The sequence below is a fragment of the Companilactobacillus tucceti DSM 20183 genome (genome assembly GCF_001434665.1).
In the GTDB taxonomy this organism is placed as follows: domain Bacteria; phylum Bacillota; class Bacilli; order Lactobacillales; family Lactobacillaceae; genus Companilactobacillus; species Companilactobacillus tucceti.
In genome coordinates, this window is sequence record NZ_AZDG01000018.1 from 1 (window position 1) to 50,681 (window position 50,681).

51 protein-coding genes and 1 pseudogene are annotated in these 50,681 nt (G+C 33.3%); 25 read left to right on the forward strand and 27 right to left on the reverse strand.

The genetic code is table 11. The features are described 5' to 3' along the window. Positions 1–171: 171 nt before the first annotated feature. The 4 genes from FC72_RS08015 to FC72_RS08030 all read left to right on the forward strand — a co-directional run bounded on the left by FC72_RS08015 (position 172) and on the right by FC72_RS08030 (position 1,702). Positions 172–648, forward strand: a complete 477-nt coding sequence (locus FC72_RS08015; RefSeq protein WP_057766573.1) for a DUF2975 domain-containing protein — start codon at positions 172–174, stop codon at positions 646–648. A gap of 12 nt (positions 649–660) precedes the next feature. Further along, positions 661–1,137 (forward strand): DUF2975 domain-containing protein, encoded by a 477-nt coding sequence (locus tag FC72_RS08020; RefSeq protein WP_057766575.1) that lies wholly within the window; start codon positions 661–663, stop codon positions 1,135–1,137. Beyond that, positions 1,134–1,337 (forward strand): helix-turn-helix domain-containing protein, encoded by a 204-nt coding sequence (locus FC72_RS08025; protein ID WP_057766577.1) that lies wholly within the window; start codon positions 1,134–1,136, stop codon positions 1,335–1,337. The genes FC72_RS08020 and FC72_RS08025 overlap by 4 nt, the downstream gene beginning before the upstream one ends. Before the next feature lie 68 nt (positions 1,338–1,405). After that, complete coding sequence (locus FC72_RS08030; RefSeq protein ID WP_057766578.1) at positions 1,406–1,702, forward strand: nucleoside triphosphate pyrophosphohydrolase; 297 nt, start codon at positions 1,406–1,408, stop codon at positions 1,700–1,702. Between the two features lie 321 nt (positions 1,703–2,023). Here the strand turns inward: FC72_RS08030 and FC72_RS08040 are convergent, their stop codons facing one another. After that, on the reverse strand, positions 2,024–2,578 hold the full coding sequence (locus tag FC72_RS08040; RefSeq protein WP_235805165.1) for a TetR/AcrR family transcriptional regulator: 555 nt from the start codon (positions 2,576–2,578) through the stop codon (positions 2,024–2,026). A 178-nt stretch (positions 2,579–2,756) separates the two neighbouring features. Here FC72_RS08040 and FC72_RS08045 point away from each other — a divergent pair, with 178 nt between their 5' ends. The 4 genes and pseudogenes from FC72_RS08045 (at position 2,757) to scrK (ending at position 6,287) form a co-directional block, all read left to right on the forward strand. After that, positions 2,757–3,125: a DUF1304 domain-containing protein gene (locus tag FC72_RS08045; RefSeq protein WP_057766584.1), complete on the forward strand. Its 369-nt coding sequence runs from the start codon at positions 2,757–2,759 to the stop codon at positions 3,123–3,125. A gap of 30 nt (positions 3,126–3,155) precedes the next feature. Continuing rightward, positions 3,156–4,763, forward strand: a complete 1,608-nt coding sequence (locus tag FC72_RS08050) for a putative polysaccharide biosynthesis protein (RefSeq protein WP_057766586.1) — start codon at positions 3,156–3,158, stop codon at positions 4,761–4,763. 111 nt (positions 4,764–4,874) lie between these two features. Further along, positions 4,875–5,393, forward strand: a complete 519-nt coding sequence (locus FC72_RS08055; RefSeq protein WP_057766587.1) for a helix-turn-helix domain-containing protein — start codon at positions 4,875–4,877, stop codon at positions 5,391–5,393. A gap of 21 nt (positions 5,394–5,414) precedes the next feature. Continuing rightward, a pseudogene (gene scrK / locus FC72_RS08060) lies at positions 5,415–6,287 on the forward strand (fructokinase ScrK). A gap of 187 nt (positions 6,288–6,474) precedes the next feature. On the opposite strand, the gene FC72_RS08065 reads toward scrK, so the two are convergent. The 17 genes from FC72_RS08065 to rsmG all read right to left on the reverse strand — a co-directional run bounded on the left by FC72_RS08065 (position 6,475) and on the right by rsmG (position 20,630). Next, the gene (locus FC72_RS08065; RefSeq protein ID WP_057766589.1) at positions 6,475–7,038 is read right to left on the reverse strand and encodes a hypothetical protein; all 564 of its coding nucleotides are present in this window, start codon (positions 7,036–7,038) and stop codon (positions 6,475–6,477) included. Positions 7,039–7,180: 142 nt separating this feature from the next. After that, positions 7,181–7,603 (reverse strand): GtrA family protein, encoded by a 423-nt coding sequence (locus FC72_RS08070; RefSeq protein ID WP_057766591.1) that lies wholly within the window; start codon positions 7,601–7,603, stop codon positions 7,181–7,183. 17 nt (positions 7,604–7,620) lie between these two features. After that, on the reverse strand, positions 7,621–8,418 hold the full coding sequence (locus FC72_RS08075; RefSeq protein WP_057766593.1) for a metal ABC transporter permease: 798 nt from the start codon (positions 8,416–8,418) through the stop codon (positions 7,621–7,623). 1 nt (position 8,419) lies between these two features. After that, positions 8,420–9,091, reverse strand: coding sequence for a metal ABC transporter ATP-binding protein (locus FC72_RS08080; RefSeq protein ID WP_057766594.1), 672 nt, complete (start codon positions 9,089–9,091; stop codon positions 8,420–8,422). 203 nt (positions 9,092–9,294) lie between these two features. After that, positions 9,295–9,846 carry a YgdI/YgdR family lipoprotein gene (locus FC72_RS08085; protein WP_057766596.1) on the reverse strand — a complete coding sequence of 184 codons (552 nt, stop codon included), beginning with the start codon at positions 9,844–9,846 and terminating at the stop codon, positions 9,295–9,297. Positions 9,847–9,916: 70 nt separating this feature from the next. Beyond that, positions 9,917–10,651 (reverse strand): aspartate/glutamate racemase family protein, encoded by a 735-nt coding sequence (locus tag FC72_RS08090; protein WP_057766598.1) that lies wholly within the window; start codon positions 10,649–10,651, stop codon positions 9,917–9,919. Positions 10,652–10,655: 4 nt separating this feature from the next. Next, positions 10,656–12,170, reverse strand: a complete 1,515-nt coding sequence (locus FC72_RS08095; protein WP_057766599.1) for a UDP-N-acetylmuramoyl-L-alanyl-D-glutamate--2,6-diaminopimelate ligase — start codon at positions 12,168–12,170, stop codon at positions 10,656–10,658. 21 nt (positions 12,171–12,191) lie between these two features. After that, complete coding sequence (locus FC72_RS08100) at positions 12,192–13,424, reverse strand: D-alanyl-D-alanine carboxypeptidase family protein (RefSeq protein ID WP_057766601.1); 1,233 nt, start codon at positions 13,422–13,424, stop codon at positions 12,192–12,194. A gap of 2 nt (positions 13,425–13,426) precedes the next feature. Continuing rightward, the gene (locus FC72_RS08105; RefSeq protein ID WP_057766603.1) at positions 13,427–14,557 is read right to left on the reverse strand and encodes a sensor histidine kinase; all 1,131 of its coding nucleotides are present in this window, start codon (positions 14,555–14,557) and stop codon (positions 13,427–13,429) included. A gap of 4 nt (positions 14,558–14,561) precedes the next feature. Further along, the gene (locus FC72_RS08110) at positions 14,562–15,248 is read right to left on the reverse strand and encodes a response regulator transcription factor (protein ID WP_057766605.1); all 687 of its coding nucleotides are present in this window, start codon (positions 15,246–15,248) and stop codon (positions 14,562–14,564) included. A 478-nt stretch (positions 15,249–15,726) separates the two neighbouring features. Beyond that, complete coding sequence (locus FC72_RS11100) at positions 15,727–15,852, reverse strand: hypothetical protein (RefSeq protein WP_268871664.1); 126 nt, start codon at positions 15,850–15,852, stop codon at positions 15,727–15,729. A gap of 200 nt (positions 15,853–16,052) precedes the next feature. Further along, positions 16,053–16,796 carry a DUF1129 family protein gene (locus FC72_RS08115; protein ID WP_057766607.1) on the reverse strand — a complete coding sequence of 248 codons (744 nt, stop codon included), beginning with the start codon at positions 16,794–16,796 and terminating at the stop codon, positions 16,053–16,055. Positions 16,797–16,811: 15 nt separating this feature from the next. Continuing rightward, the gene (gene ychF, locus FC72_RS08120) at positions 16,812–17,912 is read right to left on the reverse strand and encodes a redox-regulated ATPase YchF (protein WP_057766609.1); all 1,101 of its coding nucleotides are present in this window, start codon (positions 17,910–17,912) and stop codon (positions 16,812–16,814) included. Between the two features lie 2 nt (positions 17,913–17,914). After that, complete coding sequence (locus FC72_RS08125; RefSeq protein WP_057766611.1) at positions 17,915–18,178, reverse strand: DUF951 domain-containing protein; 264 nt, start codon at positions 18,176–18,178, stop codon at positions 17,915–17,917. Between the two features lie 10 nt (positions 18,179–18,188). Beyond that, positions 18,189–19,061 carry a ParB/RepB/Spo0J family partition protein gene (locus FC72_RS08130; protein WP_057766613.1) on the reverse strand — a complete coding sequence of 291 codons (873 nt, stop codon included), beginning with the start codon at positions 19,059–19,061 and terminating at the stop codon, positions 18,189–18,191. Continuing rightward, positions 19,042–19,818, reverse strand: a complete 777-nt coding sequence (locus FC72_RS08135; protein WP_057766615.1) for a ParA family protein — start codon at positions 19,816–19,818, stop codon at positions 19,042–19,044. The genes FC72_RS08130 and FC72_RS08135 overlap by 20 nt, the downstream gene beginning before the upstream one ends. Positions 19,819–19,904: 86 nt before the next feature. Next, a complete protein-coding gene (rsmG, locus tag FC72_RS08140) occupies positions 19,905–20,630 on the reverse strand; it encodes a 16S rRNA (guanine(527)-N(7))-methyltransferase RsmG (RefSeq protein ID WP_057766617.1) in 726 nt (241 codons plus the stop codon). Between the two features lie 189 nt (positions 20,631–20,819). Here rsmG and FC72_RS08145 point away from each other — a divergent pair, with 189 nt between their 5' ends. From FC72_RS08145 to FC72_RS08155, 3 genes are read left to right on the forward strand one after another with little or no spacing between them, the layout of a single operon-like run. Further along, positions 20,820–21,782 carry a zinc ribbon domain-containing protein gene (locus FC72_RS08145; RefSeq protein ID WP_057766620.1) on the forward strand — a complete coding sequence of 321 codons (963 nt, stop codon included), beginning with the start codon at positions 20,820–20,822 and terminating at the stop codon, positions 21,780–21,782. Between the two features lie 2 nt (positions 21,783–21,784). Next, positions 21,785–22,603, forward strand: coding sequence for an SGNH/GDSL hydrolase family protein (locus tag FC72_RS08150; protein ID WP_057766622.1), 819 nt, complete (start codon positions 21,785–21,787; stop codon positions 22,601–22,603). Beyond that, complete coding sequence (locus FC72_RS08155; protein WP_057766624.1) at positions 22,593–23,693, forward strand: zinc-ribbon domain-containing protein; 1,101 nt, start codon at positions 22,593–22,595, stop codon at positions 23,691–23,693. Before FC72_RS08150 ends, FC72_RS08155 begins: the two co-directional genes overlap by 11 nt. Before the next feature lie 15 nt (positions 23,694–23,708). Here FC72_RS08155 and FC72_RS08160 read toward each other — a convergent pair whose 3' ends face one another. Next, positions 23,709–24,443 (reverse strand): MerR family transcriptional regulator, encoded by a 735-nt coding sequence (locus tag FC72_RS08160; protein ID WP_057766626.1) that lies wholly within the window; start codon positions 24,441–24,443, stop codon positions 23,709–23,711. 119 nt (positions 24,444–24,562) lie between these two features. Here FC72_RS08160 and FC72_RS08165 point away from each other — a divergent pair, with 119 nt between their 5' ends. Both FC72_RS08165 and deoC read left to right on the forward strand, forming a co-directional pair. Further along, the gene (locus FC72_RS08165; RefSeq protein ID WP_083480788.1) at positions 24,563–25,261 is read left to right on the forward strand and encodes an EAL domain-containing protein; all 699 of its coding nucleotides are present in this window, start codon (positions 24,563–24,565) and stop codon (positions 25,259–25,261) included. Between the two features lie 74 nt (positions 25,262–25,335). Then, positions 25,336–26,058 carry a deoxyribose-phosphate aldolase gene (gene deoC / locus FC72_RS08170; protein WP_057766629.1) on the forward strand — a complete coding sequence of 241 codons (723 nt, stop codon included), beginning with the start codon at positions 25,336–25,338 and terminating at the stop codon, positions 26,056–26,058. A gap of 35 nt (positions 26,059–26,093) precedes the next feature. On the opposite strand, the gene FC72_RS08175 is transcribed toward deoC, so the two are convergent. Continuing rightward, a complete protein-coding gene (locus FC72_RS08175; RefSeq protein WP_057766631.1) occupies positions 26,094–27,410 on the reverse strand; it encodes a C1 family peptidase in 1,317 nt (438 codons plus the stop codon). A gap of 57 nt (positions 27,411–27,467) precedes the next feature. On the opposite strand from FC72_RS08175, the gene FC72_RS08180 reads away from it, so the two are divergent. Both FC72_RS08180 and FC72_RS08185 read left to right on the forward strand, forming a co-directional pair. Beyond that, positions 27,468–28,139, forward strand: a complete 672-nt coding sequence (locus tag FC72_RS08180) for a type 1 glutamine amidotransferase (protein WP_057766633.1) — start codon at positions 27,468–27,470, stop codon at positions 28,137–28,139. 273 nt (positions 28,140–28,412) lie between these two features. Further along, entirely contained in the window at positions 28,413–29,519 is a 1,107-nt protein-coding gene (locus FC72_RS08185; protein WP_235805166.1) for a lactate oxidase, read from the forward strand. A gap of 120 nt (positions 29,520–29,639) precedes the next feature. Here the strand turns inward: FC72_RS08185 and FC72_RS08190 are convergent, their stop codons facing one another. Continuing rightward, a complete protein-coding gene (locus FC72_RS08190; protein WP_057766636.1) occupies positions 29,640–30,224 on the reverse strand; it encodes an NAD(P)H-dependent oxidoreductase in 585 nt (194 codons plus the stop codon). A gap of 100 nt (positions 30,225–30,324) precedes the next feature. On the opposite strand from FC72_RS08190, the gene FC72_RS08195 reads away from it, so the two are divergent. From FC72_RS08195 to FC72_RS08210, 4 genes are all read left to right on the forward strand, one after another. Then, positions 30,325–30,663, forward strand: coding sequence for a winged helix-turn-helix transcriptional regulator (locus FC72_RS08195; RefSeq protein WP_057766638.1), 339 nt, complete (start codon positions 30,325–30,327; stop codon positions 30,661–30,663). A gap of 352 nt (positions 30,664–31,015) precedes the next feature. After that, complete coding sequence (locus tag FC72_RS08200) at positions 31,016–32,776, forward strand: ABC transporter ATP-binding protein (RefSeq protein WP_057766640.1); 1,761 nt, start codon at positions 31,016–31,018, stop codon at positions 32,774–32,776. After that, positions 32,769–34,556, forward strand: a complete 1,788-nt coding sequence (locus tag FC72_RS08205) for an ABC transporter ATP-binding protein (protein WP_057766642.1) — start codon at positions 32,769–32,771, stop codon at positions 34,554–34,556. Before FC72_RS08200 ends, FC72_RS08205 begins: the two co-directional genes overlap by 8 nt. Positions 34,557–34,578: 22 nt before the next feature. Then, complete coding sequence (locus tag FC72_RS08210; RefSeq protein WP_057766644.1) at positions 34,579–35,433, forward strand: DUF3737 family protein; 855 nt, start codon at positions 34,579–34,581, stop codon at positions 35,431–35,433. Positions 35,434–35,626: 193 nt separating this feature from the next. Here FC72_RS08210 and FC72_RS08215 read toward each other — a convergent pair whose 3' ends face one another. From FC72_RS08215 to FC72_RS08235, 5 genes are all read right to left on the reverse strand, one after another. Then, complete coding sequence (locus FC72_RS08215; RefSeq protein WP_057766646.1) at positions 35,627–36,292, reverse strand: type 1 glutamine amidotransferase; 666 nt, start codon at positions 36,290–36,292, stop codon at positions 35,627–35,629. Positions 36,293–36,306: 14 nt separating this feature from the next. Continuing rightward, complete coding sequence (locus tag FC72_RS08220) at positions 36,307–36,897, reverse strand: ECF transporter S component (RefSeq protein ID WP_057766648.1); 591 nt, start codon at positions 36,895–36,897, stop codon at positions 36,307–36,309. Between the two features lie 140 nt (positions 36,898–37,037). Next, the gene (proC, locus tag FC72_RS08225) at positions 37,038–37,805 is read right to left on the reverse strand and encodes a pyrroline-5-carboxylate reductase (RefSeq protein WP_057766650.1); all 768 of its coding nucleotides are present in this window, start codon (positions 37,803–37,805) and stop codon (positions 37,038–37,040) included. Positions 37,806–37,904: 99 nt separating this feature from the next. Next, positions 37,905–39,284, reverse strand: coding sequence for a DUF3329 domain-containing protein (locus FC72_RS08230; protein WP_057766652.1), 1,380 nt, complete (start codon positions 39,282–39,284; stop codon positions 37,905–37,907). A gap of 110 nt (positions 39,285–39,394) precedes the next feature. After that, positions 39,395–40,153: a MerR family transcriptional regulator gene (locus FC72_RS08235; RefSeq protein WP_057766653.1), complete on the reverse strand. Its 759-nt coding sequence runs from the start codon at positions 40,151–40,153 to the stop codon at positions 39,395–39,397. 144 nt (positions 40,154–40,297) lie between these two features. Between FC72_RS08235 and thiD the strand changes: the two genes are divergently transcribed. The 6 genes from thiD to cydC all read left to right on the forward strand — a co-directional run bounded on the left by thiD (position 40,298) and on the right by cydC (position 48,237). Continuing rightward, a complete protein-coding gene (thiD, locus tag FC72_RS08240) occupies positions 40,298–41,104 on the forward strand; it encodes a bifunctional hydroxymethylpyrimidine kinase/phosphomethylpyrimidine kinase (RefSeq protein ID WP_057766655.1) in 807 nt (268 codons plus the stop codon). 28 nt (positions 41,105–41,132) lie between these two features. Then, a complete protein-coding gene (locus tag FC72_RS08245; RefSeq protein WP_057766657.1) occupies positions 41,133–42,140 on the forward strand; it encodes a hypothetical protein in 1,008 nt (335 codons plus the stop codon). A gap of 176 nt (positions 42,141–42,316) precedes the next feature. After that, entirely contained in the window at positions 42,317–43,759 is a 1,443-nt protein-coding gene (locus FC72_RS08250; RefSeq protein WP_057766659.1) for a cytochrome ubiquinol oxidase subunit I, read from the forward strand. Further along, positions 43,756–44,769, forward strand: coding sequence for a cytochrome d ubiquinol oxidase subunit II (cydB, locus tag FC72_RS08255; protein WP_057766661.1), 1,014 nt, complete (start codon positions 43,756–43,758; stop codon positions 44,767–44,769). The genes FC72_RS08250 and cydB overlap by 4 nt, the downstream gene beginning before the upstream one ends. A 1-nt stretch (position 44,770) precedes the next feature. Then, positions 44,771–46,510 carry a thiol reductant ABC exporter subunit CydD gene (gene cydD / locus FC72_RS08260; protein ID WP_057766664.1) on the forward strand — a complete coding sequence of 580 codons (1,740 nt, stop codon included), beginning with the start codon at positions 44,771–44,773 and terminating at the stop codon, positions 46,508–46,510. Then, a complete protein-coding gene (cydC, locus tag FC72_RS08265) occupies positions 46,507–48,237 on the forward strand; it encodes a thiol reductant ABC exporter subunit CydC (RefSeq protein ID WP_057766666.1) in 1,731 nt (576 codons plus the stop codon). Before cydD ends, cydC begins: the two co-directional genes overlap by 4 nt. Before the next feature lie 64 nt (positions 48,238–48,301). Here cydC and FC72_RS08270 read toward each other — a convergent pair whose 3' ends face one another. Beyond that, positions 48,302–49,810 (reverse strand): ArnT family glycosyltransferase, encoded by a 1,509-nt coding sequence (locus tag FC72_RS08270; RefSeq protein WP_057766668.1) that lies wholly within the window; start codon positions 49,808–49,810, stop codon positions 48,302–48,304. Positions 49,811–50,681: the final 871 nt, after the last annotated feature.

A 50,681-nucleotide genomic window follows, 5' to 3' on the forward strand; every position in this document is an offset into this window, starting at 1 on the left:
GATACAAAAAAACTGGTATTGATTTTATTCATCAATACCAGAAAGTGTAGAACCAAATTTATTGGCTAGAAAACTTATAGTTTTCTAGCCTTTTTATTTACTATCAATAATTAATTATCGATAATCGATAATTAAATGGTATAATGATTTCAAAATATTAGGAGATCCCATATGAAAAGAGAAACCATTTTTCTTCGTTTAACAGTTTACATCATGGCCTTAATAATGGCAGCCATTTGCATTATTGTTATTCCACATCATCTTATTGGTGCTAATAATCTTATGCATAATACACTTTATAATTGGGTGTTTGGATCAGGTCTTTATTTTACAGCGTTATTATTTTTTATCATTTTGTACCAAGCTTTAAAGCTACTACATTTAATAGACAAAAATGAAGCTTTCTCCAATTTATCAGTTAAAAACCTTAAAAATATAAAATTATCTGCCTATCTTGCCTTCTTAATTTATATTGTTGAATTACCATTTTTCTATCTTTTCGCCGACAAAGATGATGCACCTGGAGTTGTCGTAATCGGTATAGTTTTTGCTGGTGCTGCTCTGGTTATTGCACTATTTGCCAGTATGCTACAAAAGCTTTTAAGCCAAGCTATAAAAATAAAGTCAGAAAATGATTTGACCATTTAGTAGGAGAAAACTATGAAAAAATTAACAGTTTTTATGCGATTTTCACTCTGTTTTTTGATATTCTTCTTAAGCATTATCTGTATCTTCATGTTTCCAGCTGTCATAATATTTATGAATCAAGTAAAAATAGATCCATTACTTACTATCATTTTTGGAACAGGTACTTATACATCTGCCTTAGGCGCATATTTGATTATTTTCTTTACTTGGAGATTACTTTACCTCATCGATAAAAATCGTATTTTTTCAAATTCTGGCATATTTGCACTAAATAAAATAAAAAAAATAGCCTTTATAATAGCGGCCATTTACACATTATTAATTCCAAGTGTTACGGTAATGACTGACGCGGGATGCGCGCCTGGAGCATTTTTTGTAAATATTTTTCTAATTGGTCTAGGAGCAACTATTGGTGTATTTGCTAACATACTTGAAAAAATTTGTCTAAATGTTTTTAAATTTCAAATAGAAAACGAGTTAACAATATGATTGTAATAAATTTAGATGTCATCTTAGCTAAAAGGAAAATGTCTTTAACTGAATTATCAGAAAAAGTGGTATTAACTATGGCCAATTTGTCCATTTTAAAAAATGGAAAGGCAAAAGCTGTCAGATTCTCCACCCTGTCTAAAATATGTGAAGTTTTAAACTGTCAACCTGGCGATATTTTGGAGTATCGAGTGGACTAACCAATTTTGTAGAATTTCTAACTTAATGGTAATATTCATTACACATACCAATTGAGGGGGAATTTTTTATGAAAAAATTGGTTCGCGATAAAATACCTGACATAGTTAAAGAAGATGGATCATTTGATATTTTATCAAACGATGACTACCGCACATCGCTACGAGAGAAATTAGTCGAAGAAGCAACCGAAGTAAAAGCTGCTAACTCTCGCGCTAATCTTGTCGAGGAATTAGGGGATCTCGAGGAAGTTTTACGCGCTATTTTAACTGACGCATCGATTACATATGAGGAAATGGATAGCATAAGACAATCTAAAATCATTCAACGAGGCAAGTTTGATAAGAAAATTGCCATGAGTATATAAAAAATAGGACCTAAGACTGAGTCTTAGGTCCTATTTGGCACAAGGTATTGAAAAACAGCACATCTTTAAAGATAGAATTATGAAATTATAAATTTATGGTGTGTAAGATATTAGATGCGGGTGATGCGCTGTTTATTAATACCATAATCAGAAAAGAGAAAGTGATTTTAGAGCCGGTGTTACCCAATGAGAAAATTTTCATACCTTGCTTGTCAAAAGATATGAGCGCTTCCATTGCCCTGCCCTATATATATACAATAAATCTATATATAGTTTTATACAATTTACAAATTTACCAATTTGTAAAAAATGATAAATTATTTAAGACTTAACGTATTTTTCTAAATCACTTCGGAAATTACCTTTCAGTAATATTCCAATATTCTTTGATATTTCTTCTGGATCAGCTTTCATATCGTCTTTGATCCATTCAACGATAGTGGCAATGAAAGCTAAACTATAAAAATGTGCGACAAAACTTTTGTCTTCTTGACTAACATTTAGTCCATAGGATTGTTTTTCGACAACTGTTATCACATAGTTATTAATTATTTTATAGATATACTTAACCAATATATCTCGGTTCTCAGATCGTTGCATATTGTTCACTAGTAATGAATTTTCTTTAATTGCCAGCATCAACTTGTATAGACCTTTTTGCCAGTGATCATAATCACAGTTATCATGGAGTGATTCCTTGATAGCCTGCAGACATGTCCATTCGACTAGCTCATACATATCACCAAAATGGTTATAAAATGTTTGTCTAGTTAATCCACATTCATCAACGACGTTTTTCACCGTGATTTTATTGAATGGCTTGGTTTTAAGGATACTCATTAATGCATTAGCTAAAGACGCCTTTGTTGTATTCATGATATTATCCCCTGCAGAGTTTATTTATAGGAAACCTTCTCAAAGATAAGAATATCATAATTTTATTTGTTAAAAAACAATTTTCTACAAATTGGTATACATTGAAAAATCAAGGAATTATTGTATCAATTCACAAAACAGTTTAAGATATTAATTATATTTAAAGGAGATATTCAATATGGAAATATTGACACTTTTTATAGTAGCGTTAGTTGCTGTTGAACATATCGGCATTGCGGTACTTGAAATTTTTGCTCCAGCAAAAACACAGGCTGAAGCTTTTGATATGCCATTAGACTTCGTTAAACAAAAAAATGCGCAAATTGCTTTATCTAATCAAGGAATTTATAACGGAATGCTAGGTATTCTCATTTTGGCTATGATTCTCTTATTTACTGGAGCAGTTTTAAAGACTATTTTAATTTTATTGATGGCCTATATCATTATCGTTGCAGTGTATGGTGCATTTACTGCAACTAAAAAAATCCTGTTCTTACAAGGATTACCTGCACTTATCGCTCTAGTTCTAGTTGCAATTTTCTACTAGAAACTTTTATTACAGAAATGGGTACTTTCAATGAAAAAAGATTCACTACTTAAGAGTTCGCTCTGGATTTCGATCAGCGGAATTTTTTCAAGAATTTTAGCAGTTGTTTATATCATTCCATGGAATATTTGGATTGGTCCACTTGCACTAGGTGCCGCCAATGCCCTATACGGAAAGGTCTATAACATCTACAACTTATTCTTGATCATAGCTACAGCGGGGATCCCGTCTGCTATATCAAAAGAAGTCGCAGCTCACAATGCATTAGGTCGTTATGATCAAAGTGAAAAATTACTAAAAAAATATACTCTATACATGACCTTAGTTGGTATAGTTCTAGCCGGATTTATGTTCTTTGGAGCAAAGTATGTGGCAATTATTTTCGCAGCTGGTGACATGCGTGTCATTACTCCAACAAAATACTTAAGTATAGCTATTTTAATAATTCCTGCTTTAGGAATTATGCGTGGTTACATTCAGGGATATGCCTTTATTTCATTTTCGGCCTTCTCACAAGTAATTGAACAAATTGCACGTGTTGCCTACATGCTTTATGCAACATACACTATTATGGTCCTACAAAAAGGCAGCTACATGAGTGCTGTTAATCAGTCTACCTTTGCTTCATTTATTGGAGCCACTTTAGCCTATGCCTTTTTGATCTGGATGAGACATCGTGTGCGTAAATCAATACCTGCAGAAGATGTTAAAACGGCTGCTGAAGTGCCTGATAGTCAATTAACTAAAGTGAATTTTGGCTCAATGTTAAAATCAGCAATTCCATTTTTACTAGTTGATACAATAATGACTGTCTTACAACTTTTTGATCAAACTAGTTTTGTTTGGATATATCAAAACGTTATTCACGCTAGTCAACGTACCGTTGATAACTTATATGCTATGTTTGGATTCCAGGCAAATAAGCTGATCATGGTTTTGGTATCACTAGCTATCTCTGTTTCAGCAACGATTATTCCTGCGCTATCTGCACTAATAAGTCGTAAAGCTAAACAAAAGGATATTCAAAAATTATTAAGAAACATTGTTCAATTTACAATTTTCATCATCTTACCGGCAGCATTCGGTATGATTGGAATTGGTAGTCAACTTTGGACAGTTTTCTACGGAACGGATACTTTAGGTACACAAATATTGATAGTGTCTTGTGCGGAAGCATTTTTCTATTGTATTTTTATGATTTTGGAAAATGTTTTACAAGTAGACGGACGAACTAAAACTTCAATGATCTACTTGGCACTAGCATATCTAATAAAGGTCATTCTTCAATATCCTTTAACTATTTATATGGGAGCCTTTGGACCTGTCGTAGCCACAACTGTTGCCTTCATGATCATGGGACATTTTGCATTTAGGCTTATTAATAAGCAGTATAGTATCGTAGATAAAACGCTGGCTATTAAGTTGCTAAAGATTGTTTTCGATTCTGTTGTTATGTTGATCGTCGTTTATGGAGCAGATTTCCTACTAACTCAATTTATCAACAGCAACACTAAAATTGGAGCTACAATAATCATTGTAATTTGTGCCATTTTAGGTATTATCGTATATGGATTCTTAGTATATAAAGATGGTTCTCTTAAAGTTATCAAAGAAATTCGTGGAACAGAAATATATTAAAAATAAGCCTTACGGCTTATTTTTTTTCGTTATAACGAATGGAAATGATTTTCTATAGCAAATTTGAATTTATTTATGTAAATTAAAAGTAAATATATTTAGGAGATACTCATGGAAATAAGCGATTTATTAAAAAATAAACGTAAAGAAATGAATCTTACTCAAGAAGAACTGGCCAAATCTCTTTATGTTTCAAAACGATCCATTACTAATTGGGAAACTGGTAAAAATACTCCTGATATCGATAGTCTAATACGTTTAGCAAAATTATATGACATTTCCTTAGATGACTTATTACTGAATAATTCTATAGTTGTTAGTAACATCAAAAAACAAATTCAACTTAAAACAATGCACAAATATTTAATGTGCACTTTCGTAACATTCTTAGCGTTCTTTTTTATAATTTCTACTACTGGATTATACGGAGATTTGGCTAAACCTGTTTATTATTCTGCCTTGATTGGCGGAGGTAGTAATGTATTTGCAATAATATATTTTTTAGATAAAATTAACAAATTAGAAAATAAATCTGAAAGTGATTTAATTAAAAGTACCGTTAAATGGATTTTGGGAGGAATAATTATGGTTATCATCAGTATTATTATGATAATTATGGTTAAATACTAAAATACAAGGAGGAAACATTTTATGTTAGTTGGTAGTATCGAAGCAGGTGGAACGAAATTTGTTTGTGCAGTTGGTGATGAAGACTATCGAATAAAAGATAGTGTTCATTTTCCAACAACTACACCTGAAGAAACTTTACAAAAATCAATTGATTACTTTAAAAAATTTGATATCGAGGCATTAGGAATAGCGTCATTTGGACCTATAGAATTACGAAAAAGCTCACCAAAATATGGTTTCATAACATAAACTCCCAAACCTGGGTGGAAAGATACTGATTTCATCGGCACTCTTAAAAAAGAACTGGATGTTCCTATGTTTTGGACAACTGATGTTAATGGATCAGCTTATGGTGAATATGTTATGTCCACTTTATCCAATGAGAAAATCGACTCCCTAGTTTATTACACAATAGGAACTGGCGTCGGAGCTGGTGCAATTTCTGAGGGTAAATTTGTTGGTAGTATGGGACACCCTGAAATGGGACATGTATTATTGAAACGTCATCCCGATGATTTAAACTTCAAGGGAATTTGTCCTTTTCACGGTGATTGTTTAGAAGGTCTGGTTGCTGGTCCAACGTTTGATGCTAGATTAGGTAAACCTGGTAAAGACGTGCCTCTATCCGATCACACATGGGATATTATGGCCTATTACGTGGCTCAAGCTGCTCTTCAAGCAACCTTGATACTCCGTCCAGAAAAAATAGTCTTTGGCGGTGGAGTTGTCAGTGAAGAATTTTTAGTAAAAGTTCGTACACAATTTAAAGAATTATTGAATAATTACGTTGAAGTTCCAGATTTAGATAAATACATTACGATGCCATTAGTTAAAAATAATGGATCCGCAACTCTTGGCGATTTTGCTTTAGCAATTCGTGAAATGCAAGTATAAGGAAAAAAGGAGACTATGCCATATGGCACAGTCTCCTTTTCATATTTTTCAATGTTTATAGCCTAAACGTGTCACAAAAGGCTGCAACCTCCACATAGCCACGAACCACAAATGATTGATGGTGCCAATCATTCGTGGCTCTAGGCTATGTTCCGGTGGCAGACCGCCTTTTGTGGCACTCTTTTAATTAATAAACTCTATAAGCAGAATATTCTTCATTATTAAACGTCAATTTGTCGCCATTTAATGTACAGTATCTGATCCAAGATGCATTGTATCCTTCATCTGAATATAATGCTATTTCGATTTGATCTCCCCCGTATGGATTAAATTCGAAAGTTCCTTCTGTGGTCTTACCATTCTTAGTAATAGATACATTACCTTTTCTATTATGACCATTCGACATGAAAGTATAACTCGTACCATCTTCTGCTTGCCACTTACCAAACAAATCATCTATAGATACAGACCAAGATTCTGGCTCATAATCTACGGAAAATGCTCTGACAAATTCATTGGTAGAAACTTGGTACATCAAAGAGCCATTAATAACTCTAAAATATCCAACTCTCCATGGTGTATTTGCGGCAAGTGCCCTATTCATAACTAAGTCACCTTGTTTGTTATACATACGTGTCAATATTCTAGTAGTTGTAACCCCACCAGCAGACACATCATTAACATTACTTACAGCAGCAAATGAAACTGCAGCAAATCCTGCTACTAAAAGACTTTTTAGTAGTTTTTTCATAAATAAATCCCCCATATTCCTCATTTATACTTCTTTAAATATATGATAAAACATACCCTTATTCAATAATTGTTTTTATTGTCAGCAATAAATTCCATATAAAAAACGCACTACCAAAGTAGCACGTTCTTTTATACGAAATTTACTTTCCGTCCAATTTTTCTTTTTTTCTAAAAATAATAAACTTACTAAAAATATAGTTCAAGATGACCACGACCACATTTGCAATGAATTTAACGATCAAATCATTCATATGCAGCAATGACACACCTATCGTCATTGTTCCTTGATCGATCACCCATGATCCACCACGGAATAAGAAAAACGATCCCATCTCTATCAAAAAAGCCTTCATTGTATCAGTATGCGAGTCGAATACCCACAACTTATTAGTGACATATGCGAACACAACTGATAAGAAATATGCGATCACATTAGCAATTTGATAGTTTAGACCAGTGACATAATTAAAAAACCAAAATCCTACAATATTAACAACTGTTGTTAAAACACCAAAAAACAAATAAGGTATTGTATCTTTATATTTATTCCATAATTCTTCCATAGTTATTCTCAGTTCTCCTAGTGGTTTAATTTCCAATTCTTATAACTTAGTCCTAAGAAGTAAACAATCACCTCAAATGACGAAATAAAGAACGTTACAGGCCAATTAGTAATAAAAGCTAGGTACAATCCCAACCAAACACCTGCTAAAGATAAACCAACTGATACCATAATCAACTTTGGCACTGAGTGTACCAAATATCTTGCTGTTGCACCAGGTAATGTCAATAAAACAAAGACTAACATTGATCCAACTATTTGCGATCCAATACTTACACTAAGTGCAAGTGTGATCAAAAACGCTACTGATAAGAATCTTGTCTTTAGACCAGCTGCACTAGCTCCAATATGATCAAAGGAATCAAATGCCAATGATTTATAAAATAGCAAAATAATAAAAATAACAACAACAGCTAAAATCATTAATTGTTGTACTTCTTTAGAACTGATCCCAACGATACTACCGAATAAAATATTCGTCGCATAGCTACTAGATTGAGATGACAATGATAGAAATAGAATTCCCAAACCAATAAATAAAGAAGAGATAGTACTGATAGAAGCTTCTCTTCTTGATGACTCAGTACTTAAACTACCAACGGCAATCGAACTTACCATAGTAAATAAAATCATCCCTGCCAAAGGAGAGATACCAATCAAAACTCCAAATGAAGCACCAGCAAAACCAATTTCTGAAAGAGTGTGTGATAAGAATGACATATTTCTTGAAACTACAAATACTCCAACTATTCCAGCCGTTATAGCGATGAAAGTACTAGCTATAAAAGCCTCTCGCATAAATTCATAACCAAACATCTTATCTACCACCTAACTCAAACATGTCTTCTGATACATCATCAATACTAATTGGTTTAATAGTCTTATTTGCAAAGAACAAAGCTCTATTAGTATATTTCTTTGATAATTCATAATCGTGCGTAATAAAAATAACAGTTAACTTAAACTTCTTATTTAACTCCTGAACTAGATCCATCAATTGCATTTTTACTTCAACATCCAAACTAGCTGTTGATTCATCAAGAATTAAAACTTTAGGATCATTTAAGAGTGATTGTGCCAAATAAGCTTTTTGCTTTTCACCACCAGAAGCTAAACCTAAAGGACGATTTTTTAGTTCAGTTAAATGAGTCTTTTCAAGAATTTCATTAACTAACTTATTGTCTTCTCGACGCTTAGTAGGGCTTAATTTCCATTTTAAATTTAAGCGAACAAACTGTTCGATATCCAATGGATAATCTAAGTCAATATTTCTAAATTGCGGTACATAACCAATAGTTTGTTTCTTATCAATTATGATTTCGCCACCACTTTTTTTCTCAAGCCCCATCATAATTTTAACCAATGTTGTTTTACCAGAACCATTATGTCCGATAAGACTAATAAACTCACCATCGTTTATTTTAAAATTAACATCTTTAAAAACTAATTGTTTTCCAAATCTTTTCTCTAGATTTTTTGCTTCGATCACTGAATTTTCCCTTTCTATAAAAAAGTAATATAGAGTGTGACAAAAGGCTACGTAGAGGTTGCAGCTTTTTGTTACACGTTTAGGCCATAAAAGTTCGGAAATGCAAAATGAGGCTGTGACGTATGTCACAGCCTCTAACATTTGAGGACATACTATGCCCTATGCATATTATCTGATTATTTAAATTATAGCAAATGAATCTGTTACCAAATTTGGAAATATTGTCCATTTGCAGGTACTAAATAACTACCTAATGGTGAATCAGAATCCTTACTATAAACATTAACTTGATAGCCTGCAACATTATTCCAAGTTATTTTACCATTTGAAACATACTGTGTTGTAGAACGATCATATTTAGATGCCAATGCATTTCCTAAATATGCGGTTGCTTGATCAGCAGTCGTTATATTTACAGAGCTTTGGCTATCTGATTGTGTTGTCTGATTATTATTAGAGTTATTACTATTAGTATTAGAATCTGTACTTGAATTTGATGCGTTACTACCGTTATCTGATTGAGTTTGATCATCAGTACTACTGTTATTAGCATTACTATTTGATGAGGATCCTAAATTGGATGCCGGTGCACTACTTCTTACTGCTGCTTTTTTAGTAGCTTTCTTTGGAGTAGAACTAGATGTCTTAGATGACTTTGTATTCGAATCTGAAGTACTAGCAGATTGTTGACTAGCACAGCCGGCTAATGATAGGGCTGCAAGAACTGTAGCTGCTAGTGATAATTTTTTGAACATTTTGGGTACCTCCCTGTTAGGTATATTGTATCTAAGAGGCAGATTTTATTTCAACAATTAACATTAAACATTAATAAATCTTATCAAAATCGATTTTTTCACCATTTCTGATTTTTCTAGAATATTCGATAGACTTATCAACGATAATACTTTGAGCATCTATAACATTATAGTCATGGTTAGGCGCTTTTTCTTGTGCATAAGACAATTCTGTACATCCCAAAACTATCACATCACAGTTAAACTTATCATGCATAGTTTTTAAAATATAATGATATTTGTCTGCATCTACTGTGCCTTTTTCTTTAATATCATCATAAATCAAACTTTCAACTTCATCTTGAATAGCTTTATCACCTAAAGAGTATTCAAACCCAGCTTCTTTTATCTCATCTTCATAAATGTGGTCAGCAATTGTACCCTTTGTAGCAATCAATCCTACTCGAGCATTAGGATACTTATTTTTCATAACTGACACAGCCATATGAGGCATATGGATCAATGGAATATTAGTAGCTGCCTGAAGCTCTTTATAGTAATAATGAGCCGTATTACAGATTATCACCATAAATGCTGGATCAAGTTTACTTTGTTGCTCAATATCCTCTAGTAAAGGTGGTAAAAAACTAGGCTTACTATTATCCAGTATATGTTCTGTACGATCGGGTACAGTGGCATGATTTACAATAATATAATCCAAGTAATCTTGGTCTTTTTTAGCTTCTGTTCTTTGATTTAGCAAATGGATATAACTCTCAGTTGCAAGAGTTCCCATTCCACCAATAACTGTAAAGAATTTTTTCATATTATTATCCCTCGATATCTTTCAAAATACCTTTGGCAATTACCGTGTCAGTTGGGTAAGGAACATCTACACCTTTAATCTTTTGATATGGATCGTCTCCTTTAGCGGCCAAAACAACAATATCATCACCGCTACTTGTTTCAATCATTTCACGAATTGCACTTGGACGGTCAATAATCGTCTTGACGTCAACTTTTGAATGATCTATCTTTTCATCAATTTGACGACAAATATCAGCTGGGTCCTCAAAGGCTGGATCATCAGTTGTTAAAATTGCTGCATCTGCTGATTCCGTCAATGCCTTAGCAAAACCTTCACGACGTGATACTCCCTTATTACCAGGACTACCAACAACTACCTTAATTTTAGACTTAGGATATTCTTCACGTAGAAATCCTAGTAGAGCTTTCATACTAGCATAATTATGTGCATAATCCACAAAAATAGTTCCGTGATTCTTTGTATTGATATGTTCCATTCTACCTGGAACTCTTGCACTTCTTAAACCTTCGACAATATCTTTGTGATCGACCTTAGCAATTCTTGCTGCAATAATAGCGGCAGCAGCATTTAGTTCATTAAAGTCACCAACTAGACCTAATTTATATTCACCATTTAAATCTAGTTCTTCTGCTTTTTTATCCGTAGCATTTAATTCAAATATGCTATCACTTAAAGTTGTTTCTTTACTTGTGATATTTACATCAGCATCTTTACGTCCAAATAAATAAATCTGATAATCTGAACTAGTCTCTTTTGCGGCTGCGTGTACAATTTCAAATTCATTTGTCTGACGATTAATAATATTTACCTTAGAGTTTATCAACAGTTGCTTCTTACAATATAAGTAATCGGCAAAGGTTGGATGTTCATTTTCACCAATATGATCGGGAGTAATATTCAAAAATCCACCAATATCAAATGTTAAGCCGTAAACACGGTCTTTCTTATATGCCTGTGAAGATACTTCCATCACTAAATACTTAGCACCGTTTTGCACTGCTCGATGCATATCTCTAAATAAATCTAATGATTCAGGAGTTGTTAAATCTGATTTAAACTTATCTTCAGGTTTTGGACCAACGATTCTATCAACAGTTGAAAATAGTGCTACTTGATCTGGAAAAGCACGCTTTAGCATATAGTAAGTAAAATATGATGTTGTAGTTTTACCCTTTGTACCTGTGAAAGCAATAATGAATAAGTCGTTTTCAGGGTTGCCAAAATATGCAGCACTTAATAATGCTAATGCTTTTTGAATATTATTAACGATTATATGATCTACTTCTTTGTCATATTCCTTTTCTGCTACATAAACTTTTACACCTTTAGTTAATGCTTGTTGAAGATATTCTGCTTTAAAATTATTACCTTTACAGAAAAAGATTCCATCAGTTTGATCTTCTTTAGAATTATAACTGATATTAGTTACAACCTCTTTATCATCACTGATCTGACTAGAAACTAACAAGTCATGTTCTTTTAATAAACTAATAGCTTTATCTACTCTTAAACTCATTATATTGCCCTCAACCTGCCTCTAAAATAAATTCTCAAAAAACTCAGTAATTTGATGCCATAAAGACTTTTGAACCTTCTTGATTTTCTTTATAATTACTTCCTCTTTAGGATAAGGTAAATATCCATTTTGACTATTTGTCGCTATTAACTTAACAGTCTTTTTATTTTCCTTAGTTTTAAATCCTAAATCGGTCTTAGATACATTATAGCTTAATGAATTCTCATTGAAATCCTCAGGAAGCCACATATACACATCGTTTTCATTTATATATTTATGCTTCTTATTTGTAACTGTTATTTTTTGATTTTTAGTTAATACCTTTTTGTTAACAAAGTTATCTTTAACGTATTTAGCCAAATTTTGCGTAGCTCGAAATCTCTTATCTAAATCACTATCATCACCACCAGCATCCATAACGATAGTTACGATTCGGCTATTTCCCATTGGCAGCGTACCAACAAAAGAGTCACCTGCTTGCTCAGTAGTTCCAGTTTTTAGACCATCGAATTCATAGCCTTCTTGGTAATCACGGTTACCATTTAACAACAAGTTAAGTGAAGTATAAGTCTTAGTCTCACTACCCTCCGGGAAGATAAAACTTTGCTTTGAAGTAGTCTTTAATATTTCAGGATATTTATTCAAAATATGCTTAACAATAATAGCAATATCGTTTACTGACAGTTTATTTTCAGCATTATTTTGCCCTAGATACATACCTTCTTTAAGGTCACTATTATTTAGTCCTGAAGCGTTATTTATTTCTGCATCTTTAATGCCCCAACTTCTAAGAGTTTTACGCATCAATTTAACGAAACTTGCCTGATCACCTGAAACCTTTTGAGCCAACATCATAGCGGCTGAATTAGAAGATACTATCCAAGCGGCATTATAAAGATCTTTAACTGTATAAGCCTTATCAGTATCTAAACGCACATTAGTTAATTCATCACTTTGCGTCATTTCAGCTTGTTCAGGTGTCGGAGTTAATTGATCAGACTCTTTTAACTTTCCATCTTTAATAGCCTCAGTAACTAGATATAGAGTAATTATCTTGGTAATTGAACCTATGGCAACTTTCTTTTCAGCATTTTTTTGATAAATGATTTGACCGGTATTAGAATCAAACGCCATAACGGCGCTTGCATCAATTTCTGGTTCCTCAACTGCTTTAACATTTTTTAAATTAACTACTGGTAATACTAAAATTACAACTGATAAAACAATCAAGAACCTTTTAAAAAATTTGTTCATACTTATTCCTCACTAATTAATGGAAAATGAATCGTAAACGAAGTCAATTTCTTATCTGAAGTTGCTGTAATAGTTCCGCCATGCATTTCGATCATACTTTTGGCAATAGCTAATCCTAAACCTGTTCCGCCAGTTTTTTTAGAACGTGAATCTTCGACTCGATAGAAGCGTTCAAATAGATTAGGAAGAGACTCTTTAGGAATTGGACGACCATTATTAGCCACCGTCACAACCACTTCATTTTTTTTCTTTGTTGCACTCAAATAAAGCTCCGTAGCACCAGCTCCATATTTAAATGCATTCGTAATTAAATTATTAAAGGTTCTACCCAGTTTTTCGGTATCACCATTCATCATAATTTTTTTAGGTTTTGAATCTACAATTATTTTGATATTACGCTTATTTGCCTCCAACTCAAAATCAGCAGACAACTGCTCCAACATTTGAACCATATCAAAATGGGTGAGATTAAGCTTACTTGTTGCATGCTGAACATTGGCGTACTCAAATAGTGAATTTACTAAATTTTGCATTTCCAATGATTTTTTATAAGCAACATGTGTATATTTCAAGATTTGTTCAATATCTTGGTAATTATTACTTTCAATCAATCCAAGATAACCAATAATAGATGTTAGAGGCGTTCTAATGTCGTGACTAACATTAGTAATAAGTTCATCTTTACTTTTCTCAGAACGTTTTTGTTCTTCAATATGTTGATTAGTATTAGAAATCAATAAATTTATACTGTTAACGATTCCTTGCAACTTTTTATTAACAGTTAAATCAATACTTTGGTCCAACTGACCTCCAGCAATCGTTTCTAATAGTTTTTCAACTTTATGCACTTCATATTGTTGATATGTTTTAACCGCTACATTAATTGAAACGGCCAACTCTATAATAATTACGATTGCTAAAAAGAACCAAATACCCCAAAAGGTGGAGTGGGTTAGGTCTGAACTTAACACTTTTAACACACTACTAATATCACTAAAATTCTGATGACTAAAGAACAATTCTGATATAACGATCAAAATTGCATTTACTATTTGAAATAAAAGAAAGGTGCCTATTCCTTCTGCTAGGAGGACACCTTTTTCTTTACTAGTTAATTTTATTTTCTTATTCAAGGAACTAAACCTCCACCTTATAACCAACGCCCCAAACAGTCTCAATAACCTTTTCTCCGTCGGTGGCTTCTTCTAACTTATCACGCAAGTGGCTAACGTGAACCATTACTGTTTTGGCAGAAACAACACTTTCTTGTTTCCAAACTCGTTCAAAAATTTCATTTGCTGAAAATACTTTATTAGGATGACTTGCTAGTAAGTATAAAACACCAAATTCAAGTGCTGTTAATTGTACTTTACTACCTGATGATGTTACAACTTCATGGGAATCTTTATAGATTGTAATCGGACCTATTTCCAATTTATCTGGAACATTCTTAGCAGATAATTGTTGGCTTCTACGAAGTAACGATCTAACTCTAGCCATAATTTCCAAAGGATTAAATGGCTTAGTTACATAATCATCAGCACCAGTTATAAGTCCTTGAATCTTATCCATATCAGTAGTCTTTGCAGAAACAATAATTATTGGTATTTGAGAATCTTTTCTAACTCGTTTAACGACCTCAATACCATCAAGCTCTGGCATCATAATATCCAAAATCATTAATGAAATGTCACTATGATCTCTTAATGCATCTAAAGCCTCTTGTCCAGAATAGGCCGTAACGGGTTCATAACCCTCATTTTTAATGTAGATACTTAGTAATTCTACGATTTCTTTATCATCATCAACGACCAAAATTTTCATAAGACAAACCTCACAGTGAAATTTACAATATAGTGTTATTATACAATATTATGTTAATGTATTACTAACTTAGAAAAACAAAGGAATAGTAAATGAATTATTTAAAAAAAAGAATCCGTTTTATTCTTATCTTTATTTTCTCGCTTGCAATTTTAGCACTCGTTCAGTGGGAAACAAAAAATAATCCTGGCTTAACCAGTAATAAATTCATCTTAATTTCAGAAATATTGAAAATATCATGTAGTGGTTTTGCTTTATATAGTATTATTCAATTCTTCAGGACAAAATAAAAAGGGTTGTGACATATGTCACAGCCCCTTTTACATTTCCGAACTTTTTTATAGCCTAAACGTGTAACAAAAGGCTGCAACCACCACATAGTTACGAACCACAAATGATTGATAGTACCAATCATTCGTGATTCTAGACTATGTTCCGGTGGCAGACCGCCTTTTGTCACACTTTCTTTTTTAATTTTCTAGTGTTCAGCGTCTGACATCCATTCCTTGAATGATGACTTCTTAATGTCAGCACCCTTGCTGTTGACCTTTGATGCAGCCAACTTGCTTAATCTCTTCTTTTCAGCTTTATCTAACTTTTTCATAATCTAAAACCTCCATATATTTACGTCTTTTAAAGACCTTAAATATGAGTTATAGAGAAGGAAAATAGGTAGCGGTATGTAAGATTGTCCATACTAGTTGGCGTTAACTATATTGCTAGTCAGCGTTGACGCCTGTTCTTTCTGTAATTCATACATCCGATCACCTCTATTTTAGCACAAATTATTTAAAGTGCTAATTTTTAGAAGAAGCTTCTCTCATGAATATCCATTAATTTACGGTAAACAAATCTTGCACCAAATGCTACTGCAGCAACAATTAAGTATCCAATACCATCTAGTGAAGGATTAATAACAGTTGGGATTGCTTGAGCTAATCCTAAGAAGACCATCATCATGGCAAGACCGGCAACTAAGTATCCAATGGTTACTAACCAACCTGGTCTTTCGTTCTTTGGTTTTCTCATCTGCATATTGAACCAAGTCAATAAATAACCCCATAGGAATGACAAAATCAAAAGTGTTAAAATCCCAGTTTGATTTGTTGGTTGTTTCTTATTAGTCAAAGCAACCACGCCATAAAGTAATCCAAACATCGTTAAGAATAACAATGATGTATCAATACCTAATGCCCAGTATGGAGTCTTTTTCTTAGGTTTAACTGGATGAGCAATGTCTCCAGCTTTTTTTGTTACAGGTCCATACAATTGATTAGCAGGAACACCAATAATTTGATTTTCAACAATTTCTCTAATCAAATTATCGACTGATTCTTTGGCTTCATCTTCAGTGAATCCACCCTCGATCAACTTCTTATTTAATTTAAAAACGTATTCTTCATTTTTATTTGTTAGATTTTTGCGTAAATCTTCAATACTAGTACTTTGAATTTTTTCTTTAGTTAATTCTTGTTTTTCTTGTTTAGCAGCCTTTTCTTTCTGTTTAACTGCTGCCTTTTGATTCTTCTTTCTTATATCGTCTGACATTAATTCTCCCCCTGGCTAGACATTAAAGCGGAATTCAATAATATCCCCATCTTGTACTTCGTAATCTTTACCTTCAAGTCTTAATTTACCGGCTTCTTTAACAGCTGCACTACTTCCACAATCATCAAGATCTTTAAAGGACATTACTTCTGCTCGAATAAATCCACGTTCAAAGTCAGAGTGAATAATACCAGCAACTTGTGGTGCTTTCATACCTTTATGGAAAGTCCAAGCACGAGTTTCTTTACCACCAGCAGTGAAGAAAGTTCTTAGACCTAATAGTTTATAACTAGCTTTGATCAACTTATCAAGACCTGATTCACTAACACCTTCAGCTTCAAGAAAGTCTCTTCTATCATCGTCATCTAATTCGGCTATTTCTTCTTCAGTCTTAGCAGAAACACCAATTACTTCAGCGTTTTCTTTCTTAGCGAAATCTTCAATTACCTTAAAGTATTTTGAACTTTCAGGATCTGACATGTCATCTTCAGCGATATTAGCAACATACAAAACTGGTTTAGAAGTTAATAGGAATAGACCTTTAACAATTTTTTGCTCTTCTTCATTGAATTCAATCTCACGAACTGAAACGCCTTCTTCAAGGACAGGTTTGATCTTTTTAAGAACTTCAAATTCAGCAATAGCTTCTTTATCTTTACTTCTAGCTTGTTTTTCTACTTTTGTATAACGCTTGTTAACACTATCAAGGTCAGCAATACTCAATTCCATATTGATAGTTTCAATATCTTCTAGAGGGTCAACTTTACCAGTAACACTAGTAATATTGTCATCATCAAATGCACGAACAACATGAACGATCGCATCTACTTGACGAATATTTTCCAAGAACTTATTACCAAGTCCCTCACCTTTACTAGCGCCTTTTACGATTCCGGCAATATCTGTAAATTCAAAAGTTGTATGGATAATTTTCTTAGCAGGAATAACTTCATCAATTCTTGCTAAACGTTTGTCAGGTACTTCAACCATTCCCACATTAGGATCGATAGTAGCAAATGGATAATTAGCCATCTCCGCACCCGCTTTTGTGATGGCATTAAATAATGTCGACTTTCCAACGTTTGGTAAACCGACGATTCCGGCAGTAAGAGCCATTGTTAAAATTCCTCATTTCTATTGATATTTGGTTGTGCAATTTGTGTTTGTTTTAAATAAAATTGTTCTTTTGAAGGATCAACTTGATCTGCATTAGTCAAAACCTTCTTAAATTTAGTTTTAAATTCACCGCGTGGAATCATCACGATATGTCCGCAACCAAGACATTTCACTTTGATATCCGCACCCATACGAATGACTTCCCAACGATTTTCCCCACAAGCATGAGGCTTTTTCATCGTTATAACGTCTCCTAAATTATACATGCTGTCTCCTCTAATCTAACTTGATCCCTAATAGATCTAAGATTCTATTCAAATCTTTAGTATTAGAAAAATCAATTTCTAGTTTACCACTGCCCTTACGGCTTTCTCTAACTGATACTGGAGTATCGAACTTTTCTACCAATTTTTCTTCTGTGGCTCTGATATATGGAGATTTTGTTGAAACAGTTTTTTTCCTCTTTTTACTGTCATGTTTCGTCTCTGTTGCTAATTGTTCCAATTGACGAACCGTTAAGTCTTCACTGACAGCTTTTTTTGCTAATTTATCAATTTGATCTTTATCTTTTAAACTCAATAATGTCCTAGCTTGCCCCATTGATAAATCACCATTTTGAACTAACTTTTTAGTTGCAGGTGGCAAATTTAACAATCTTAAATAATTGGCAATATATGGACGACTTTTACCTAAGCGTTGAGATACTTGCTCTTGGGTCAAATTAAGTTTAGTAATTAGAGTTTGATATGCATCTGCTTCTTCTAGAGGAGTTAGATCTTCTCTTTGAAGATTCTCCAAAACAGCGATTTCCATCATCCCTGATTCACTTAAGGGACGAATTATGGCTGGAATTGTTTTTTGCTCAGCAATTTTACTTGCTCTAAAACGGCGTTCCCCAGCTATAATTTCAAATCCATTAACACTTTCACGAACAATGATTGGTTGGAAAACACCATTTTGTTGAATTGATCTAGCTAGTTCATTTAAAGCGTGCTCATCAAATGTTTTTCTAGGTTGGTAAGGATTGGGTCTAATATCCTCAAGTGAAAGATCTACAACTGTTTCACTATTTTCATCGATTGCTTCAAATTCAGAAAATATTGCATCGATGCCCTTACCTAAGCCTTTTTTATTTTTGTTTGATGCCATTACGTTTTAACACCTCCTTAGCTAGGTCACGATATGCCTCAGCTCCACGTGATTTATCATCAAAATCAACGATTGGTAAGCCATAACTTGGTGCCTCAGCTAATCTAGTATTTCTAGGTACGATTGCCTTATAAACACGGTCCCCAAAGTAAGATTTTACTTCTCCTACAACTTGGGCACCTAGGTTTGTTCTAGCATCCAACATTGTTAGCAAAACACCCTCAATTGCTAAATTATTATTAAAATGTTTTTGAACCAAACGAATTGTGTTCAACAACTGACTCAATCCCTCCAAAGCATAATATTCACTTTGTACTGGAATAATGATTGAATCACTTGCAGTAAAGGCATTAGTTGATAGTTGTCCTAAAGAAGGTGGACAATCGATCAAAATAATATCGTATTTGTCATCAACCTCTTCTATTCCGGATCTCAATCTAGTTTCACGAGCCATCATAGTTGTAAGTTCCATTTCAGCACCAGCAAGCTGAATCGTAGCTGGAACAATATCAAGATTTGGATGTTTTGAATGAATAATAGTTTTAGCTAAAGGATATTCGTTGACTAAAACATCATAAATATCTTTTTCAACGTGAGCCTTTTTAATACCTAATCCACTTGTAGCATTTCCCTGAGGATCAGTATCAATAATCAAAACTTTTTGGCCAAGATCAGCCAAACATGCACCAAGGTTGATAGTAGTTGTTGTTTTTCCTACACCACCCTTTTGGTTTGCGACAGATATTTTTCGTGCCATTTTATTCCCCTATTCTCCAATCTTCAAAAGATTGTTTAACATTTATTAATTCTATCATTTTAATAGGTAACTTTTAGAATTAATGATTATCCAACGAGTGGTTTTCTAGCCGGAGTACCTGGCTTTCTAGGATATTTTTTTGGTGTCACTTTAGTCTTTTCAACAAAAATAAAGTTTCTAATACCTTCGTCATTTGGCAATTCAAATGATTTTTGATCTGTAACTTTACCACCTAAAAGACTAATAGCATATTTAGCTTCACTCAATTCTTCAGGTGCTTTTTCAGATTTCATAGCAATAAACTTTCCACCAACTTTAACAAATGGTAGACATAACTCCGTTAAAACATTCATGGCTGACACAGCGCGAGCCGTTACAACATCGTAGTTTTCACGATAAAGTTTATTTTTACCAAGCTCTTCAGCACGACCATGTACTAAATTAATACCTGTTAAGTCTAATTTCCCAGCTAAATTATTCAAAAACTTAATTCGTTTATTCAAAGAATCAATCATTGTTATCTTTAATTTAGGGTTAACTATTTTTAATGGTATCGAGGGGAAACCAGCCCCTGAACCGATATCACAAAGTGATAATTCGTCAGTTAAGATTTTGTCGTCTACAAATCCTAAGACTAAAGAATCATAAAAATGTTTTAAGTATACTTGTGATTCTTCTGTTATTGACGTTAAATTCATTACTTTATTAGTTTCAACTAATTCATGAAAATAAATTTGGAATTGTTCTTTTTGTTTGTCACTTAACTCAATACCTTTTTGTGATAATGCCTGATAAAATTCTTCCGGTTTCATTTAAATCCTCCACTCGTGAAACACTTGTTTCACACTTGTTAATCGTATATTATTCCTCAAACAAATTCAATGATAGTTATCCATTTTAAAAGTGTAAAATCATCCTGAATATTGGATTTTTTATGAAATTTTGAACAAAACTTTGATACGATATTGATAGTTATTATTATTTTTTAGGGGGGGATCTACATGAAGTGTCCAAATTGCGGGGCACCTATTAAGGGTGACCAGAAATTTTGTAACAAGTGTGGCTTTAATTTAACTACCGTTGATCAAAAATCAGAAAGTACAAATGATACAAAAAAAGTTTCTGTATCTAATGAAACTAAAACGGTTGATGAAAATAGTCAAAGTCATAAGGAAGTAGTACAGGAAAAAAAGACGAGTCCTATTCTGGGATTTTTTAATAATAATCCAGCACTTATATTCATCTTTGTTTTACTGTCTGCATTGATCTATTGTTTCAATACTGATATTGGAATTATTATTTTTATTTTGGGGATTTTTGGGATCCTATATCTTTATTCAAAGAACAATAAAACTGCTAAAGAAATAGAACTCAACAAAACATTAGAGGGAATTATCCCATTAAAAAGTCAAAAAAATAATAATCTCTTGCTATTAGAGATATTGGCATATGGTTCTAATGTGATTGCTGTTTTCAAATTACCAATTTTAGATTTAACCGATATTTTTAAACTTGCCGATTCAGATGTATTTACTTCTGGGATAATGAGTCATTTTAATGACCTTTTCAATAATGGCAATATCTCACTATTTAAACTTGGTACATTGACATCCAAACTATCAAGCATTCTATCAGCTTATTACAAAGACTATAGTACAAAAGAAATGACTGATGTTATACGTGGCTTGTCAGAACTGAAATGGGGAATCTACATAATTATTTTCTGTGTTTTCCTAGCCATTATTTCAAAGTTTATCAAAAACTACGAAATTCCAATTCAATTAGTATCAGGCGTTTTACCAACTTTAATTTATCTATTTGTATATTTCAAAATAAAAAATGGCGATTCCGATTATGCTATTATCTCTACATTTTTAGGTTCCGGTTTTTACTTGGGATTGATTGCCTCAATTGTACTTGTAATAATCTCTTTGATTCGATTGGGAAAGTCTAAGAAGGCCTAACTATGAAGAAAAAAACTTTTATTAATATCATTTTATTAATGTCATTAATTATTTCTAGCGTTACATTCATCACTGCATGTACTAATAAAAGCGAAAAACACTCGCAAGATTCAAAGGTAGTCAAAAAATATAAAAGTAAAAAAGTAAAAAAGGAAGCAAAAATTAAAACAGTGGCAGATACGCTAAAGAACTCATCAAAAAAGAAGTTAATTTATGCACCATTAGGTGATTCTTTATCTGTAGGACTTTTTGCCGACAGTAAGGCAACACGTTTTACAACTTTATTCACTAAAGATATTGAAAATGCCACTGGTAAAAAAGTATCTGAAGATGGCATTTCAGTAGTTGGAAAAACAGCTTCTAACTTCGGTGTCTATCAGGTGAATAGTATTGTAGAAAAAGATCCTGATATTGTTACAGTCGAATTTGGAACTAATGATGCTGCTGGGGGAGCAACAACTAGCGCATTAAACGCATATGAGGTTTCCATGAACAAAATCGTCGATACACTTAAAGAAAGAACCCATGCACAAATTATTTTGATGACAACTTGGTCGCCTAAAGGCGGTGAGCACGCTCAAGATGATAAGCAATTTGACCAAATAGTTTATAAAATTGCTAAGGAAAATAACTTACCCGTCGCCGATCTATCAACCATCTGGGAAAATAACGATAATGTAACGGGCCCAGCCGGAAAAACTATTAGTGATTTTTCAGATTATTTGACTAGAGATAACTTCCATCCTAATCAATTAGGACACGATAAAATTGCTGAACTTTTGAACCAAAAATTAAATCAGGAGGGTACTTATGAACGATAAAGAATTTTGCCCTAATTGTGGTAAACCAGTATCTAAGTCAGATGATTTTTGTCAAAACTGTGGATATGCTTTAAAACAATATCGTGAAAATAATAAAGAGGATTCAATTACACAACCAAAGCAAACTGAAAATCATCAACAGACTCAACAAAACACTCCAATAACTCACAACAAGAAGAAATCTCCTTTGATACCTATTATCTTAGTAGTTGTTATCTTGATAGCAGCATATTTAGGAGGTAACTGGTATTTTAGTAAATCTCGTCAATCGCAAGTATTGTCTGACAATATGACTAGTGGCGTTACCTCAAGAATGGCGTCTGCTGCGGTAACAGAAAGTGGTAGTAAAATTTCTGAGTCTGATCTAAAGCCATTAAGCAATTTGTATATTAAAGATAGCTCTACTAGTGAACAAGTAAAAAACTCTATTTTAAAAGATAGTCAATCGACTAACTTCAAAGTAGCCGAAGTTGGAAAATATCTGGGTCTCTTCCCTAAATACAAAATTGTAATTGTTAAACAAGCAATTGAAATTGAAACAAACATTGATAATCCATCATTCAAATTAAATGGAAAATCAATTTCATCTAGAAATGACGATGGCGAATACAAATTATCAAAACGTATTCCTGGTTTATACAAAGTTTCAGTAAGTGGCAAAAAAACTAAACAAGTCATAGTTCCAGTCGCTGGTGAGGCTGATGAGTACACTATTAACGAGGCTAATATTTCCGATGACGATGAAGACGATGTATCAACAACTGAACAACCAGCAAGAACTAGTCGCAGTAGCCGCAGAACTTATACTCCAAGTAAAGATGATGAGGACGAATACTATGAGCCTTCAGACGATGATGAAACTTTCCTTGGATCATGGACTAATGACACATCTACAGTAACCTTCAACGACGACGGTACATATAGCCTAGATGATAAGACTGGTACTTATAAAGTTAATTCATGGCATGGTGATCAAGTATCTATAACTTACTATGAAGACGGTAAGTCAGGTCCTGGTTGGACAGCAACTTATACATTAGACGATGATTCACTTGAGTTAAATTCAAACCACATGACATGGTATAGATAAAAAAATAAAGTCGGATCAATTATATGATCCGGCTTTATTTTTATCGTAAACTTCAACACAAAAATCCTTTTTACCGCAATTTGGACACGTTAATTTTCTAGTTTTTAGATTGTGCTTTGCGAAGAATGACTGTTTAAAACTTGGTTTGAATTCCGTATTACAGTTAGGGCAAATATAATTAGTATTTTGATAATAGACTTTAGTCAGAATAACAGCTGCAATGACAACTAATACCATCCCTAAACCAAACCAAATCCAATTACCTGTTAACAAAGATACAATTAAAGTTCCTATCTCAATGACATCAAGGATCAAGCCAAAACCTAAAATTTTAATATGTAACTTACGTAAAGATTTTTTGTTTTCCATAATGTAATCTATATCATCTATTGATTTTATAGAGAAATTATCCAAGCTTGGAAGGCTCTTTTTCATTTTCTCGATAATTTTTATTTGCAGATGTGCCTCATTCAATTCATTTTTAAGCTTTTTTTCCTGTTCATCTAATAAAAGAGTTAAAATCTTACTAGAGTTGCTTTTTACTAGTATCTGTCGAATAGAATCTAAAGTTAGACCCATACTTTTTAAGAGCAAAATCAATTTCAATTTTTTTAAGTCTTGGTCATTATATAAACGGCGACCATTTTCTGTTCTGGAAGAAGGATTCAGCAAATTTTTCTTATCATAAAACTGAATAGTTTTTACAGACACCTTACCAGCTTTTGCAATTTCACCTGTTGTATATGACATAGATCTCACCTCCTTAACCTCTTTATACCCTATGCTCTAAGGTCATGAGCAAGTTTTTTGTCGTTATGGACTCGTTATAATTTTTAAAAATTGAAATTCCTTTATTATAATTCTACAGTATACTTAAGTTACTAGACCAACCATTAGATAGGAAAGGAGGAAATACTACGTATAAATTTTTCGTACAACCACAAATAGATCAAAAAAAGAATTCAATTTTCGGGTATGAAGTTTTACTTCGTAAGCAAGATGACAAGGGAAATTGGTATGTTCCTAGCGATTTTACAGCCCTACCAATCAATGAACAAACCGCTTTGATCGAAAAAACATCTAGCATTTTACATACAGCTACTAAAAATATAGTTATAGCTTTCAACCTTAATAACAAACAAGCTAATGATCCACTAACTATTGGCGCAATTATTACGCTCAAAAAAAGAATTAACCCGGCTGCTCTAACGATTGAACTAACTGAAGCACCCACCTTATCGGAAATAAAGGATTTAAGTACGATGTTACATCAATATGATATTGATCTAGTTATTGACGATGTCGGAACAGGATCTAATACTTATAAAAATGTAAAACATCTACTACCCTATGTAGATCAAATCAAGTTTGCCATGCAAAATCTTCGTATGGCTGGTGAAGCTGAAAAGATTCCTGAATGTCTTTCTTTTTGGGTAAAACAAGCCAAAAAGTATTGTCTCAACATGATTTTGGAAGGTGTAGAAGATCATTCCGACCAAACATTGGCAGAAAAATTCGGTATTAATATTCAACAAGGTTACCTTTATGGAAAGCCTAGTTTAGTTTAAAACAACAGTTGCTATTCAACTGTTGTTTTTTTTATAATTAAATGGTTATGTAAACGTTTTACCGGAGGGAAATAATGATAATAAAAAAATATACGTTAGATGATCTAGCACGAATGATCGATCACACAAATTTACATGCATATGCTTCTGATGAGGATATGATCAAACTTTGTGATGAGGCTAAAGAATACCATTTTAAAATGGTAGCAATAAATCAAGTTCAATCCAAAACATGTTATGAACAATTAAAAGATACTGACATCGATATTGGTGCTGCAATCAGTTTTCCTTTAGGCCAAACTACAATCGAATCAAAACTATTCGATACTAAAAATGCCATCGACAATGGTGCAAATGAAATTGATTACGTTATAAATATTACTGAACTTAAAAATAAAAATTACGATTACATCGAAAAAGAGATGTCAGAAATGGTTGAGCTTTGTCATAGTAATTCTGTCTTAATCAAGGTCATCTTTGAAAACACTTATTTAACTGATGAAGAAATTGCTGAAGTAGCTAAAATAGCTAAGAAAGTTAGACCAGATTTTATTAAAACATCAACCGGTTTTGGCCCTAGCGGAGCCAAAGTTGAAGACGTTAAACTTATGAAATCCATCGTCGAAGATGATGTTTTAGTCAAAGCTGCTGGCGGAATTAGAAATTCTGATGACTTCTTGGCCATGATCTCAGCTGGTGCTGACAGAATCGGTACCAGTAGCGGTGTTAAAATCATTAATGCCTTGAAACAACATATGAAAGATGACGATGTTGATTCAATTAAAATCGGACGTTAAAAAAAGTTCAATCAAATAAATGATTGAACTTTTTTCTACGCCATAGCATCCCAAGCCGGTAAGACTACAGGTTCTCTATTGAATATTGCTAGTTCTTCTTTAGTTAAAAACTTCTTATTAATAACAACTTCGTAAATATTATCCTCAAACCAAGCATTATCCGCTGTAAAATATCCTTTTTCTCCATTGGCCTCACCCCAGGAGTTTTCAACTTTCCAACGATTAGGTTTTGAGTCAATCAAATTAACGCCCGTTAAAACCATCGCATGAGAAACTTCTGATTGTCTGTAATCTAGCGCATCACCCTTAGCTAATTTCATATCTGTTCCAAACAACTTATCAAATTGATACAAGTCACCGAAAAGTAAACCTTGGTTTCTTTGTGATTGATTCAAAACATCATTTCCAAACCAAACTGTATCATTAGCTTTTAATTGTTCAATACTTAATTCTTCCAGTCTTTCAATTGGCAAATTCAAGTATTTCTCAGTTACTCCACCAACAATATTACCGTCGGTTTCAATAGTATAAACTTGATTATATTCTTTACTCTTTTGTGGTGAGTTCATAATGTTAACATAATCATCAAGCTTCATAGTAAAGTATTTATTTAAAAACTCTTTAGGTGTAATACTCGATTCTTCAATCATTTTATCGTCATCATTACGGAGTGATAATTCAAATTTAACCGGTGGTTGACCAAATGAATATACACACAATTTATAAACTTCTGATAACATTTCCTCTACTCGTTTGTCGATGTCTTTAGAATTATCAGTTACCATCTGTCTTAATTCAATACCGTTTTTACGCAACATTTTCTTCAAAACAGCATTAAATTCAGACGTATTATCAGAAGCGTTAGTTTCTGGCATTGCATATGCTGGTATAATCCCATATTTATTAATTAAATCAGCTGCATATTGCCATTGACCTCCATCACCGTTAGGATAGGTAAAGAGTAAATTGACTTTACGATCACTAACCGGAAGATCAGCTGTTTCTATAATATTTTGGTAAAAGTAATTAGCTTTTTCTAGGCGATCCCAAAATGAAAGATAATTTTGAGATAATTCAAAATCCTTCATATTATATTTCATTGCAAATTCAGTTCTTAAATTTGTAAGTGCAGAAAATAACCAACAACGTCCAGAGCGTTTTTGATTGGAAACTTTTCCTGTTGGGACCTCAATATTAAAAGTAGGATTTAACTTACTTTTGGCCTCAATATTTTGAGCAGTCTTGAATATTCCTACCTGTGCAACAGAGTTTTTCAAAACATTATTAGTTGCATCTTGATTTAAGTTCTTACGGAAATCTGCTAAAATTTCCTTATTAATTTCTTTAGTCAATTAAATCACCTCATATTTAAATATATTACAATACTAAGATTCACATTGGAGATAATTATGCCTGAAACAATTAAAATTGCTTATTTATACGAAGATCTAATGAACACATATGGAGATAGTGGCGACGTTAAGATCCTATCATTTCTCTTAAAGGAACAAGGTTACAATACACAAGTAGATAACGTTAGTTTAGATGAAGATTTCAATGCTTTTGATTATGATTTCTTATTTTTTGGTGGTGGACAAGATTTTGAACAATCCGTTGTTGCTAAAGATATTTCCAAACATAAAGAAACTATTACTGATTATATTGAAGCAGATAAGCCAATGCTTTGTATATGTGGTGGATATCAATTCTTAGGTAAATTCTACGAAACAAGTGGTGGAGAGACTATTCAATGCCTAGATATCCTACCTTTCCACACTGTATTTAAGGCAGATAGTCGTATGATTGGAGACACTGAATACCAAACTGAATGGGGCAATGTTAAAGCCTTTGAAAATCATAGTGGACGTACATATTTCGACAACAAGGAAATGTTAAAACCACTAGGAAAAATGATTGAAGGATACGGAAATAACCCTGAAGATGGAGTTGAAGGTATGCGTTATAAAAACGTAATCGGAAGCTATTCTCATGGTCCAATCTTAAAAAATGAAAATATTGCTCGTGCAATTGCAGATAAAATCATTAAATCTCACAAAGAAAGAGTCGCTGAAAAAGCTTAAAATTTTTGACCTAATAGAAATAAGTAGAGTGGGACAAAACGTGCTCAGCTTTCGAGCATTAAAGCAAATAGCGCCAGTAATCCGAATTTGGATTGCTGGCGCTATTTGGGTTAAGCGGAAAAAGCTATGTTTTATTCCACGTTTATGCAGCATATTTTATTGAATATTAAAAACTAATTGATAAAACCAAAACAAATCTCAGCAATATTTAAAAACTTAGGTTAGAATGATCGTGTTAGTCAATTAAACAGTAACGGAAAGGGATTCCTAATAATGATGAACAAAGAAAAGTATGAAACAAGTACGGCTGAGAATCATGTTGATATTATAAATTTGGCTAGTCTTGAAGACCGCGTTAAAGATCATATGAGTAATGAAAAAGGTGCTTTTGGTTATATTCGTGGTGGTGCTGAGGATGAGTGGACACTTAACGAAAATACTGAAGCTTTTAACGACAAAGAAATCATGCCCCGTGTCTTACAAGGAATCGATCATGCAGATCTGAGTACAAAGTTATGGGATATTGATTTGAAGACTCCGATTATTCAAGCCCCATCAGCAGCTCATGGCTTGGCTCATGTTAAGGGGGAAACTGATACTGCTAAAGGTGTTGCTGCTGCCGGTTCAATTTACTCAATCAGTACATACGCAAGTACGTCTGTTGAAGATGCCTCCGCTGCTGCTCCCGACTCACCAATGTTTTTTCAATTGTATATGAGTAAAGATGATAAGTTCAACGAATTTTTAATTAAAAAAGCTGTTAAAGCTGGTGCTAAAGCAATCATTATGACAGTTGATTCAACACTTGGTGGTTATCGTGAATCAGATGTTATCAACAAGTTCCAATTCCCATTACCAATGCCTAATTTAGCTGGTTATTCAGCTGGCGATGGCGAAGGTAAAGGTATTGGTGAAATTTACGCTTCTGCTAAACAAGGAATTGTACCTACAGATATTCAAAAAATCAAAGATATGTCAGGACTTCCAGTCTTTGTTAAGGGTATCCAATCACCAGACGATGCTGAATTAGCCATTCAATTTGGTGCTGATGGTATTTGGGTTTCAAATCACGGTGGTCGTCAATTAGATGGTGGCCCTGCTTCATTCGCCTTACTTCCATACATCGCTGAAGTAGTCGATAAACGTGTGCCAATCGTATTCGATAGTGGTGTTCGTCGTGGTGAACATGTTTTCAAAGCTCTAGCAAGTGGTGCTGATTTAGTTGCATTAGGTCGTCCTATCATTTATGGATTGAACTTAGGTGGTGCTCAAGGTGTCACTGATGTTATCGAACATTTGAACATGGAACTTGCAATTACTATGCAACTTGCTGGTACTAAGACAATTGATGATGTTAAGAATGCTGAATTGTTAGACTAGATTTTTGATAATTCAGTAGGTGTTTTTAAAATTTGATAATCAGATATATCAAAAACGTCTATGTGAGATTAATATTTAACATAGGCGTTTTATTATATCTTTAGTATGTAAATGGATTATTTAATTTTGACCGTTTTCGTATAACTTAGGAAGATCTTTCAAGAATTTCTTACGAACTTCATCGGTTGTAAGATTGACTTCTCCAAAATGAATCCAATTGGTATTTTGAGGATTAATGCCTAAGTCATCAAAAGTCCGATTTATTAGATTACCTTGAATTGGGTCACCGGATTGATTTTTTAAGTAATCCTTGGTGATTGTAGATGTCGTTATAACGGTAGCTTTTTTAATGTATGTCAATAGTCCTCGCCAAGGTTGATCTTCATAAGCAAAATTTTTCAGCATAACTTTATCGAAAAAGCCCTTCAATTCAGCTGGTATATTGTGCCACCAAATTGGAGTAACAAAAATTAATTCATCAGATACTTTAATCTGATTCTGATATGTTTTGACTAGTTGATATGGGGTATCACCACGACTGTACATCTTAAGTTCAGCAGCTGAAAATTGTGGATTAAAGTTATCTTGATAAAGGTCAATTACTTGATAATCTTGATTGGTTCTATCAAAATAATCAGTTAGGTTTTGCAAAATGGCGTGATTAAAACTTCTGTTATATGGATGTGTATAAATAACTGTTTTCATAAACATATGCTCCTTTAATTTATGAGCCTATATTATGTTAGTATGTGAAAGACGGCAAGTACGCAAAATAAAGTGTGATACTAACCCAAAGGAGAGTGTAATGGAAGATATTGACTATATTAAGGAGAACCGTTTAGAAGACACTGGCTTTTCCTATACATTAAATTTGATTGGCGGAAAGTACAAAATGCAGGCGTTATACGCTATCTCACTTAATCATAGTCCCTTGAGATATAATGCGATGAAAAGATTGTTAAGTCCAATCTCTTTCAAGAGTTTGACTAATACGCTCAAGGATTTGGAGCATTCAGGATTGATATATCGAAAGGAATATCCGCAAATACCTCCAAAAGTTGAATATGGCTTAACTGATTTGGGCAAATCACTAATTCCAGTATTAGATACGATCTGCACTTGGGGTGAGAAACAAATGAAGTAGATCTGTTGAGCTAATATTTCTATTTAAACAATAAAAAAGTGATAGCATGACAAATCATGCTAAGTTTTCGAGTATTAGGGCGAATTAGAGTAGAAATCTAATTTTAGATTCTTTCTTAAACTTGATTACTTTTACAAAGGACAATAAATAAGAGTGAATAAATTCCATATTTACTAGGGATTTATCCACTCTTATTTTTTCTTCAATTCCGCCCTACCCAAATGTAAGAAAGAAAACGATTTTGCTTTCATAAATAAAATCAAACTATTTTTAAAATTAATTGTTGCCTTATAGTGCACTCCAAGGTGTAGAGTTAAAAACGTATTAAATTATTAATAACAGGTGGAATAATATGGGGATTTTTTCTCGATTGGGTTGGTTCTTTAAGCATCGATGGAAACAATATTCACTAGGAGTATTGGCTCTATTGTTAGTGGCCGTGTGCAATGTGGTACCTCCGCGTATTGTCGGAATTATCGTTGATGCGGTTAGTAAAAGAACAATGACTATTAACTTTTTGATTATGAATTTACTTTTACTACTTTTAGTAGCTATTTTAGGATACTTTTTAAGGTTCGTATGGCAAAAAATGATTTTTGGTAGTTCATACGTTTTAGAACGTGACTTACGTAACCGACTATTTCGACATTTTATGAAGATGGATACTACCTTCTATAAGAAATGGCGAACCGGTGATTTAATGGCTCACGCTACTAATGATATTGACGCTGTTAGAGAAGTAGCTGGTCCTGGTGTTTTGACATTAGCCGATTCACTCATAACCGGCTTATCAATGATTTTTGCCATGGGGATGTTCGTTAATTGGAAATTAACATTTTATGCAATCTTACCTTTAATACTATTAGCAGTTATGGCTAATATATTGGGAAATAAGATCCATGATGCTTTTATGAAATCTCAAGCAGCATTTTCTAGTATCAACAATAAAACTCAGGAAAGTATCGTTGGAGTCAAAGTATTAAAAGCGTTAGGTCAAGAAAAGCAAGACGAACAAGATTTTGATAAATATGTTGATGAAAATATTAAAGCCAACAAAAAATCTTATCGTTTAGATGCTTTATTTGATCCTCTAACTTCGCTTATCATGGGAATTTCATACGTTATTACGATAATTTTGGGTGGTTTAGCTGTTATTCATTCTCAAATAACTATTGGTGAACTTGTTTCTTTTATTACCTACATGGCTGAATTGACTTGGCCAATGTTTGCAATTGGTAGTTTATTTAACATTCTCGAAAGAGGGTCTGCAAGTTACGACCGAATTACCGAGTTACTTGGTGAAAAATCATCCCTTGTTGCGCCTAGACATGAAGTTACAGTTTCTCCAAAGGGTACATTGGATTTTGAAATCAAAAAGTTCCATTATCCTGACGATAAAGCCACAGCCTTAAGCAAGGTTAGCTTTGAATTAAAAGAAGGCCAAACAATGGGGATTGTCGGTCCTACTGGTGGTGGAAAGTCCACAATTATTAGTTTATTAATGAGAGATTTTGACCATTATAACGGTCAAATAACGGTAGATGATCACGACATTCGAGATTTCAAACTGGATAATTATTTAGACACTATTGGATATGTTCCTCAAACCAACTTTTTATTTTCAACTGACATTCGTGACAATATTAGGTTCGCCAATATAGATGCCACTCAAGAACAAGTGGAAAAAGCTGCTCATGTCGCTGATTTGGACAATGATATTAAAGATATGGAAAAAGGATACGACACTTTTGTTGGTGAGCTAGGTGTTTCACTATCCGGTGGTCAAAAGCAAAGACTAGCAATTGCCAGAGCGATTTTAAGTGATCCTGGATTATTGATTTTAGATGATTCACTTTCTGCGGTTGATTCTAAGACTGAACGAAATATTGAAGAGCGAATTGCCGAGAACAGACGTAACGGAACCACTATTATTGCTGCAAGCCGTTTGAGTTCCGTTGAATATGCCGATCAGATTTTAGTAGTCGACAATGGAACAATCATTGAACATGGAACACATCAAGAATTATTGGCAAATAAAGGTTGGTATTATGATACTTTCAATCTTCAAGCCAAAAATGCTGAAATTGAAGGGAGGCTGAATAATCGTGAGTAAAAATGAAAAAGAAACGATCAACGATATTCATGCCCTCTCCAAAAAACAGCAAAGAAACATCTTAAAGCGATTATTAGGATTTGCATGGGCTTTTAAACGTCAGTTTACTACGGCAATAATTTTTGCCATTAGCTTAAGTATTATAAATATAATCCTGCCAAGACTTTTGCAATACTATATGGATCACTATTTAGTTCATCAAAATACTGGTATCCAAATCATTGTAGGATTCGCTTTAGTTTATTTTATTGGAACCATAATCAAAGCCATAGTGCAATTCATCCAAAACTTTGCTTTCTCTATGGGAGCTGAAAGAACTCTAGAAAGAATTCGCAGCCAGTTATTTCGTAAATTGCATACTTTAGGAATGGATTACTTCGATAAAACTCCTGCCGGTTCGATTGTTTCAAGAGTTACTAATGATACTAAAACCCTATATGATTTCTGGACTCTGTTTTTAATGATTTTAATTGCATCATTTTCGATGATTTCAGCATTTATTGCAATGCTATCAGTAAATGTGACTTTAGCTATAGCGACTGCCCTATTCGTAATCGCCTTATATTTACTAGTTTGGTTATATCAACATCTTAGTTCCAAAATATATCAACGTTTACGTGAGTATTTGAGCCAAATCAATACTAAACTCAATGAATCTCTTATGGGCATTAGTATCATCCAGCAATTTGGTCAGCAAAAAAGAATGATCTCTGAATTTGAAAATAAAAATAATCAGTATTTCAATCAGAGAAATAAAATGATCAATGTAAACTCATTTTTACTTTATCCAACTATTACACTTATGTTCACATTGTCAGAAGTTATTTCCCTTGGTGGATTTGGACTGGAAAGTACCCACACGATCGTTGCAGCTGGTGTAATTTATGCTTTTATTTCTTATCAGCAAAACTTCTTCAATCCTTTGTCGAATGTAATGAATTACATGTCATATTTTCAAGATGGGATGGTAGCCGGATATAGAATTATGAAATTATTTGATAATTCAACAACTACCCCTATTCAAAATGAACACAGTTCTTCAAAAATAGAACTAGGAAAAATAGAATTTCGACATGTGACCTTTGGCTATCTACCAGACGAACCCATTTTAAAGGACATTTCTTTTACAGTTAAGCCTGGTCAAACCTTAGCATTAGTTGGCCATACTGGTAGCGGTAAAAGTTCAATTATAAATATATTGTTGCGCTTTTATGAGTTTGGAGAAGGTCAAATATTGATCGACGACCATGACATACGCGATTACTCCACTAATGAACTTAGGAAAAAAATTGGATTAGTAATTCAAGAACCATACTTATTTTATGGTGATATTGCTAAAAATATCAGAATGTACGATGACGATATCTCCGATCAACAAGTTCAAAGGGCGGCCGAATTTGTGGACGCTAATGAATTTATTGAAAAACTTCCAAATAAGTATCATGCAAAAGTAAGCGAACGTGGAAGTAGTTTTTCGACAGGTCAACGTCAATTAATATCATTTGCCAGAACTATAGTTAGAAATCCTAAAATATTGATTTTGGACGAAGCGACGGCAAATATCGACCCTCAAACAGAACAAAGTATCACTCGCGGACTATCCAAAATGAGAAGTGACCGTACAACTATTGCCATTGCTCATAGATTATCCACGGTTCAAGATGCCGACCAGATTTTGGTGCTTAGTCACGGACGTATAGCCGAAAGAGGTACACATGACGAGCTACTAAAAGCTGGCGGACTTTATTCAGAGCTTTATGAACTTCAGTCTATGAATTAAATAAAAAGGAATAGGTGGAAAAATGAAAAAATTAATTAATGAAGATTATTTTGATGGCGAACGTCCTTTATTTAAGGAACATGACGCCCAAATAAATGACACAACTTTTGGTGAAGGTGAATCACCTCTAAAGGAAACACATGACTTAGACTTAAACAACGTAGTATTTAAATGGAAGTATCCACTATGGTATTCAAAAAATATCACCGTTGATGATTCAATTTTTGAAACAATGTCACGTTCAGGAATTTGGTATACAGATAATATCGAAATTACAAATTCCGCTCTCCAAGCTCCCAAATTATTCAGACGAGCAAGTCAAATTAAACTAGAAAACGTCCACTTCTCAGATGCAGAGGAAACCATGTGGAGTTGTAAAGATATAAATTTAAATAACGTTCAAATCAACGGCAACTATTTTGGAATGAACAGTGAAAATATTTATGCTGAAAACATTAACGTCGTAGGTAATTATGTCTTTGACGGTGCTAAAAATATTGAAGTTCATAATTCAACATTCGTATCAAAAGACGCCTTTTGGAATTGTGAGAATGTTACTATTTATGATTCAAAAATTAGTGGTGAGTATCTAGCTTGGAATACTAAAAATCTTACTTTAGTAAATTGCACAATTGAAAGCGAACAAGGTCTTTGTTATCTAGACAATCTAAAGATGATAAACTGCAAAGTATTGAGAACCGATTTAGCTTTTGAGTACTGTTCAAATATTGACGCAGAAATTACAACAAACGTAATGAGTATCAAAAATCCAATCAGTGGAACGATCAAAGTAAAATCCGTCGATAATATTATTTTCGATGATCCCGAGATTGATCCAAATAAAACAAATATTACAACAAAAAAATTAGTTAAATAAACGCTATAGAAGAATGAGGCCGTGACGTATGTCACAGCCTCATTCTTCATTTCTAAAATTTTATATCCTAAACGTGCAGCAAAAGGCTGCAACCTCCACATAGCTACGAACCATGAATGATTGATGGTGCCAATCATTCGTGGTCCCTAGGCTATGCTCCGGTGGCAAAACGCCTTTTGCTGCACTCTTATTTTTATTCAGTTATATAATCTAACAATTTAAAAATAATGATCTTATTTTCTTCTGGAACCGGATAATCCATAATCTCGTTAGGTGTTTGCTTTAAATCAGAATTTTCCGTATAACTTCCATCGTTAATTGCAATTTCTTTCACATCATCCGTTTGAGGCTCAAAATGGAATTGTAAGCCAATAACACGATGATTCATTACAAATCCCTGATTCTTCAACAAATCACTTGAAAATAGCAGTTTGGCCTCTTTAGGAATCTCAAACATCTCTTCATGCCAATGTAAAGCCATCAACTTATTTGGTATCTCGGGAATATCATGCGTTTGCAAATAAACAGGTGCCCATCCAACTTCTTTAACTGGCGATTTTTCAACGGAATAACCCATCGTTTTAGTAATTTGTTGAGCTCCATAACATGCCCCAAACATTGGGATATTTTTATCAAGCAACTGTTTTATAAGTGCCCTTTCAGACTTTATCCAATCTAAATCATCATTAGGACTCATTGGACCACCTAAAATAACCAGCATATCGGTTTCTTCAACACTAGGCAAAATTCCAAATGCATAAGGATGATAAACATAAATATCATATCCATGTAAATGTGCCCAGTCTTTAATAGCTCCTGGACCCTCATTAGGTGTATGTTGCAAAACATTGATCCTCATTGATACAAGCCTCTTTAATCTAAAAATTTATTAGCTTTTAATATAGCTGTTGAGATGGCCGGAGCAATAATGATTGCGGCAATCATTTCGGGTACACCATTTGTTCCAACAATGATCAATAACAGTTTATTAAGTAAATCAGTTTGTGTCGCATATGCTTGTGACAAAACACTAGCATACATAACGCGCATTAATCCTAAAACAAGAACAGTATTAGTTAATGATCCTGCCGCTGCAGATATTCCCATAGCAACTAATTTATTTTTAAAATGCTTTTTTAAGGCCAGATAAACATAACCAGCAACAATACCAACTATAATTCTTGGTAAAATGGCAACTATTGGATTAGTAAATACCATAGTATCAATTATGGAAGTTGGACTGGTGAAGGCACGTATCATCGTTCCCAGTCCCCAAACAAGACCGACAATTGACCCATACTTTGGACCAAGTACAATTGCAGCTACGATAACCGTTATATGAATAATCGTTATATTTATGAATCCTGTTGGGATGAATCCCAAAAAAGGCACCAGTGATTGAACAAAAATAATCGCCATCAAGATACCTAAAATAGCAATGCGATAGGCTTTTCTTCTTTGCATTTACTATAAACCCCTCAAATTTATTTCTTTAATTCTATATTATTATACAAAACATATCAAAATTTAATCTTTATCCCTTATTTTAAAACAAAAAAAGCCTTTGGTTCAGCGTAAAAAAATTACGTGAACTAAAGACTTTTTTATTCACCTTCAGCTGCATCAACAGCTTTTATAACGGCGTTACGGAATCCGTTTTCTTCCAATGCGGCAACACCTTTGATAGTTGAACCACCTGGAGATGTAACCTCATCTTTTAAAGCTGATGGATTTAGATCTGATTGTTTAGCTAACTTGCTAGCACCAATAGCCATACCAATGGCAGCATCATAAGCTAATTCTCTACTTAGTCCATGTTTTACACCAGCATCACTAAGAGCTTCAATAAACAAATCCAAAAAGGCAGGGCTGCATCCAGCAACAGTACCTAATATACCTAATTGTTCACTTGGAACTTCAACTAATTGACCAGTATATCCCAAAATAGAAGCAACTTTTTTCTTATCCTCTGGAGTAAATTTATCTGAATAAGTTATACCAGTAAATCCAGCGCCCACTTTTACAGGAGTATTAGGAATTGCATGTGCCACTTTGTCATATCCTAAAACTTGCTTTAGATGAGCTACGGTACCTGTACCCGTAAAGGCCACTACAAGCTTGCCATCAACAATATCTTTTAATTCTTTTAACACACTGTCCAAGGCATTAGCACCAACACCAATAAAGATAACATCAGTATCAGCTAACTGTTTGATCTTAGAAACAATTTTAAATCCTAATTGATCTCTTAAATCTTTTGTACGAGATGATTTACCACCCTTGACGATAATTTCATTTTCATCATAACCATTTTTTACTAATCCGGTTATAACTGCTCCGCCTATACTACCTGCACCGATAAAACCAATCATATTCAAGTCTCCTTTTTTATTCATTATCCTTATTTTAAATGATTAACAAATAAATACAAATTCATATTTTGATATAAAAAAAGCCGCCAATAGGCGACTTTACTTGAATGTTCCACTAATACTCTTAATACCATAATATTTAGCCATCCAGACATTCATCCAGGAACCTGGATCTTCTAATGTATTGGCTGTGTAATTAATAGAATTATATTGATTAGTCTTTCCAGCGTTTTCAAAGTTAGGAAGAATTTTGATCGTAACTTCTTTCTTACCATCAGCTTTTGCAGACTCGATTTTTTTAACATTATTAGTTTGAATTGCATAATCAGAATGAATGTCAGAATATGCTCTAGAAAAACTAACTGCAAAAACAATCAAAGACAACGCCGTTATGACCCACTTAACACTGTTCAATTTAAATACATTACTGCGTTGATAAACTCTATAAAGCATGTATGCCATCATAATGATCATAAAGACATATGGTCCAAAGAATGCTCGATAAGAACCCGATATAACTTCTAAAGGACCTACTGGAGAAAGCATCAATGAGAACAACGATGCTAAGAATCCAATAAATAGAATAGCTAAATTCATATAATCCTTTTTGTCCAAGACTTTAACGATCAAGGCTAAGATAACGACTACTGCAAAAGTAATCATCAACGGCATAGAATTATGCTTAATTAATTTCAAAATATCAATGAATTTAATCATCAATAACAATATTGTATTCTTGTCACCTCTACCTTGTGACGCAGGTGAAAGTATAATCAGTAGGCTTCCTAACATACTAAAAATAATTCCTAAAATATGCCAAATCTTGATTTTTTTGAAGCTTCTTAAATAGTATGCTCCAAACAATACCAACATTATTACAACACTAGGTCCACTATTTTCACTACTTGTTCCAGCTAAGAATCCTAAGACGATTGCTCCAATAATTATCCAAGCAGAATTATTTTTCTCTAAATTTTTAAGACCAAATAACATGAAACTAAGATAGAAAATACTCATCCAAAGATAGTTTCCCGCACCAGAGATCCAATAAATCGTTGTTCCTGGTAGTGGTAAAAAGAACCATAGTGCAATTGCTATCAAGAACTCTAGAAAAATTGGCAATTTTTCTTTAGTCAATGTCTGTACTATTTGTTTAATTAAAATTAGTAATCCTAAAAAGACGAATGTATTAACAACATCAAAGACACCTTTTGGAAACTGCATCATAATTTGTACAAAACTATGAGCTAGTATACGTCCATTCCACATAAAATAATGATTATATTGTGAAGCGAAGATATCAAATATACTATGAAATGGTCTCGTATGTTCTGTGACAGATGGACCATCATAGAAAAAGTGGTAAATAAAATCATCTGCAGTTAACAATGAAAAATGATTTAGTATAAATACAACTGCAAAAGTCGCTACATATAGTAACCCTGGCAGTATATATTTACGTTTATTACTTGAATTCATGCGTTTTGTATCCCCCTTATTTACGCAAGGATAGAATAAATATATCATGAACCCAGGAAATTTTTATGAGATTTTTAAATTATTTAACTATATTGAAATAATTTTTAAGCTTATTCTGTGAAATGCTCGACTACTTTTTTCAACAATTCTGTAACTGGCTTTCCAGCTTTATCATCATAGTATTTGGCAAATCGTCCATCATTCACATACATTTGTACCAATTCTCTATGTGCCTTTTTGCTGTAATTAGGCCATGAATACTCTAGCCATTCTTTATGTTCGAGATAGATTTTTTGAGACAACTCTGAGTCTAGTTCAGGGTTTTCACTCAATATATTCAAATCATCTATCAATTGTTTTTCGATATTATTCATTTTAGTAAACTGTTCTTTTGTTAAGTTTCTATATTTTTTGTTGGCTTGATAAACCGTCTCTACACCATAGTTTTTACGGATCTCGTCACCGTATTTTTTCTCGTTATCTTTTATTGCGTTTTCTTTGAAGGCAGCAAATTTTTCAGAATCTGTCATAATTTTTTCTCCTTTGTAATGCTCAATAGTTTTTTGAATATTTGTTAGAAGTGAATCGAGATGATTCTTTTGAATAAGTAACAACTTTTGTTGCTGCTCTAAGGCTTCCAGTTCGGAATAGTTTTTACTATCCATTACTTGTTTTATCTTTGTTAACGAAAAATCAAGCGAGCGAAAGAATAAAATTTGTTGAAGTCGATCCACTTGTTCCTCTTTATAGATTCGGTACCTTTTATCAGTCATATAACTTGGTTTAAGTAAATCGATCTGATCATAATATCGTAATGTACGTGCGCTAACGCCTGATAAATCAGCTAGTTGCTTAACTGTATATTCCATAACTCCTCCTAACAAAATTCATAATAAAGATTGACGCAACGTCAAGGTCAAGTTATTTTGTAAAATTTGATGCTTTTTATCCTCAAATTAGAAGATTTACGTTAATATTAACAACAAAAGGTATTTAATAGGTTGGTGAAAAAAATGAATGAATTTACTCAAGTATTAACAATTGCAGGATCTGACTCTGATGGTAGTGCCGGTGCTCAAGCCGATTTGAAAACATTCATGGCTCGTGGTGTTTATGGTATGTCTGTCTTAACTGCCGCAGTAGCCGGTAATTCTTATGGCATTCACGATAGTATCAACATGCCTACCAGTTTTATTAAGAGCCAAATAAAAGACATCAAAGATGACTTTAAAGTTTCAGCATTTAAAACTGGAATGTTATCTGATTCAGAGATAATTCATACCATTGCTGAAGAAATAAAAGATGGATCCTTTGGAACTTTTGTCCTTGATCCAGTTATTATCACAAAACATGGTGCCATGCTTCTTGAAGAAGATGCTTATCAAACTCTAATAGACGAATTGTTCCCACTTGCAGATTTGATCACACCAAACTTTTATGAAGCGAAAAAGCTATCTGGATTAGAACTAAATACTAAAGAAGAAATTGTTCAAGCTGCACACAAATTAAGAACCTTAGGTCCTAAAAACATTTTGATCAAAGGTGAACACGCAGATGACTCAATAGAATCAGTTGAAGACTTTGTATTATTAGAAGATGGTCAATCATTCTGGATTTCTGAACCTTACATTAAAACAGATCATGTAAATGGAACCGGCGATACTTTATCATCAAGTATCGTAGCTGAAATTGCCAAGGGTGAAAGCATGGAAGACGCCATCAGAACTTCAAAAACATTCACTTATAGAGCTATCAAAAATGAAATAGACGTAGGTCATAAATTTGGTCCCATTAATCATTTCATTCATGATGAACTATAATTGAAATGAGGAAAGAGGAGATCTATTTATGGTAAGAATTACTAAAATATCTGTCGGTATTCTACTACTCATTTTGTCAATTATTTTAATGGTTAGATCAGGATTTGAAAACTTTATTGCTGCTCTAGTCGGTACCGGTGATATTGGAGGAGCTGCTGGCATTTTGATGGCTATAACTTATATCATTGCCGCTGCTATTTACATTTTAACTAATCGAACATACAGTGTTGTTCCAGATATAGTAAGCTTTATCATCTTGATATTAGGTGGACTAATGGGGCTATTCAACGCTAACATCCCAGGTACTCACTTCTTAATCATCTGGGCATGGGTAGGAATCGCTATTGGAGCAATCGTTTTGATTATCAGTATTGCCGATTTAGTACTACATCCAATACCTGATGATGATCAAGAAGATGAAGAAATGAATCAAAATGATCAGTATAACTACGGACAAACGAATAACCAAATCAATCAATATCCAAATCAGAATAATCAAGCTAATCAATTTAACCAATATCCTAATAATGGAAATGGATATCAACAATATCCAAATCAATATCAACAACCTAATCAAGCACCAAATATGAATCAAACATATCCTCAAAATAACAATTTTGGTTATGGTCAACCAACTCAAAGTAATCCATATTCTAATAATATGAATCAAAATAATATGAACCAAAATCAAAAATTTGGTCCATATCCAAGTCAGTCTAACCAAAGACAATTTCCACAAAATCAATTTCCAAATAATTACCAGTCTAATTCAAGACCGAATAACAGAATGAACCAGAATCAAGGGTTTCAACCAAATTCTGTAAATAATTCTTATCAAAGTCGGCAAAACCAATTTCCAAATAACCAGTCCAATAATCAATTAAATAACAATCAATTTAATGATTCTTTTAATCAACCTAATTCACAAGATCAACAGGGTCAACGTCAACAAGAAAATCAGTTCCAAGGCCCAAGTAACAACAGTCCTTACAATTTAGGTAACTTTGATCCATCAAAACGTCGTAGTAAACGTTAACAAAATGTGAAATTATTTTATCTTTATATCTCAAAAATCCTATGATTTTTGAGATATTTTTTTTACAAAAAAATAAAATTATGAACAAATGTCTTGTGTTGATTAATACCCTAATTAATCATATGATAAACGTAGATATAGGGATTTCTAATAAGTTATTAAGGAGGCTATTTACCATGCTAAGTGTTGGTTTAAGTATTGTCTCTTTAGCACGTTTTCAGTTTGCGATGACAACTGTTTTCCATTTCTTCTTTGTACCGTTTTCAATAGGAATGGGATTTCTCGTTGCCATAATGGAAACTATTTACGCTGTTAAAAAAGACAAAGTATATTTAGATATGGCAAAATTCTGGGGAAAGATCTTCCTATTAAGTTTTGCCGTAGGTATTGTTACTGGTATTATTCAAGAATTCCAATTCGGTATGAATTGGTCCGAGTACTCTAGATTCATGGGAGATGTTTTCGGTGCTCCATTAGCTATTGAAGCTTTATTAGCATTCTTCATTGAATCCGTATTTATTGGTATTTGGATGTTCACTTGGGATCGTTTCAAGCCAGGTGTTCATGCTTTTATGATTTGGATGACTTCTATTGGTACTATGTTGTCAGCTATTTGGATTTTGGCTGCTAACAGTTTCATGCAACATCCAACAGGTTTCAAGATCAATAACACAACAGGCAGAATTCAATTAACGGACTTTGGAGCCGTTATAACTAATCCACAACTTTGGAAAGTATTTCCACACGTTATTTTAGCTGCATTTATGACAGCTGCCGTTGTTATTACAGGTATGAGTGCCTGGGGACTTCTTAGAAAGAAGAAAGATGAAAATCATTTCTTCAAAAAATCACTTCGCTTTGGATTATGGGCAAGTTTGATTTTCGCTATTTTATCCGCAGGCGCTGGTGATCTTCAAACACAACAAATTATCAAAGATCAACCTATGAAATTTGCTGCAACTGAAGGTATTTATAACACAACTAAAGATCCAGCTCCTTGGACTGTAGTTGAATCAATTGATGCTAAGAATCATAAATCTTCAAATGCAGTCGAAATTCCTAAGGTATTGAGTATCTTGGCATATCACAAAACAAGTGGATCTGTTAAAGGTATGAACGAAATCAATAAGGAACTTCATGCTAAATATGACAAACAATTTGGCAAGGATATGGATTACTACGTACCACCTAAGACTCTATTTTGGAGCTTTAGAGTTATGACAGGTATTGACGCACTTATAATGCTAGTTTCACTTGTCGGTTTGATCTTCTCACGTAAGAACAAAGATACTATCGAAAATCACAAGTGGATGTTAGTTGTCTTAGGCATCTGTATCTGGGTTCCATTTATTGGTAATTCAGCTGGTTGGTTTATTACAGAATTTGGACGTTATCCTTGGATCGTTTACGGACTATTCACGATTGCCCAAGCTGTATCCCCTACATCTACCGTCGCCAGTCTATTATTCAGTAATATCCTTTACTTCTTATTATTCACATTGCTCGGTGGTGTGATGGTTTGGTACAGCAGAAGAACCCTTCACCACGGACCATACTTTGAAGAAAAAGATTCAATACAAAATGTTGACCCATTTGCAAAGGAGGCCTTTGAAAAATGACACTCAGTATATTGTGGTTTCTAATAATCGGACTTCTGTTTGCGATTTTTCTATTCCTTGAAGGATTCGATTTCGGTGTCGGTATGGCAACTAGATTAATTGCCCACGACTTAGACGAAAGAGAAGCCTTAATGGCATCCATTGGTCCACACTGGGATGGTAATGAAACATGGCTTGTTACAGCTGGTGGTGCCATGTTTGCTTCACTACCACTCTGGTATGCATCACTATTCTCAGGTTATTACTACGTATTACTATTAGTTCTTGTTGGACTTATTATACGTGGTGTTTCCTTTGAATTTACTAAACATGCTGAAACAAAGACCGGAAAAAACATCTGGCTTTGGGCATTCTTTATCGGTAGTGTTTTACCACCATTCTTACTATGTATGATGCTTTTAAGTATGGTTCAAGGTATTCCAATGAACGCTAACGGAGATGCCTTTCCTAAATTCTTTGACGTTGTTAACTGGCTTTCACTAGTTGGTGGCGTTGCTGGTGTTCTACTTTCACTAGTTCACGGATTAAACTTCATCAGATTAAGACTAGATGGACCACTTCGTGATCGTGCACATGCTTTAAACAAAATTGTTTACCCAATTCTTTTTGCAGGTGAAGTTGTCTTTGCTATTTTGGTATTCTTCCAAACAGACTTCTTTACTAAGAGATTTGCTTCATCATTGATCATTACAGTTCTTATCGTTTTATTCTCACTCCTAGGTTACTATGGAGTACTTAAGAACCATGAAGGATGGAGTTTCGCTGGTAGTGGATTATCACTAAGTATGGTTATTGTCCTATTATTCAATGGATTATTCCCACGCGTTATGATCGCTACAAATCCAGCACACAGTATTTTAATCAAAACCGCAGCTAATTCACATTACACATTGACGATTATGACGATTGTCGCCTGTGTATTGGTACCTATCATAGCAATTTACTTCATTTGGTCTTACACTCTATTTACAAAGAGAATAAATCCAAAGGGTAATACGGTGAAATATTAATATGATTGATAAGCGATTATTTCGCTTACCAGGAACAAAACAACTCTTACTTGTGCTTGCAGGATTAACTCTCTTGCAAGCATTTGTTGTTTTATTCCAAGGTAAGTATTTAGCAGAAGCGTTAGTAAATTCATGGAATCAAAAATCATTACAGACAATTATCATGCCAATGACATTTTTTGCGATAGCTTTTATTCTGAGACATTTACTAAACTTAATTAACAATAAAATCGTCGAAAATTACGCAAGTAACACATCAGAAGAAATTCGTTCTAAACTATTAGATCAGGTCTACAACGTTGGTCCTTCACTTCTATCAGAAAAGGGTACCGGTAATATCGTTACCGCTTCTCTAGATGGTATCGACTTAATTGAAAATTACTTTAAACTGATTTTTACAAAACTGATGAATATGACATTTATTCCACCAGTTTTACTGATATACATTTACACACAAAATATTGCTTCAGGAATAACTTTAACCATCATTGTTCCTCTTGTTATCTTATTTATGATTATTTTGGGGTTAGCTGCTCAGTCAAAAGCTGATGCACAGTATCATCAATACACGATTCTATCTAATCATTTCTTAGATGCATTAAGAGGATTGCCTACATTAAAGATGCTTGGTTTAAGTAAAAGATATTCAAGAAATATTTATACCGTCAGCGACGAATATCGCCGTCGTACGATGAATACTTTACGTATAGCCATTCTATCTACATTTGCTTTAGATTGGCTGACAACCTTAGGAATTGCCATTTTAGCTGTCTTCTTGGGCTTAGGACTAATTAATGGTAGTTTACCTTTATTCCCCGCACTAGTAAATTTGATCCTAGCACCGGAATACTTCCTTCCTCTAAGAGACTTTTCGAGTGATTATCACGCAACTCTAGATGGAAAAAATGCTTTAAGTTCAGTTTTTTCTATTCTAGAAAAAGACAAACAAGATCAATCAAGTAATGATCTGAAAAAAATAACTTGGGATAACAATTCAGAACTAGAAGTTAAGAATTTGGTCTTTAACTATCCTGATGGTCAAAATAATAATGATTCTAGCTTGGATATTAAAAGCATCAAATTGCATGGTTATCAGCATATCGGCGTTATAGGTAAATCAGGTTCTGGAAAGACTACTTTAATAAGAACTTTGGGTGGTTTCTTAAACCCTGATAAAGCAGAAATAAAAGTCAATTATCAGTCGATAAATTCACTTAAACAACGTAATTGGCAAGATGAGCTGGCATTTCTACCACAGTCACCTTACCTATTTTCTGGAAGTATTGCTGAAAATATAGCTTTCTACAAACCAGATGCAACTAAAGAAGAAATCGAATCAGCAGCACAAAAAGCTGGGCTATCTGACTTTATCTCAACTTTACAAAATGGTTATGAAACTGTTATTGGTGAAGGAGGTCGTGGAATTTCTGGAGGCCAACAACAACGTATTATGATTGCTAGAGCATTTCTCGCTAATGAACGTCGTATCTTGATATTTGATGAACCAACAGCTCACCTAGATATTGAAACTGAATATGCACTTAAAAAGCCAATGGAAGAACTATTCCAAGATCATCTGGTTATTTTTGCTACTCATAGATTACATTGGATCAAAGAAATGGATTATGTCATCGTTATGGATAATGGGAAAATAGTTGAACAGGGTACTCCTGATAAGCTTTACGATCATAACGGTGCTTTTAGCCAACTAATAAATAATATGCGGGGTGATCAAATATGAAAGTTTTCAAACATGACACTTGGGTCAAACCGTACATCAAAAAATACAAGGGATTATTAATAACTGTTTTACTTTTAGGACTATTAACTTCATTTTGTGCCGCGGCTTTAATGTTTACATCTGGTTATACTATTGATAAAGCCGCAACTCATCCGGTTAATATTCTGCTTATTTACGTCCCTATTCTTTTAACCCGGGCATTTGGTATTGGACGTCCAACTTTCAAATATATTGAACGTCTTAAAAGTCATAACTGGGTCTTAAAAGTCACATCGAATTTAAGAACCAGATTATATAAGACTCTAGAAAGTGACGCTTCTTTCTTTAATGAACACCATAAAACTGGGGACATTATGGGATTATTGGCAGAAGATATTAATCACCTGCAAAATCTCTATCTACGAACCGTTTTTCCTACTGTCATCGCCTACTTGCTAACACTTCTAGGATCTTTAGCCCTAGGAATTTATACTCCAGCATTTGGTATTTTTGTATTTTTATTGTTAGTAATAGAAGTTGTAGTAATGCCTTTTGTATCAGTAGCAATTGAAAAAAATCGTAAGGAAAATCAAAAGCAGTTAAAGAGTTCTTTGTATACTAAATTAACTGATAACATATTGGGTGTTGATGACTGGATCATTTCTGGACGTTTCAAAGACTTCAAAAATTTATCTGCTCATGATGTATCAGAACTAAATAAATCAAAAGATAAATCTAAATCATTTCGTCGTAATCGTGATTTTATTTTGCAACTTATCTTTGCTGCAATCGCTATTTGCTTTTTGATTTTTACTAACTTAACTATGACGGACAATCAAGAACAGGCAAACTTTGTTGCCGCTGTTGTCCTAAGTTTATTCCCACTATCAGATACCTTAATTCCAGTCAGTCAAGGTTTTGAAGAATGGCCACAATACCGTGATTCAATTGAGAGATTAAACAAAATTCAACCCGTTGAAAATAATCTTCCAGAACAAGTTGAATTATCACCTGACGACTTTAAGTCATTAGAACTAAATGATATTAACTTTGAATATAGCAGTGATTCTCCTATTTTGATAAAGCATTTCACTCAAAATATCAAACGTGGTGAAAAGCTAGCGCTTCTTGGACCAAGTGGTATTGGTAAAACTACAATTTTACAATTGATCTTGGGTGATTTAATACCCCAGTCTGGTCAAATAAAAATCAATAATATGGATATCCAAAAAATCCAAAAGAATCGTGATAAAATTTTCTCAGTTCTCAACCAAAATCCGTTTTTATTCAATACTTCTGTGATCAATAATGTGCGTTTAGGTAATGAAGATCGCTCAGACGCTGACGTCATTGAAGCAATTGAACGTGTTGGTTTGAAGGATTTAATTGAATCACTTCCAGACAAGTACAATACAAACGTAGGTGAAAATGGAGCTAGATTTTCTGGTGGTGAACAAGAACGTATTGCATTAGCCAGAATATTACTTCAAGATGCCCCAATTGTTTTATTGGATGAACCCACCGTTGGATTAGATCCTATCACCGAGAATAACTTATTAGATACATTCTTTGATGTTCTTCAAGATAAAACCATCATTTGGGTAACACATCACCTTCAAGGTATTAAATATGTTGATCACGTTATCTTTATGAATGATGAAAAAATTGAAATGCAAGGTTCACCTAAAGAGCTATATAAAAATAATGAGCATTTCCAAGAGCTATATAGGATGGATCAAGGATTATAAAATCATTTTTAAATACACGATAAAATAAAAACAGGCACTTCAAATTGAAGTGCCTGCTTTTATTTTATTCTTTTTGGAAAATCTTCACTTTACGGTGATTAAATTCTGAATTGGCAATAACATGCCATTCATGACTATTAGAAATTCTATAACCTTGATTATTCAAATCATCTTCATAAATCATGGCTAAGTCACCTTTTGATGCATGAGATACATTCTCCACATCTCTCAAATAGCCATACGAGGTGCTAGGGGCAGGAACAATGCTGCCACTAGATCTCATTGCTTTATTCTCCATAAGCAAGTACTGTGAGTCACTTATCGGCTTTTTAGATAGCCTAAAGATATTGAACGTCTCCGGTAGACTCTCAATGTACAATTTATTATGCTTATAGTTTTTAGTCATCTCATGATCAATTACTTGAGTTTCAGCTATTGAACCATTTGAATTATTAAAACGATTCTCTTGATTATTAAATCCAAAATAAAAATTAAATATAAAGAACCAGAATATTACAACTGGTACAGCTAAGAAGATACTCCAGCTAATTTTATTAATTCTTTGAAATGATAAATAAAGACCATAACCTGTCAAAATAGCCAATGGAAGCCAAAGGAAGTTCCAATGATTATAGTTAGGTTTTATAACCAACATTCCAGGCACAAATGAAAAAAGTGAAATTAAAACGATGGTATGAAAATTTCTCATATTGTCATTAAAGAATGATTTTCTTGCCAGCAAACCTATAAAAGTAAAAACTAGCATAAACGGAAAAATAGCACCATATGGAGCAACACTATTTTGAGGAAGACTATCCGTTCCAAAAATAACTTGTTTTATCCCTGAATTAACATTTACTCTAATATTACCTAAAATTGATCCTTTAAAACTAATTAATGAACTGACCCTATTAGCTTGTAAATATGGAAAATCAAAAAATAAAAATTTAGAAAACTTATTAATATGTTGAATATTAACTCTATATGCAAACACCACTAATGGAAGTGCGATTACGAAAATTATCAAACTCCAAATTAGCATTTCCTGTATAGAAAACCACTTTTTTAAAATACTTGCGATAATTAAAGCTACTACTAAAAATGGTAAATACATCCAAGAAGCAACGTAACCATAAGCAGACAGTGCCAAGAAAATTGCAGAAAAAACTAGCCAGATATATCGACTACGTTTGGATGATCGAATCATAGATTCGTACATGAAAACTAACCCTAACATCACAAAAATAGGCGAAATATTGGCATCTAAAACCCATCTACTAGATATGAATAACCATGGAGTAGTAACTAAAGAAACAGCAACACATACTGCCAAAAATTTATCCTTAGAACTGAAATAAATTGAAAAGATAATTCCTAAAATAGTTAAAATACTTAGTATTGCCATGGGAGCTCTAAATAAATAAATTGAAAATCCAAATAATTTAATAAATGGCGCTACGATCCACGCATATAATACCGATTGTCCTTGTCCCCAGACACTTGCAAAATAAATTGGATGTCTAAGACCATGAATATCCGTACCAAAGCTTACTTTACTTATAACCTCATTCATATAGTTAGTCTCATCTATGTACAACCCAGGTATACGACCTAAGTCAAACATTAGAAAGAAACCAAAAACTATCATTAACAGTACAATTATAAACATTGGCAAATTTTTTCTAATAATCTGAATATAACCCTTCCCCTTAAAAATAACATTCACCCTCATTTTCTTATATTAACTTTTCCATTTTACTAAAAGTTTTTGAGTTTTTGTACTATATTCCAAAGAAATTCTTTTTTTACTTGGATTTTGTTTTTTAAAAAACTAATTTCTACTTTATTTATTTTTAATAAATAAAGAAATATTACGACTATTGTTTTTGAAATAATTAAAATCTTTTCTTTGCCTTAAAAGTTACTTCGATCTATCATATCCAAAAATCAAAATACTGGATGTGGTCAATATGCTAAAGTGGGATTATTTTTATCTTACTGGTTTATTTATCTTCGTTATGTTCTGGTTTAATTTACTCTATTCTGACAGTATTTTACTGGATCCTTTGTCGTTCGTTTTACTTTTAAGTGTGACAATTTATTTAATTATCAAAGAACGCACCCAAATTGCAAAGAAAACTCAGAAAATGAAGAAGGCTTTCTTTGATAATATAAATAAAAAATAACCACTAAAAGGGAGTGTGACAAAAGGCGGTTTGCCACCGGAGCATAGCCTAGAGACACGAATGATTGGCACTATCAATCATTTGTGGTTCGTAGCTATGTGGAGGTTGCAGCTTTTTGTTGCACGTTTAGGCTAAAAAAGTCCCACTAGCGTTATAACGCTAGTGGGACTTTTTGGTTCTACACTTTCTGGTATTGATGATTAAAATCAATACCAGTTTTTTTGTATCTTTTTTGGACAAAACAAAAGAACATCGCTG

What these genes read in the sequence shown, in the direction of transcription:
- FC72_RS08015 (WP_057766573.1), top strand. Translation starts at nt 172, where the DNA reads ATGAAAAGAGAAACCATTTTTCTTCGTTTAACAGTTTACATCATGGCC.
- FC72_RS08020 (WP_057766575.1), top strand. Translation starts at nt 661, where the DNA reads ATGAAAAAATTAACAGTTTTTATGCGATTTTCACTCTGTTTTTTGATA.
- FC72_RS08025 (WP_057766577.1), top strand. Translation starts at nt 1,134, where the DNA reads ATGATTGTAATAAATTTAGATGTCATCTTAGCTAAAAGGAAAATGTCT.
- FC72_RS08030 (WP_057766578.1), top strand. Translation starts at nt 1,406, where the DNA reads ATGAAAAAATTGGTTCGCGATAAAATACCTGACATAGTTAAAGAAGAT.
- FC72_RS08040 (WP_235805165.1), bottom strand. Translation starts at nt 2,578, where the DNA reads ATGAATACAACAAAGGCGTCTTTAGCTAATGCATTAATGAGTATCCTT.
- FC72_RS08045 (WP_057766584.1), top strand. Translation starts at nt 2,757, where the DNA reads ATGGAAATATTGACACTTTTTATAGTAGCGTTAGTTGCTGTTGAACAT.
- FC72_RS08050 (WP_057766586.1), top strand. Translation starts at nt 3,156, where the DNA reads ATGAAAAAAGATTCACTACTTAAGAGTTCGCTCTGGATTTCGATCAGC.
- FC72_RS08055 (WP_057766587.1), top strand. Translation starts at nt 4,875, where the DNA reads ATGGAAATAAGCGATTTATTAAAAAATAAACGTAAAGAAATGAATCTT.
- FC72_RS08065 (WP_057766589.1), bottom strand. Translation starts at nt 7,038, where the DNA reads ATGAAAAAACTACTAAAAAGTCTTTTAGTAGCAGGATTTGCTGCAGTT.
- FC72_RS08070 (WP_057766591.1), bottom strand. Translation starts at nt 7,603, where the DNA reads ATGGAAGAATTATGGAATAAATATAAAGATACAATACCTTATTTGTTT.
- FC72_RS08075 (WP_057766593.1), bottom strand. Translation starts at nt 8,418, where the DNA reads ATGTTTGGTTATGAATTTATGCGAGAGGCTTTTATAGCTAGTACTTTC.
- FC72_RS08085 (WP_057766596.1), bottom strand. Translation starts at nt 9,846, where the DNA reads ATGTTCAAAAAATTATCACTAGCAGCTACAGTTCTTGCAGCCCTATCA.
- FC72_RS08090 (WP_057766598.1), bottom strand. Translation starts at nt 10,651, where the DNA reads ATGAAAAAATTCTTTACAGTTATTGGTGGAATGGGAACTCTTGCAACT.
- FC72_RS08095 (WP_057766599.1), bottom strand. Translation starts at nt 12,170, where the DNA reads ATGAGTTTAAGAGTAGATAAAGCTATTAGTTTATTAAAAGAACATGAC.
- FC72_RS08100 (WP_057766601.1), bottom strand. Translation starts at nt 13,424, where the DNA reads ATGAACAAATTTTTTAAAAGGTTCTTGATTGTTTTATCAGTTGTAATT.
- FC72_RS08110 (WP_057766605.1), bottom strand. Translation starts at nt 15,248, where the DNA reads ATGAAAATTTTGGTCGTTGATGATGATAAAGAAATCGTAGAATTACTA.
- FC72_RS11100 (WP_268871664.1), bottom strand. Translation starts at nt 15,852, where the DNA reads ATGAAAAAGTTAGATAAAGCTGAAAAGAAGAGATTAAGCAAGTTGGCT.
- FC72_RS08115 (WP_057766607.1), bottom strand. Translation starts at nt 16,796, where the DNA reads ATGTCAGACGATATAAGAAAGAAGAATCAAAAGGCAGCAGTTAAACAG.
- ychF (WP_057766609.1), bottom strand. Translation starts at nt 17,912, where the DNA reads ATGGCTCTTACTGCCGGAATCGTCGGTTTACCAAACGTTGGAAAGTCG.
- FC72_RS08125 (WP_057766611.1), bottom strand. Translation starts at nt 18,178, where the DNA reads ATGTATAATTTAGGAGACGTTATAACGATGAAAAAGCCTCATGCTTGT.
- FC72_RS08130 (WP_057766613.1), bottom strand. Translation starts at nt 19,061, where the DNA reads ATGGCATCAAACAAAAATAAAAAAGGCTTAGGTAAGGGCATCGATGCA.
- FC72_RS08135 (WP_057766615.1), bottom strand. Translation starts at nt 19,818, where the DNA reads ATGGCACGAAAAATATCTGTCGCAAACCAAAAGGGTGGTGTAGGAAAA.
- rsmG (WP_057766617.1), bottom strand. Translation starts at nt 20,630, where the DNA reads ATGAAACCGGAAGAATTTTATCAGGCATTATCACAAAAAGGTATTGAG.
- FC72_RS08145 (WP_057766620.1), top strand. Translation starts at nt 20,820, where the DNA reads ATGAAGTGTCCAAATTGCGGGGCACCTATTAAGGGTGACCAGAAATTT.
- FC72_RS08150 (WP_057766622.1), top strand. Translation starts at nt 21,785, where the DNA reads ATGAAGAAAAAAACTTTTATTAATATCATTTTATTAATGTCATTAATT.
- FC72_RS08155 (WP_057766624.1), top strand. Translation starts at nt 22,593, where the DNA reads ATGAACGATAAAGAATTTTGCCCTAATTGTGGTAAACCAGTATCTAAG.
- FC72_RS08160 (WP_057766626.1), bottom strand. Translation starts at nt 24,443, where the DNA reads ATGTCATATACAACAGGTGAAATTGCAAAAGCTGGTAAGGTGTCTGTA.
- deoC (WP_057766629.1), top strand. Translation starts at nt 25,336, where the DNA reads ATGATAATAAAAAAATATACGTTAGATGATCTAGCACGAATGATCGAT.
- FC72_RS08180 (WP_057766633.1), top strand. Translation starts at nt 27,468, where the DNA reads ATGCCTGAAACAATTAAAATTGCTTATTTATACGAAGATCTAATGAAC.
- FC72_RS08185 (WP_235805166.1), top strand. Translation starts at nt 28,413, where the DNA reads ATGATGAACAAAGAAAAGTATGAAACAAGTACGGCTGAGAATCATGTT.
- FC72_RS08190 (WP_057766636.1), bottom strand. Translation starts at nt 30,224, where the DNA reads ATGAAAACAGTTATTTATACACATCCATATAACAGAAGTTTTAATCAC.
- FC72_RS08195 (WP_057766638.1), top strand. Translation starts at nt 30,325, where the DNA reads ATGGAAGATATTGACTATATTAAGGAGAACCGTTTAGAAGACACTGGC.
- FC72_RS08200 (WP_057766640.1), top strand. Translation starts at nt 31,016, where the DNA reads ATGGGGATTTTTTCTCGATTGGGTTGGTTCTTTAAGCATCGATGGAAA.
- FC72_RS08210 (WP_057766644.1), top strand. Translation starts at nt 34,579, where the DNA reads ATGAAAAAATTAATTAATGAAGATTATTTTGATGGCGAACGTCCTTTA.
- FC72_RS08215 (WP_057766646.1), bottom strand. Translation starts at nt 36,292, where the DNA reads ATGAGGATCAATGTTTTGCAACATACACCTAATGAGGGTCCAGGAGCT.
- FC72_RS08220 (WP_057766648.1), bottom strand. Translation starts at nt 36,897, where the DNA reads ATGCAAAGAAGAAAAGCCTATCGCATTGCTATTTTAGGTATCTTGATG.
- proC (WP_057766650.1), bottom strand. Translation starts at nt 37,805, where the DNA reads ATGATTGGTTTTATCGGTGCAGGTAGTATAGGCGGAGCAGTTATAACC.
- FC72_RS08230 (WP_057766652.1), bottom strand. Translation starts at nt 39,284, where the DNA reads ATGAATTCAAGTAATAAACGTAAATATATACTGCCAGGGTTACTATAT.
- FC72_RS08235 (WP_057766653.1), bottom strand. Translation starts at nt 40,153, where the DNA reads ATGGAATATACAGTTAAGCAACTAGCTGATTTATCAGGCGTTAGCGCA.
- thiD (WP_057766655.1), top strand. Translation starts at nt 40,298, where the DNA reads ATGAATGAATTTACTCAAGTATTAACAATTGCAGGATCTGACTCTGAT.
- FC72_RS08245 (WP_057766657.1), top strand. Translation starts at nt 41,133, where the DNA reads ATGGTAAGAATTACTAAAATATCTGTCGGTATTCTACTACTCATTTTG.
- FC72_RS08250 (WP_057766659.1), top strand. Translation starts at nt 42,317, where the DNA reads ATGCTAAGTGTTGGTTTAAGTATTGTCTCTTTAGCACGTTTTCAGTTT.
- cydB (WP_057766661.1), top strand. Translation starts at nt 43,756, where the DNA reads ATGACACTCAGTATATTGTGGTTTCTAATAATCGGACTTCTGTTTGCG.
- cydD (WP_057766664.1), top strand. Translation starts at nt 44,771, where the DNA reads ATGATTGATAAGCGATTATTTCGCTTACCAGGAACAAAACAACTCTTA.
- cydC (WP_057766666.1), top strand. Translation starts at nt 46,507, where the DNA reads ATGAAAGTTTTCAAACATGACACTTGGGTCAAACCGTACATCAAAAAA.
- FC72_RS08270 (WP_057766668.1), bottom strand. Translation starts at nt 49,810, where the DNA reads ATGAATGAGGTTATAAGTAAAGTAAGCTTTGGTACGGATATTCATGGT.